This is a genomic window from Planctomycetia bacterium, assembly GCA_016795155.1.
In the GTDB taxonomy this organism is placed as follows: domain Bacteria; phylum Planctomycetota; class Planctomycetia; order Gemmatales; family HRBIN36; genus JAEUIE01.
Map to the genome: position 1 here is coordinate 1 of JAEUIE010000046.1, position 43,894 is coordinate 43,894.

Here is a 43,894-nt window from a genome sequence, read left to right on the forward strand (position 1 = left end):
AGTCATCATGTTCATTCACATGGCATGGATTGTGGTAGCATTACTGTCTGCCTGGTTTCTGGTTCCCGGCCAGGGTGCTGCCGGCGTGGCGCTGGCACTAATCCTGGCACATTCCGTAGCAGCCATACTGGTGCCACTGGCACTGGAATATCTGGGACACTTGCCTCCCCAGTTGTTTACCATGACGATGGCAGGGATGCTCGGCGGACTGCTTCCTTTGCTGTTGCTTGACTATCGGCAAGCATCGCTGTTTCACTGGTCCAATGCTGCTGCATTGTTGGTCTGTTTCTCGATCATGTGTGGTATCTGGACGCAGGGACGCAAACTGCGAACAGGTGCATAAATGGCGGAACGGACATCACAACTGTGGCACGTTCTCGATGCCCGAGCCATTTGGGTGAAGGAACTGGCACATGCCCTGTCGTGTCAAACGCCACTTACAGGCTGGATTCCGGAAATAAGCTGGACTGCCTGTTTATCAAACCAACGGACGACAGAGAATCACGCTGATCCACAGCTCACCCTGCATCATTTTCCATTGCAGCGTGGCTTCGCCAAATGGCCCATCAGGATTCTCTTTCGAGAAGAAGAAAGAATCATCCAGCATCTGCGAGCAGTTACCAAGTCAGAAACTGAAAGCGTGTTGCTTTGTGCATCGCCTCATTACGCTGCAGTGGCAGAACTTTGGAAAGGCCCTGTGGTGTATTACATGAGCGATCTGTACTACGCCTGGGGAGAAGATCCTGCCTATGTGAATTATTATGATCGCCGTATGTGTCAACGGGCCGACCTGGTATGCCCGGTTTCCGAAAGAGGCAAAGAATATCTGATGGAACGTGCCCAATGCCCGGCTGAGAATATCACTATTTCTCCGATGGCGACTCGTGCGAGTAATGTACTGCCTGAACCGCTATTGCAACCTATGTCGCTACCTGCAGACATTGCAGATTTGCCTCGGCCTGTCATTGGCATCATAGGCAACCTGGCCAAGAATACAGATTGGCTATTTCTGCAGGATGCTGTTCGCAAACTACCTGATTTCTCGTGGGTTTTGGTAGGCTCCACGGAGATGCCTGTGCCGGATCAATCGCATCGGCAGGCACGTGAACAGCTTCGTCAGCAAGGTGGGAGAGTACGATTCCTTGGCCCGAAGCCTTACTCGCAACTGGCCAGCTATGCACAATCGTTTGATCTGGCTTTATTACCCTATCGCAAGATTGAACCAACCTACTCAGGCAGCTCGACCAGGTTTTATGAACACCTGGCAGCTTGCCGACCCATGTTCGCGACCGATGGCTTTGCTGAGTTACTGACCAAGGAACCTCTCGTTCGTGTAATTCAGAATGCTGATGATTTTGTGCATCGAGTGCTGCAGTTGCAGAAGCAACAATTTCAGGATGGATTGGAAGCTGACCGATGGAAAGCGAGCCAGCACGAAACCTGGGAGATGCGCGCGAGCCAGATGAGGCAGGCGTTAGAGCAAAGGTTGAAAACCATATCATGAGTTGTATTGCATCTGATAATTCATCATCATGAAGCCTTCGCGACGACTCAAAGTAGCGCTCCTTTCCTATCGTGACGATCCACGAACAGGCGGAGCTTTGCGCGTCGCCGAGATGCTGGCTACGCACTTACCAAAAGAAGAAATTGAAGCGCATCTGGTGTTTGCCTACGGACAAGCTGGCCCTGTTGCGAATCGAGTACCGGTTCCGGTTCATTTCCTTGAAGCCAGTTCATCGAAAGATTTTGCAGCATGGCGTAAGACCCGAAAATGGTTCAGCCAGATGCAGTTTGATGTCATGCACTTTATTGATCCTGTCAACTGGGTGTTCTTTGCCACGCTGGGGTTGAAGGCCAAACGCATTGATCATTTTCACGGCTGCCCTGATCTTTCCACGATTGCCTCGCGTGACCAGTGCCTGGCCTTGTGCCGTCGCTGGCTCAGTCATGGAGGCATTGCGATTACCCATGGTGCACGCAAAGCCGTAGGCAGAATAGGCTGGAGGTCGCCTGCGCAAACACATGTGGTGCATAATGGCATCTGTCCTGAAGATTTTGAGACGATGCCAGATAAATTGACAGCCAGGCAGCAATTGAATTTGCCGCTGGATGCCAAACTGTTTGGTGCGGTGGCACGGTTCAGCGATGGCAGCGGACTCTTGGAAATTTTTCAGGTTCTCAAGTTCTTACCTGAAAACTGGCATGCGGTGTTGGTGGGAGATGGGCCTTTAAAACACCAATTGCAGAGCGAAGCCAGGCAGCTTGGCTTTGCAGATCGTGTTCATTTTCCCGGCTTATTGACCAATGTGCTTCCGGCCTACGCAGCGCTAGATGCAGTGATCCTTCTCGCCCGTTATCAATCATTCTGCCTGATGCTGGCGGAAGCGATGCTGGCACGCATCCCCGTCGTTGGTTTGCAGGGAGCTGGTGAATATACCGAAGCGGAGTATCCGTTGATCACCAACGAGAATGCGATCTTTTTCCCACGCGAAAAGCCCTGGGATTTCTACAGTGTTGAACCCGATGAAAACTACCATAAAGTAGCCTTGGCGTTACAAACGATGATGCTGAATCCGGAAAGTACCCAGCATCGCGTTGCACAGGCGCATCGCTGGGTCATCGAGAGGTTTTCTGCTCAGCATCAGGGCAGGCGCTGTGCACAGGTTTATCGACACGTATCAGGTTTGAAGCAGCTATGCGAGTAATGATTCTGTATGAGCATTGCTCGCCCCACCAGGTCACCGTGCTGGAATCAGCCAGGCAACGATTTCAAACACTTGGCCACACGCTCATCCCCGTTGAGTTTTATTACGGTTCACTCGATTATGGCTGGACGATGGGCGACAAACCCCGCCCAGCAGAATGGATGTGCCTGTTTCCAGAAGCTCAGTCGATCAGCAATTATCAGCGATTTCGAACTGTCTGCAAACTGGTGAAACAGCACAAGATCGATGTGCTGGTGCTTAACGGCTGGTACGGACTGTTTGCCTGGTGGCTGGTATTGATCAAGAAATGGCTGGGCTGCAGAATCGTCATGGTGTCCGACTCGGTTCACTGGGATTTTCCACGCACCATAGTGAAGGAATTGCCCAAGAAAATGTTGATGAAAGGTGTCGATGCAGGATTTGTCGCCGGCGCACCGCAGGCCGAGTACCTGCGTTCGCTGGGAGTTCGTGCTGACCGTTTGACCACCGGCAACGATGTGGTTGACAATAATCTGTACGCTCACATACCTGTTCGAAGTGTACCAGAAAACCGCAAGATTATCATTGGCACTGCAGCCCGGTTCATTCCCAAAAAAAACCTGGCAGCAGCCTTGAAGACATTGGCTCAAGTGGCCAAGCAACATCCTGATGTGCAACTGGAATGGCGACTGGCAGGTCGTGGGCCGCTGGAACAGGAACTTCAGCAGCTTGCTCAAGAAGTGGGCGCTCCTGTAGTCTTTCGTGGTTTTGTTGGTTATTATGACATGCCAGGGTTTTATGCCGAGTTGGACCTGTATTGGCAGCCCAGTTTGAGTGAACCCTGGGGCCTGGTGGTCAATGAAGCAATGGCTTCGGGGTTGCCTGTGCTGGTATCAGATCGCTGTGGCTGTGGCCCCGATCTGGTGACTAAAGAAACCGGTTGGATACACGGCTTGAGTCAAGAGGACATGGTTGCAGGTTTAACATCCGCCCTCAAGTCTCGGCTGCACTGGCCTGAAATGGGTGAACAGGCAAGAAAACTGATCGGCAACTGGGACGAAAAACGGTATTCTGAAGGACTCTTGCAGGCCTGTTTTCTGGCAACTGGTCAGCGCGATGGCCAAATGAGGTTTTCATCATGATGTTACATCCGGGCATCGCCAAGCCACCGCTAATTGCCAGCAAAACATCCAACCGTCGGTGGGATATCCTGACTGATATTCCTCATATCAGACTGATCAGTGTCATCCTTATGTCGCTGGTGGTGCTGATCGGTTTAATCCGTTCACTGACGTTTGGCTCCGTCGCTCCGCTGTTGTTGCCCATGCTGGCAACGGTCGTCTCCATCATCTGCATTCTCGCCATTGATTTCAAGGAACGGTATGGCACAACCTATATGAGGCTGGGATTTCATGCGGGCATTCTGATCTTCATGACTGCGTACCCGATTCTTGCACCGGAAACCGTTCGAAATATTGACGAGAATGTACGATTCACAGCGGGCATGGCGCTGGTGCTTTGTGTGATTGGTTTTGAACTGGGCTACTGGCTGCTGCGAACTTTTGCAGGTTTGCCCAAGGTGAAGCCACCGTTTTACCTGATGTCGAACAACTACAGCTGGGTACATCGTCTGCTGCTTGTCGGTATCGCCCTCTATTCGCTGTTCATGATTTATGCAGTTGCATCGTCTGGCAGGTCATTTCTATCGCTGTTGTTTGTTCTTCGTGGCGAGCTGCTGGTTAACACGGAAGAGGTGCTGATTACTGCAGACGAAAACAGAAATCAGCTGGCAACATTGCTCAGTTACGGCCGCTACATGGCTGCCGCTGCTGCTACAGTCCTTATCCTGTCGCCTAATCCGTATCACTTCGCCATTCCCAAAACCTTGTCCTGGTTTACGCTGATTGCCTGTGCCTTCATTGGACTGAATCAGGGTAGCGGTGGATCACGCTCTTCGTTTCTTTTGTCATCGGTGCCACTGCTCACCACCTTGTGGATTTATGCTGGTACCTACAAGAGTTTACGTCAATTAAGACCTTTGCTTGCGCTGATACTGCTGTTCCTGGTTTATTTTGGTTTTCAGTATCTGATTGCCAATCGCAGCCAGGGGAACAAACTCGATGATGAGGATGTCCGGTTCAATGTAGAGAATGTCAGCGTGACCGATACGACCAGCTTCATGGCATTCTCCATTTATCGTGATTACGAAGTAGTCATCGGGGGCTTTCCGGACAAAGCGCCATTTCAGAATGGAGCATCGCTCGCTCCACTCGTAATCGGCTGGGTACCCCGACGATTCTGGCTCGATAAGCCTTATCCCTTCACGCATGTGGCCAACCAGATCATGGGATACAATGTGGCCCAGGTTTCCATTGCGTGCGGCTTGCCCGGGGAAGGTTATGGAAATTTCGGGTACATGGGCGCGCTCATCTGGGGTGCGCTCATGGGGCTTGCGTGCGCCTTTGCCGATTTTAGGCTGAGTAATCTGCGTCCAGGGCACCCGTTGTCGCTTACCATGCGTGGTATGATGGCAGTGTGGGCAGCGATTATTGTTCGAGGTGGAACAGCTGAAATGTTCTACATGGGAGTTTTTCCGATCGGCTTCATGTGGATTTGTCTGTACTTCAGCGATCCCCGGCCGAGGAAGATTCTCTAGCCATGTTGCGTGTACTTCATGTCGTACCCAATATCGACCCCAAGCAGGGTGGCCCGGCACGCAGTGTTGCAGCACTCGCAGCAGCGCTCCGAAGGGTTCATGGATTAAAGGTTACCTTAGCAGCAGCGGGCGGGCCTGATCTGGTTGATGTTTCCCTTGAAATTCGCACGCGCTGGTCCATTCCTACATCTGAATCCAAGAAGCGACTGGAAGCAGCTATTCAGCAGGCTGATGTGGTGGAACTTCACAGTTTGTGGAACGGCGTCATCAGTCAATCGGCCAGGATTTGTCAGCGACTGAAGGTTCCGTATCTCTACACGCCGCGAGGCATGCTCGATCCCTTTTGCCTGAACACGCGAGGCTGGCTCAAAAAGTTATCTGCGTTTCTGGGTGAAGAACGAAATATTGGCAGTGCTGCAGGGTTTCATCTGCTTTCGCAGGAAGAGCATCAGGGCATGGTGACCGCCAGGCCTTATCTGAAAGACAGGCCATATGTGATCGCACAAAACGGCCTGGGAACGGTTCCTGACGATTTTCCAAAAGGACTGCTTTCGGAAAAGTTTCCAGAGACAGTTGGGCGGAAGACGCTTCTGTTCCTAGGCCGTCTGGATGAAATCAAAGGCCTGGAGTTACCTTTACAGGCTGTTGCACAGTTAGAACCATCACAACGGCCTATGGTGCTGCTGGTGGGTCCTGACTTTGGTGAAGAGTCTAAGCTGAGACAATTAGTGTCATCGCTTGGCATTGCACCGTGGGTAATCTTTGCCGGTGCCATCTATGGCAATGATCGTTTCAGCCTGCTGGAGGAAGCTGATCTGGTCGGGCTGACATCACATTACGAATGCAATTCTGTTACTGGTACGGAAGCCTTTGCAGTGGGCGGTGCAGTACTGGCGACAGAAGGTAGCAGCCTGCGTGATGCAGCCCAGGCTGGCGCTGCTATGGTGGTGCCTCGAACGGTGACAGACTATGCCAACGCTATCCAGCAGTTGTTATCGGATCCAATGCGATGCAAGCAGATGAGGAAAACAGCTAAGCTCTATGCACAGCGACAGCTAAACTGGGATAAGCTGATTATTCCATTGGTGGAACTCTATCGAAAGATTGCGAAAACCAGCTAAATACCTTGAAGGGGCCATAAAGGAACTGCTTTCACACTAGGCGTTTGTCAGTGCATTCATAATCCAATAATTAATGGCATATTGGCCTGCATACGCCTTCGGCTGTTCCGCAAGGCGTTCTTTTGTTCTTGGGGTTCTTCATGCTGGTGCTGGGTATACACGATGGGCACGATGCGGGAGCTTGCCTGCTTCAGGACGGCAAGCTGCTCTTGCATTCTTCCGAAGAGCGGCGCCGCAACAGCAAAAACTGGGCAGGCATTCCCGAACAATCCATCAAGGAAATTTTTCGTCGGACCGGCATTGATCCCAAAGACGTTGATCTGATTGCGCTGGGTAGCAAGTTGCGGACGACTTTCCCCACGCGAGGCCACAAGCCTGTTTACAGCGTGTTGAATTTCCTCTCGTGGGCAGGCCGTTCTCACCTGGGCACGCAGTTTGGTCGCTGGTTGCTTGAGAAAGTCCGCAAGCGCGAAGAACTGATGAGTTGCCTGGAAAGCATGGGCATGGGCCAGAAAACGGTGATGCCCTTCGATCATCATCTTTCGCATGCCGCCACGGCTTATTATTTCCGTCCCTGGGATGACCCTGCCACCGTCCTCACGCTGGATGGCGCTGGTGATGGCCTGTGTGCCACGGTCAACAAGGCTCAGGGCTTCGATATCAACGTCATTGCTCAAACGCCCAAGTACAACAGCCCCGCTGCCTGGATGTACTCTTCGCTCACTTCCCACCTGGGCATGCGGCCTTACGAGCACGAATACAAGCTCATGGGCATGGCACCCTATGGCGATCCCGATTTTGTGGGCGACGGGCACAGCGAATCCTGTGCGGATGTGTTGCGAAAAGCTTTCAGCGTTGAGGGGCTTGAGTTCCGCAATCACACCGGCCACATTGCAGGTGGCATTCAGGATTACTATGCCAAGAGGCTCTACGCCAGGCGTTTCGATAATGTTGCAGCAGGATGCCAGCTTGTATTTGAAGAGATGATGTTGAAATGGGTCAAGAATTCCATCGCTGCAACCGGCGTGGCAAAAGTTGCGACCGCAGGCGGCGCTTTCCTCAATGTGAAAGCCAACAAACTCATTCGCGAGTTGCCTGAAGTGGAAGCACTGTATACTTTCCCTGCCAGCGATGATGGTGGCACACCCATTGGCGCTGCGGTGCTGGGCTATGTTCATCTTTGCAAGCAGCGTGGCGTAGAGCCAACCATGAACCTGCCCAAAGACATGTACATGGGCATAGGCTTCACCGATGATGAATGTGGCAAGGCAGCAGAAAACTCTGGCTTACCCTGGAAGAAGCTGAACAACGTCGCAGATGAAGCGGCACAACTGTTGACAGAAGGCAAGATCATCGGCCGGTTTAATGGCCGCGAGGAAGTCGGCCCACGTGCCTTGGGCAATCGGAGCCTACTGGCAGATGCCCGTGATTTGAAAGTGATCCGCAAACTCAACTTTGCGATCAAGCAACGCGACTTCTGGATGCCCTTTGCTGCGTCGGTTCTGGAAGAAGATGGCCCACGCTACATCAAGAACCTCAGCAAGTGGGCTTACTACATGATCGAAGCTTTCGACACCACACCCGAAGGTTTCAATGATCTGGTCGCAGGCACACACCCGTTTGACCAGACAATTCGGCCGCAACTGGTGAATGAGCTCAACCCCAGCTATCGCGACCTGATCCGGGCTTTCAAAGCCAAGACCGGAGTAGGCGGATTGCTGAACACCAGTTTCAACCTGCATGGCTCGCCCATTGTAGGCACACCCGAAATCGCCATCGATACGCTCAAGAAGAGTGAACTCGATGCGGTGCTGCTCGGCCCCTATCTGGTCACCAAGCCAGGCTGATTGACATGTTGCCCATCACTGTCATCCTGGCTGTCAAGAACGAAGCGGTCAACCTGCCCAAGTGCCTCGCTTCGCTAAAGCAGGCTGAACGAGTGGTAGTGATCGATTCAAGCAGCACCGATGCTACGCCGCAAATCGTAAAAGATGCAGGTGCGGAACTGGTCCAGTTCCATTACCAAGGCGGGCATCCAAAAAAACGGCAATGGGCGATTGAAACACTGCAAATCACTACTGCCTGGGTGCTACTCCTCGATGCCGATGAAGTGATGCCTGCAGGATTGTGGACTGAAATACAACAGGCGATTGCCTCACCAACAGCGTCAACCGCTTTCCTGATTACCAAAGGTTTTCACTTCCTCGGCAAACGGCTTACGTTCGGTGGGTTCTCCTTCCAGGCAGTGTTGCTCTTCAAGACTGGTTCAGCCCGGTTTGAAAAGATACTCGCCGAAGCAGACAGTGGCTTTGACATGGAAGTGCACGAACGACTAATAGTGAACGGCACAATTGGCTCACTCAAAACTCCGCTGATTCACGAAGATTTCAAAAGCCTGCATGCCTACATCGACAGGCACAACCGTTATTCAACCTGGGAAGCCCAGGTGCGGACGCGGTTTCTCAAGAAAGGCCAATGGGGGGAGGAAACCGTTAAGCCCAAGCTGTTTGGCAATTCGCAGGAACGCCGTCGCTGGCTGAAGTATGTCGCACTGAGAGTTCCTTTTGAACCCACCCTCTGGTTCCTGTACCACTACATCTTCAAACTAGGCTTCCTCGAAGGCCGCCGAGGTTGGATCGCGAGCCGCATCCGGGCACAGTACATTTTCCAGGTACGGGCGAAGATGTATGAGATAGGGCTGAAGACGAAGTAGTCCCGGAGCTCAAACAAACTGCTCAACTTAACAGTTCGAAGAATGATTTTGAAGTATTTGAACCAATACCTGATCGCCAAATGTAGTTGCTAAGTCCATCGGCGACTTGTTGTTGTTATTCTTATCTTCAGGCCTTGCACCGTTCTGAAGAAGCAATGTGACAAAATCATACTTGCCGCGAGCATCAAACACAGCCCTCCACAATGGTGCGTTGCCAAACTTATCTTTAAGTGCAATATTAGCCCGATGCTTCAACAATTCAGACGCTATAGCGAACTGCTTCGATTGAATAGCAAGGTGTAATGCAGTCAAACCATTTCTATCCTGGTGGTCAATTGCTGCTCCATGATTTATAAGCCAACTGAGAATATCAAGTTTTCCATGTATTGAGGCATGAATTAATGGCGTTTGCTCTTCTCCATCTAGAAGGTCAACTTCACTTTGCTGAATCAACGAAATGGCTTCATCTGGTGACGAATACTGAATGGCCTGTCTGATCTTGTCAGCCATCGGATCATGATTTCTGGGTCGACCAGGCTGTGCCATTCGATTCACCTCTGAAAGCTTCTAAGGAAAAGGATATGGCATACTTCGCACTCCAGGCAAGTTGAACTACGAATCTTTCTTAACAGATCTATACTCGTCTGAACGGCTGTATCTTCCAATACGTTAAACTCCGCCACAGCCATTCCAGTGGGCCGAATAGGAAATAGTGGAGCCAGATGGGGCTGAGAATCAGTTGGAGTATCCAGATGGCGAAGGCCACAAAGTAAATCTGGTAATACTGCAGTTCGCCGTAGTAATTCAAACCGTAGCCGAAGAAGAACAGCGTGCAGATAACCGAATGCATGATGTAATTGGTGAATGCCATTTGTCCCACTGCAATGAGGGAACGGAACAGTCGCGGGAAAACGTTGGCCTTGTAGAGCAGAATGAGTGCTGAGGCGTGAGCTAGTACTAAGAGGATGCGCTGGAAGGGATAAATCAGATTGACCCATTCAATGGGTACCTGCTCCATGCGTTGAAGCGATACTTCCATCGTCGGGTTATGAAGAAAATGGTGATAGAAGCTGTAGCTCACCAGAGGCAGGCCGATGCCGTATCCAATGAGCATGGTTTTCCAATAGCTTCGATTCGACCACTGGCCTGTCAGAAATCCCCAGCGGTAAAGTGCAATGCCCAGCAACATCAAAGCAATCGAATCCCACACCTCAATGACGAGAAACTTGGTCTCGAACATCAAGGCAAGAGGCCTAAGGTAACTGCCAACGGTAGCGTAATCGGATTTCATTTTCTGCGTGTTGTCTTTAGCGTCCTGGCGATTGGGAATCATCGTCTTTTCCAGTTCACGCCACTCTTTCAATGCTCCCTGCTGTGCTTCTGACAGTGGTTTGTTAGCAGCAACAGCAGCGGTGGCATCCACGTAGGCAATCCGCTGTTCGCGAATGTGCTGATAGAACAAAGTCCCTGCGGTAAAATCGCAGATTGCCACCAGGGGCACGCCCAAAACCAGGTAGATGGGCTTCACATTGCGGAACAGATAAACAATCATTCCGCAGATGGCATAGAGATAGAGGATATCGCCAATCCACAAGATTACATGAGCATGAATGAGGCCGAAGAGAAGCAGCCAGAACATCCTGCGATAGAAGAGGCCTGTCACAGGTTTGCCTGCCTGCTCTTTTTTGGTGACAAAGAGCACAATGCCTGCACCGAAGATCATTCCGAAAAGCGCCCGCATCTTGCCTTCAAAAAAGACCGAGATGACAGCAGACACCCAGAAGTTGACATTAGTTGGATCGCTTCGATATGCCTCGGATGAATACTGGGCCATGGAAAAGCCGGGGATATTCATCAGCAGAATGCCGAGCAATGCCACGCCACGTAGGGCATCAATAATCTTAAGCCGCTGGGGTTCAGCGACGGGAGCGAGTACGGTGGTGACTGAATTTTCTGTCGGTAATTCATTCATAAGTTGTAAACATCATCGTGGAAGAAGTGTTGGAGGTGACATTGAGTAGTATTCGTATTAAAGACGGCAATATTCTCAGTGTCAACGAGAAAGCGAGGCACTGTGTTTGGTACTTCGGAAGTCGTGGAGAAGTTTCAAAACATTAAGCGCGACGTAAATGCGCCGGTAGCACTGGCAATCGTCTCGCAGCCTGGACGGCGAGTTAACGCTGCGCCGCTCCTGATTTCACTGAGTTATCAACTGCACTTGTTGTCTACTCCGTCAACACCCCCGGCAAATTGAACCCCTTATTACCCGTCAGCAACTGTGTCTGAGCCTGAGTCTGCTGGCTCAAGCCCCACAGGCGGATGAAGCCCTTGGCTGCTTCATGATCAAACTGATCGCCCTTCTCGTAAGTGGCCAGGTGCTTGCTGTAAAGGGAGAATTCGCTCTTGCGGCCTGCGATACTGACATTGCCTTTGAACAGCTTCACCCGCACGCGGCCTGTGACATAACGCTGGCTGCTGGCGACATAGGCAGCCAAGTCCTGATGATGTGCGCTAAACCACAGACCATTGTAAATCAAATCAGCATATTCATTAGCTACCATCGCTTTGAAACGCATGCTCGGCTTGGACAGACACAGCGTTTCCAGTTCCCGATGGGCCAGGTGCAGGATCACCGCTGCAGGGGCTTCGTAGATTTCGCGTGACTTGATGCCGACGAGGCGGTTTTCGATGTGATCAATGCGGCCTACGCCGTGCTTGCCACCGGTTTTGTTGAGCGATTCGAGCAGGGGCACCGCATCGAGTTTAACGCTATTTAACGCGGTGGGTTTTCCATGTTCGAAATCAATTTCGATGTACTCGGGTTCATTGGGAGCCTTGCGTGGGTCGGTCGTCCACTGGAAAGCCTCTTCGGGTGGTTCGAAATAAGGGTCTTCGAGAACCCCTGCTTCCACGCTGCGGCCAAAGATGTTTTCATCCACGCTGTAGGGGTTCTCTGCTGTGGCGAAGACAGGGATGTTGTGGGCCTTGGCGTACTCGATCTCTTCATCGCGGGTCATTTTCCATTCACGAACAGGGGCAATGATCTTGAGCTGTGGCGCCAGTGTCTGAAACGTGACATCAAAACGAACCTGGTCATTGCCTTTGCCTGTACAGCCATGTGCTACTGCCACCGCACCGTGTTCCTTGGCAGTGTCCACCATGAGTTTGGCGATGAGGGGCCTGCCCAAAGCTGTCGCTAACGGATATTTGCCTTCGTACAGAGCACCAGCCATGAGTGATGGCCAGACAAAACAATCGACAAAGAGGTTCCGGGCATCCATCGCTTCTGCAGCAATCGCGCCGGTCTTGAGGGCTTTCTTCTTGATGGCTTCCAGGTCGTCCCCCTGCCCCAGGTCGACCGTGAAGGTCACCACATCCAGGTTGTATTTTTCCTGCAGCCAGGGAACCATGACGGAGGTATCCAGGCCACCAGAATAAGCGAGTACGACTTTGCCACGTGCCATGGTTGGAGCTCACAGAAGAACTAACGACAAAAGTGTCGCGCAGCGTATCTTATGGTCATGACGCTGCAGATTCCAGCAATGATTTTCGATGAAATGGTAGAACATGCCCGAAGCGAGTTGCCTCATGAATGCGTTGGCATGTTGCTGGGGCAAACTGATGGTCAGGCAACACATTACATTGCATTGGTGAATGAGCTACAAAGCCCGACCAGGTTTCTGACAGAAGCAATGAGCATGTTGCGTGCAGAAAAGAAACGACGGGAACTTAACCTCGAAGTGCTGGCCATCGTGCATTCGCATCCCACTAGCGATCCGATACCGAGTCAATATGACAAAGCAGACCATTACAGCAGTGATGTGGTTTGCCTGATTCTTTCGCTCAAAGAAAAAGAACCCAACCTGCAAGGCTGGTGGATCAATCCAGATGGAGTGATGCCTGCATCGGTGGTTGTTCAGCAAGCGACCGCTTAGCTGCACCCGCGTGGGCCTCAACCACTGCCCGTGTTTTTGAAGGCACCCCACAGCATCAGGATGCCAAACAGGGCGAATGCCAGCAGGCCAAAGAGTTGTTGATAGTCCATGATAATAACCTCTTATGATTCATTTTAGAAAAAAGAAACAAATGGTTGACACCGAGGCACGAATATATATTTAGATGATTATCTAAATATCTTGGGAGTTTCCCATGTGTGCTTACCTGTTCATGTCGCTGGCTGTCCTGGCTGGTATCTCTGTACCGGTTCAATCTTCCCCTACTGAATCTCCCGTGGTCGGCCATTGGGAAGGCAAGATCACCCTTGGCGCCATCGAAATGAGAATGGGGCTAACGTTGAAAGCTGATGCTGAGGGCAAGCTTTCAGGTACCATGATCAGCGTTGATCAGGGAAATGCAGCGATGGAGATTCCGAAAGCAACATTCAAAGATAGCCTGCTGAAATTCAGCATTCCTAAGGTTGGAGCCAGCTACACGGGAAAGTTGAACGAACAAGGAACGGAACTGGCAGGCGACTTCATGCAGGGATTGATGAAGATGCCACTCACGCTGAAAAAGGTGAAGTCACTTACCAAACTCAACAGACCTCAGGAGCCTAAACCACCTTTCCCGTACACTTCGGAAGATGTCACTTACGATAATACCAAAGCGAACATCAAGCTGGCTGGCACGCTGACGTTGCCTAAGGGAAGCGGGCCGTTTCCGGTTGTCTTGTTCATCTCCGGCTCAGGGCCGCAGGATCGAGATGAAAGCCTGTTGGGACATAAGCCCTTTCTGGTGCTGGCTGATTATTTGACAAGAAAGGGCATAGCTGTACTCCGCGTTGATGATCGTGGAACGGCAAAATCGAAGGGAGATTTTGCCAGCGCCAGCAGTTTTGATTTCGCAGAAGACGTTAAGGCTGGAGTGCAGTATCTCCGATCACGCAAGGAAATTAATCCTCACCGAATCGGATTGCTGGGCCACAGTGAGGGCGGCTTGATTGCCCCCATGGTGGCCAGCGAATTGGGTGATATCGCTTTTATCGTTCTGCTCGCGGGGCCTGGTCTGCCTGGCGAAGATATTCTCTATCTGCAAGGCAAACTCATTGCCCAGGTGGAGGGGGCCAAGCCTGAACAGGTTGCATTCAATGAAGGTGTGCAGAAAAAACTCTTTGCCATCGTAAAAGCAGAACCAGCGAGTTCCCAGGTTGTGAAGAAACTGCAGCAGGCACTGAAGGAAGAAATTCATAAGCTGCCTGAAGATGTCAAAAACGAACTGGCTAAGAAAGGAACCTTGTCACAAGCCGAGTTGCAGTTAGCCAGTTTTGCCAAGCCCTGGTTCAAAACATTTATTGAATACGATCCAAGGCCGGCACTAGCCAAAGTCAAATGCCCGGTGCTGGCTATCAATGGCGAACTCGATCTGCAGGTGCCTTACAAAGAAAATCTGGAAGCTATCAGGCACGCACTGGAAAATGCCGGGAATCATCAACATGTCATCAAAGCATTTCCCCAGTTGAATCATCTGTTTCAGACCTGCAAAACAGGCTCACCTACGGAATACGGGAAGATAGAAGAAACCATGAGTCCTGAAGTGTTGGAGTTCATTGCGAAATGGATTATTTCTGTAAAGTGACAACTCTCATGCCATACTGTTAATACAGGTACTGAATACGTTCAATCACCATGCCTCGAAGCGAGTTTCCGCCTTTGAGGCGTTTTCGAAAACAAGATTTTCTTTCGCCACTTGGACAGGCGTATAATCCTCTACCCTGTTGCCCCTGGATGGTTTGTACCCAACGGGGTTGATCAACCGGAGGATCATGCATGTCAAAGCGAATCACCGTGACGGAACGACGTGCCATTTTCCAGGCACTTGTCAGCGCTCAGGATAATGGTGTGAGTGTTGGCGAATCACGTCAGCATGTGACAAAGCGTTTCCATGTAACCGAATATACCTTGCGAAAAATTGAAGATGAAGGCATTGCTCGACAATGGCCGCCTCTCGACCAGGAAGTGATTCAAAACAGGTCTCAGCTTGCTGAACGGAATTAATCACATCTGACTGCTAAGCCGATTTCCCTGTTCGAACTTCAATTTTCCGCGGCTTGGTCTTTGGCGCTTTAGGCAACGTCAGTTTCAATACTCCGTCGCTGAAGTCAGCAGTAATCTGCTCCGTATCCACTTCATCGCTAAGGATAAAGGAACGATAGAAATCTTCCTCGCGAATCTCTTCATGAATCAGACGAGCAGTGGCTGATACCGGCCAGGTTACTTTGCCAAACAGATGCAACACATTATCCTGGACACGTATTTCCAGATTTTCGGGCTTCACGCTGGGCAAATCAGCTTCCAGAACCAGTCCATCCTCAGTTTCATAAATGTCGAGTGCCGGTGTGTAGACATGGCGTGGTTCACGCACAGACTGCTGCACTGCATCTGCCTGTTGAATGGGTTCGCTCATGATGGACTCCTTTCAACCGCTGGCAGAACAGCCTCTGGCTGATCATTTTTCCTCACTGCCACTCTTACATGACGTGCTTGCCTTTCAGGCAATTTTGGAATGTGCAGCAGCAATACGCCATGTTCCAGATTGGCCTGAATTTGTTCAGCATCCGCACGTTCAGGAAGTGGTATCGAACGCACCCAGCGACCCATCCATCGTTCCTGCCGACGGTACTGCTCATCGTGAATTAATTCTGGGCGTTTGCGTTCGCCTTTAATGGTCAATTGACTTCCAGTCACCTGGATATCGAGATCGTTGACATGAACGCCTGGCATGGGCATCAGGAACTGATATTCGGTCTCTGTTTCGTAGATATTGCAACTGGGTAAAGGTTGCCAACTGGGGGAGAAATGTTGCTCCACCACGTTAAGCGTCCAATCCATCAATCGGTTCATCTGCCTTTGCAGATCATCCATCGCATCCATTCCCGGACGCCAAACCCATAGTTTCATTGCGTACACCTGCTACACAGACTTCCACGAATGAGTAATTGCAATTAGCAGACCATACGCATCAACTATTTGATTATTAGCCATAAGTCATTTACTTTTCATCGTTTACAAATTCATAATAAGGACAATCCTGAATTCATAGAATGGCGGAATGGCTGAACCGTCAAATTGACAGTCAAGTTCCCGGCTTCTGGTTGAGATTGAACATGGCAAACGAATTTGCCCAAATTGCAGTGTATCCCGGCATGTTCGACCCAGTGCACCTGGGGCATGTTGATGTTATCCGCCGTGCCAGCCAATTGTTTCCAAAACTCGTAGTTGGGGTTGGCGTCAATCCTGTCAAAAAACCTCTTTTTTCCATTGATGACAGGGTTCAGATGCTGCAACTGGCCACCCGAACGTTTACCAATGTTGAGATAAAGCCGTTCGACACCCTGGCTGTTCGCTTCGTGAGGAATGAAGGCAGCATGGTCATGATCCGTGGGTTACGGACAGTAACGGATATGGATTATGAATTCAGCATGTCGCTGACGAATCAGACACTCGACCCCCATATTCAGACCATTTTTCTCCTTTCCCATGTGCAATACACCCACCTGAGCAGTACGTTGATTCGTCAAATCGTCTCCTTCGGCGGAGACCTGAGCAAATTCCTTCCTGCCGAAGTAGTCCCGCTGGTTCGCACCAAATTAGCGAACTCGCCTGAGAGTTAATTTCTCTTTGAGACAGGCCAAAAGTGGAGTGAAATCGATAATGAAAACCGAAGTGGATTTTGCCAAGTCAGGTGGACTCGTGCCGGTGATTGCACAGGATCACGAATCTGGCCAAGTGCTGATGTTAGCCTGGATGAATGAAGAAGCCTTTCAGGAAACACTCAAAACGAGACGTGCCGTCTACTTTAGCCGAAGCCGAAACAAACTCTGGCGAAAGGGAGAAGAATCAGGGAACGTGCAACAGGTTAAAGACATCCTGATCGACTGCGATGCTGACACGATCCTGCTGAAAGTGGAACAGATCGGCGGTGCAGCCTGCCACGAGGGATATGCGAGTTGTTTCTTCAGAAAACTGAATACGGACGGGCATGTGCATGCCACCCTGGGTGAGAGGCTGTTTGACCCGAAACAGGTGTATCATAAGTAGAAAGCTGACAGCTGTCAGCTATTAGCAATCAGAAGAGGAAAGAGAATTATCAATGTCGAGTCAGATACTCAAGTTGGGACTGCCAGCGGGAAGTTTGCAGCAGGCCACCGCTGAGCTTTTTGCCAAAGCGGGGTTTAAGATCAATTTCCCCAGCCGCAGCTACTATCCTTCCATCGACGATCCGGAAATTCAGTGTACGCTGCTGCGGGCACAGGAGATGGCACGCTATGTCGAAAATGGGGCGCTCGATTGTGGTTTGACAGGCCACGATTGGGTGCTGGAAACCGGCGCTGATGTTGAAGAGATCGCTGAACTCACTTACAGCAAAATCAGCCGCAGGCCCGTTCGCTGGGTACTCGCCGTTCCGAATGATTCACCGGTGCAGACGGTTCAGGATCTTCAAGGCAAACGGATTGCCACCGAAGTGGTCCATTTGACTCGCCGATTTCTGGCACAGCATGGCGTGGAAGCTGATGTAGAATTCAGTTGGGGTGCCACCGAGGTCAAACCACCTCGCCTGGCCGATGCCATTGTCGATGTCACTGAGACAGGCAGTTCCCTCAAAGCCAATAATCTGCGTGTAGTAGCAGAACTTCTGCAATCGACTACTCGTTTCATTGCCAACAAGGATGCCCGCCGCGATCCCTGGCGGAAACAGAAAATCCTTGATGTCGTTATGCTTCTGCAAGGAGCCATGGCAGCAGAAGGTAAAGTGGGACTGATGATGAACGTCATGCGGAAAGACCTTGAAGCAGTGTTGCAACTGCTCCCTGCCCTGCAAACACCTACGATTTCCTCGCTGGCTGACCCCACTTGGGTAGACGTCAATACTATCCTCGAAGAAACAACCGTTCGAACTCTGATACCTAAATTGAAAGCTGCCGGTGCCCGTGGACTGGTGGAATACCCACTGAACAAAATTATTGACTAGGGAACACCAATGGCTCACTTGGAAAATCGCATTAAGGGAAAAGTCGTACTCATCACCGGCGGTGGCAGTGGCATTGGCCGGGCTATTGCGTGTACATTATCCCGTGAAGGCGCTCAGGTAGCAATCGCCGGCCGAAATCTCGAAAAGCTGGAAGAAACCAACCAGCTGGCTGGCGGAAAACTACTCGTAGTAGTCTGCGATGCTACGCAACATGCTCAAGTGGAAAACACGGTTTTCCAGGTGATCAAGACGTTTGGACGAATTGACATCCTGATCAACAATGCCGGTATGAATATCAAGGAACGCTACATTCGCAATCTCTCACTGGAAGGCTGGCAACAGACGATTCAGGGGAACCTGGATTCGGCATTTCTGTTCTCCCGAGCCGTGCTTCCTGGCATGCTGCAACATCGCCAGGGGCACATCATCAATATCTCATCTGTCTCGGGCAAACGGGCAAACAAGCTGGGAGGCACAGCCTACGCAGCAGCCAAATTTGGCATGACCGCGCTCAGCCATGCTATTGGCCTGGAAGAAGCGGAGAATGGCATTCGCACGACAGCCATCTGCCCCGGTGAAGTTGATACGCCAATCCTTGAGCAACGGCCCAACCCGGTGAGTGACGAACGACGTGCTATCATTCTGAAGCCTGAAGATGTTGCCGAGGCGGTGCTGTATGTTGCCAACCTCAGGCCGGGTGTCTCGGTGCCGGAGATGATCATCACTCCGACAGTACAACCCTATGCGTAATTCTCTTGCGGATTATCTATTGATGAAACAACTCTACCAGTCCCTCGTCCTTGGCTTCATTTGCTACTTCAGCACCGGCTGTTTTGTTGCACCAGGACAGACCCTGCTCACTGTACAGATCGAGCAGGATGGAACCAGCATTCTGGAATCATTATGGGGCGTATCGGACAGCCTGACGAAGCCGGAAGCCTGGAAGACTCTCGTAAACGCCACACTCGAACCAGTCAATGGCTGGCAACCCGCTGCACCCGGTGGGGACAACGCTATCGTAAAGGGACAGGTCACGATTCAGTTGAACCATACTGCAAATCCCTACATCATTCTGAAAACCGAGGAGCTGAAACTGGTGAAAGACAAGACAGGCAAATGGAAGTTATCGAAGGAGACCATTGATAAGCTGGCACAGGATGTGAAATAGCCTATAGGCTCTCAAATAGACCTAACTGCCTGTTCTTACGCACTTGATTCCAAGGCCAGACTTGCCCATTCATGGCAACGTATACGCCATGACATGCACATTGAGCAGCAGCCAGGGCAAAACCCAGGTTGAATAAAGAATCCGATTCAGTGATGGCGTAAGGCACCATGGCGCCTGTCATGATGATGGTCTTGGCCAGTTGAGCCTCTCCCAGAAGCTTGGCTGTCTCCACCATCGTATCGGTGCCATGCACCACTACTACTGCTTCTTCCGGCGCATTTTGACACGCTTTAAGGATGCGCTGGCGGTCTTCATCGTTCATGTGCAGGCTGTCTTTGAGCAGGCACACTTCGATAATGATGGGCAGTGTGACGCGAGCCTGCTTCAGAATGGCAGGAAGATGGCTTTCACGAAAAGTCAGTTCACCCCGGATGGCATCGTAATACTTGTCAAAGGTACCGCCGGTGATCAAGATGCGCAAACTCATGTTCAATTTCCAGAATGATATCGCGTATTGTAGTTAAACTGAAACCTGTCTAGAAAGTCTGCATTAGTTGCTTGCAATCTTCCCTGCACTAGCGTATCAACAGTGAATTCATCCCCGGAGTTATTCAACATGTCTTCTGATACTGTGCAATATGTACTGACCGATACCGTGCATGCCGACAAGTGGATGGATAACTGGAGCCTGACTTCACAGCAACTGCCTGGACATCATCCGGTCACACCGTGGAAACTGAGCAAGCGAACGTTGCAGGGCGGCAAACGGCATGGTGTGGACCTGATTGAACTTGATAACGGCGCTTTGCAATTGAGCATCCTGCCTACACGAGGCATGAGCATCTGGCGGGGCCAGTATCAATCGATACGACTGGGCTGGGATGCCCCCATTCATGGGCCGGTGCATCCGCAATGGGTACATCTGGAAGATCGTGGCGGGCTTGGCTGGCTCGATGGTTTTGATGAATGGATTGTCCGGTGCGGTCTGGCATTCAACGGCCCGCCTGGTGATGACCTGGGAAAATTCATCACGCTGCATGGCCGTATTGCCAACACGCCGGCACACTTTGTTGGGGTGAGAGTGCAACAGACTCCGCCTTACACCATTGAAGTTGTAGGAAGAGTACAGGAATCCAGCCTGTTTGGAGACCAACTTCACCTGACGACTATTCTGAGTACCACACCTGGAAGTAACCGTTTTACGATTCAGGATATGGTGGAGAATCGTTCCAGCCGGGAAACGGAAATGCAGATGCTTTATCACTGCAATTTCGGCCCGCCACTCCTGGGTGCAGGCAGCAGATTGAAAGTGCCTGCTGCGAAAATTACGCCTCGCGATGCTGTTGCAGCAGCGCAGATCGAAAACTTCGAATCTTATGCTGGCCCAACAACGGGCCAATCGGAACTTGTCAATTACTATCAACCCAAGGCAGATGAAAAAGGTGAGACACTGGCAGTTCTTCATGCCGCCGACCTGAACAGTGCCTGCGCTGTCCGGTTCAACACCAGAGAACTGCCCTGGTTCATTGCCTGGAAGAACACAGCATCAATACAGGATGGTTATGTTACGGGTCTTGAGCCAGCCACTGGCTTTCCGAATTTCAAAGGAGTCGAACGGAAACACCACCGGCTGGTGAAGCTGGCCGCAGGTGCGAAATGGATTGCGAGCCTGACTTTCGAGTTGGAAAACAACAAGGTAGGCGTTGAGCGATTGCTCAGCGATGTCGCCAGACTGCAGGGAACGGAATTGCCTCAAGTCTGCAGGCAGCCTGATCCTGTTTGGAGTGGCATTGAAGGAAAATAAGAGTACACTAGTTGAGACATATCACCTGGCAGTTTCATACTGGTTATCCTTATGTCCACTTTGATCGACAGGCAGTTGATGAGCCTGTATGTGACCCTGATGTTGAGCGTAGCTTGCCTGGGCTATGCGGAGTTGGGGCAGCAATTGCCTGAAACGGCAGTATTTTACCCGATCATGTTCCTGGCACTGGGTTGTGCCTATTGGGCAGAAGGCAAATTCAGCCTTTCGATCATGGTTTCCAATATCCTCGCGACCGTGGTTCTTCTGGGTAGTTTTATCTGGCTGGTAATCAACGCAGATCGAAATATCGAAAGTCTCGACGATATGGACACCATCAGAACGCTGGTGGCACGCACCGGACCTATTCTCTGCTCGCTGCTGCTGGCAAAACTGTTTCGTCCCAAGACCATCAGCGATCAGTGGCTTTTACAACTGCTCGGTCTGGTGCAGGTGATCCTGGCCAGCGTACTGGCGATGAGCAGCAGGCTCGACCGCGACGCGCCACTGTTCCCTGTGTTGATGCTCATGTACCTGGCCAGTTTGGCCTGGGCGTTTCGGCTTTTTTACATTCGCCAGCAGGTGGAACTGCTTTCACAATCTTCGGTCTCCAACCAGAAGACGGCGCAGGAAGTGCAGTGGTTCTCGCTGCAGCCTCTGGGATGGTTTTTACTGTGCTTCGTGCTGACCGTGATTATTTTCTTCTGCCTACCACGAGGTGGAATTGAAGCCAGCCTGCTGCAGGGTTTGGATGGCAGTGAAACCGGAGCCACCTCCAAAATCGATCTCAATGCAGAAGGAACCGTGGAAACCAGTGATGAAAAGGTGATGCGTGTGTGGGCCCGCAATACCAGTGGCCCGGTCGCATTGCCGGAAGGCATCAGGTTGCGAGGCTCAACACTGTGCGTGTTCAACGACAACACCAAAATCTGGGCTCCTTTTCCTGCCTCCTCGGTCATTCCACAGCAGATACCTTCCACGCCGCCCCAACTCCAACCCGGAATTACCCGGATGGAGTTTGATATTGATGTGGCTCAGGTGCAGGAACTCGGAAAACCACGCCGCTCTCGATTATCCTCGGAATACACCATTCCTCTTTACCTTGCCGATCCACCAGTCACCAACCGCAACATCGCGCGACAATTCAGTATGACTCCCATTGGCAGAATGCCCACGCCAATAAATATCAACCTTTTTGAAGGGTTATTCTGGCTCAGCAGTGGCCAGAAAATTCCCACACTTTCTTTGACACACGACTATACTGGCAAATTAAACGCTACCGAGTGGTTACAAACCATTCGTGATCTTCCAACCGATTACTTTAATTATCTGAAAATCCTCAAGAAAATTCCGGCTCGGGTTGCTGAGACCGGGAAAATAGCCACACTGAGTCTGGACGTTTTGAAGAAAGCCAACCTGACTTCAACTTCGCCCGATCGTGACAAGGCATTGGCACTGGAAAAATTCCTGGCATCACCACCTTATCAGTATTCACTGGATCGAAAGAAACAGGATACGCAGATCGATCCGACGGAAGATTTTCTGTTCAACGTCAAGGAAGGGCATTGTGAGCGTTACGCTTCGGCACTCGTCATCATGTTGAGAACTATCGGCGTTCCTGCCCGTATAGTCATTGGCTACCGCGGAGCGGAGTGGAATGATCTCGGCGGTTTTTATACCATCAGGCAATATCACGCACACGCCTGGGTAGAAGCGCTCGTGGGAGAAGAAAGGCTAGCCGATGGCACTACCCAGCTTCGCTGGCAGGTTCTGGATGCTACCCCATTTTCCACAGCACGACACAACGATGATTCATTCACCACCCCCATCACTTTTGCGAGGTTTCTCTGGGAGTTCTTCATTCTTGATTTTGCCGGGCAGGCACAACGCAACAAGCTGATGTCGCAATTGCAGAACACCCCACTGGGAAAGCTGTATGCCTGGTGGACATCACTTTCCACCCCGCAAACCATTCTGCTATTAGTGGGACTGGTTCTGTGCATGGCTGGCCTGGTCTGGCTACTGCAACGCTGGCGGAGAATCCGGAAACAACGGAAGTTGAACAGACTGAATCACGCAGAGGTCATCATTCCCTTTTATGCCCGATTCCTCAGTTGGGCACAATCGCAGGGATGGACAAAATCTAAACATCAGACTCCATCAGAATTTGCTTCGGTAGTGCAAGCGAAACTGCAGCAGGCCAAAGTTGCCGATTCCATTGCCAGCATTCCTGCTGCACTTGTACCTCCGTATTATGCGGTAAGGTTTGGTGGCCAGTCATTGAACAGCGCTGATTCAAGTTCTCTCAACGACCAGTTGAAAACTCTGCAAACCTGTCTGAAATCCACCTGAGGTTTTCCATCGCATGGCACATCCGCATCTCGTTTCATCGGCAGATACAGGACTGCTGGTCATTGACGTTCAGGAAAAACTGTTCCACATGGTGATCCGGAACGAAGCGGTGGAACGCGATATCCTGTTCATGATCGATGCTGCCCAGGCCGTCAACATTCCCATCCTGGCGACGGAGCAGTATCCCAAGGGGCTTGGTGGAACCATTAGCAGTGTGGCCAGCAAGCTGTCTGGTCCCAAGCCAGACAAGCTCAGTTTCAGTTGCTGTGGCAACCCGGAAGTAGTCCAGTTTTTCAAGAAGGAAGTTCGACCCAAGCTGATTTTGATTGGCATCGAAACACATGTATGCGTTCAGCAAACCGCTCTCGATCTGTTAACTCATGGCTTTGAAGTATTCCTGCCTGTCGACGCCGTTTCGTGCCGATATCCACTGGATCATCACACCGGGTTAAGGCGCATGGAACAGGCAGGTGTGGTTCTGACCACCGTGGAAGCACTGGCTTTTGAATTGGTTGGTGCAGCGGGTACACCGGAATTCAAGACAATCAGTAAGCTTGTGCAGGAACGGATGAAACACCTTGCTGCAAACGCTGTAAATCATTGACCGGCAACGCTCGATAAGCATTTTCACAAAGTGCTACGCCTTGATGCAATACACTGTTTCGCCATGCGAACGAAGGTGGAATGAAGGTTTCCTGAACCAATTTCTTGGCTGCCTGATATCGTTTGTCGTCGGGATCAAGTGCGTAGTGTGATCGAAGTTCTTCCACCAGCGAACGCAGCACACGCACGCCTCCATAGGTACCGAACTCAGCAGCAGCATATCGATAGTTGGCCTGCGGGAAAATGATCTGTTTCATCCAGGGACCTATCGTTCCCCTGGCAAGGTAAGCTGTTGATTGTGAAGTAACTGGTTCCACCATGTCGCGTGGAGCCCAGGCGTTCCACCACTGATAGTCATCATCACCAACTTGGGAATCAATCAACAGGCGTCCCGAGGCCCATTTGCCAAGACCTGTATGGAAATCGAGATGAACGATATTTCGTGCACCGGGCACCACTACTGCAGTTTTCCACTGCAGGTGAGTCAGCGTTTGAGAAGGTGCTTTACCCCCAAAAAAGAGACCTTCGGGAAACTCATACTGACCCACCGGTAGACTGGCTTGCAATGCCGCTTTGCTGTATCGGCTGATCAGCCACCATGCCTCAAGGTAGAAATTGTGATAGATTCTGCGTGGACGATGCGGATTGAAAGTCTGGTAGACATATCGAAACAGTGGATGAGACCCCTGGTACTTCTCACCGGGAAGCAGGAAATTGCGATTTAGATCGATATTATCTTCATTGGCCCGACGAACCCAGGCGTAGCCAAATGGGTTAAGCGCATGGAGGAAAAGAATACCCTGATGGGGGTCCGGTTTCTTTGAAGCCAGTCGATTCAGCAGTTCCAGTTGCACTGCTGAGCCGAACGGCCCCTCAGTGCCGTGCAAACCCGAAGAAACGATCAACCAATTCGCAGCATGCGGATTTCCCCAGCGGGCAACATCGATGTTTAATTCAGTCTGCCTGGGGCCCGGTGCCTGAAGAGGCCAGCTTTCCACATCACAATGAGCATGATGAGCAGCTTCAAGAAATCGTTCGCGAGCCTCCGCATAACCGGAGGGGAATAAGTGCACTTTCAGAGCTGAAGCAGGTTTATGGCGAAGCATGTGCATGACATCAGCCCCAGTATATTTAACTGGAAGAATGAGTCTTGTACCCTCCAGCTTAAACCAAAGAACCCCACAATGCATGAAATCCTGTTGCTTTTTAACTATCTTCCCATCATCATTCCTCGTTACAATCAGCAAGAGAGAAGTTAAGAATAAAGCAGCACCTGAGTGAGTTCGATGCTGCCTTTTGATAATCAGCCCTCGCATGAAATATCTCGTTCGTCATGGTGTGAACCGGTTTCTTGGTGAGTTTGAACCTGTTGATGACGCACTCTATCAGCGTTCTCAACATGTAATCATTCAATCGCAACGTGGAACGGAAACCGGCATCGTGCTGTGTGAAATCGATGATCGCTGCAAGCAGTTCCTGATAGATCCATCTAGCGGAAAAATCCTTCGAACCGTGACAAAAGAAGACCAGCAGAAATGCCTGGAATGCATTTCACTCCAAAAGAAAGAATATGATGTCGGGACTGAGATTATTCAGCAGTTGCAGATACCCATAGATCTGGTTGATGTCGAACACTTGTTGGGAAATGAACGGATTGTATTTTATTTCCTGGTACGACCGCCAGAAAAGCGCGTGGATTTTCGAGATCTGGTCAAAGAACTGGGACGAGCTTTTCACACCAGAATTGAAATGCGACAGATTGGTATTCGGGATGAAGCCAAACTCCTGGCAGATTACGGTGATTGTGGCAAGCCCGTTTGCTGCAATACCCATCTGACTGTCTTGCCTCCCGTTTCCATGCGGATGGCCAAACTGCAGAAATCGACTCTCGACCCGAACAAGATCTCAGGCCGATGTGGCCGACTCAAATGCTGCCTGAGGTATGAATTCGATGTTTATGAAGAACTACAGCAACAATTGCCAACCGTTGGCAGCATGGTAGTAACCAAACAGGGCAAAGCCAGAGTACTGGCATTGGAACTGCTGGCTCGTAAGTTATTAGTCATGTTGGAAGACAACAGGAAAGTCATGATACCAGCAGAAGATGTCTTAACGGTCCTGCAGACAGAACGTGCCCAGCGTCATACTGCTGATGACCAGGTGGATGACGAACGATGAGCGAACCATCACCCCAGCAATTACTGTTGGAACTATGCCGGCGCGATTCACGATATCCCTTTGAAGCATACGAGTATCTCTTTGCAGCGCTGGGTTACGTACAGCAGGAAATGAAGAAGAGTGGCAAGTTCAAAGATGGGCCTTCACACATTACCGGGCAGCAGTTGGCCGAAGGCTGCAGGGATTTCGCCATCCAGGAATTCGGCATGATGGCAGGCACCGTTTTTAAATCATGGAATATCCGCTCTACTGCAGACATTGGTGAAATGGTCTATAACCTGATCGATTGCGAACTGATGTCAAAGACCGATACTGATCGCAAGGAAGATTTTCATGATGTTTACGATATAGATCAGGCCTTTTCACAACGGTACAGCTTTATGCTGGCGTGATCATGGCAGGCCAGGTCACATTCAAGCTGATTAAGACAGGCTGTTCATTTTCCACACCGATTAACGTAACACCCGCATTGGCAAATTTCATGGTCCGGGCAAACTTCATGGGCAAACCCATTATGTCAGCCACGAATACACGGTTAACAATTTGATGCCCGATTACCGCAATCGATTCGCCTGCATGCTGTTTCAGCAGGGAGTGAAACACAGGCCTTACACGTGAAAGCACCTGGTTGAAATTCTCACCCCCAGCATAGCCAAAGGTGTCGGGGTGATTGATAAACAGCTGATAGGCTTCGGGTTCGTTGGCTTTGATATCAGGCCAGGTGCGATTCTCCCAGCGCCCGACGCTGCCTTCGCGAAGATCATCCAGTGGTGTAACGGACAGGGCATGTGGCTGTGCAACAATCGAAGCGGTCTGCATGGCTCGCTTCATCGGACTGGAATAGATCGCCCGCAACGGCACCGATTGCAGCAACTGCTTTGCGCCGAAAGATTGTCTGATACCCAGATCCACGAGCGGTTCATCCACCTCCGATCCCTGAAGTCGGTATGGTGTTTCGAGATTGAGTCGTGTCGCGCCATGGCGAAGAAGAAACAGACAGGTTTTCATGAAGTTTGGCCATCCAGAAGCCATCTAAGAAGGAGATCGCTTTGCCGCAGATCCGGAAGGATGATATCGACCCCTGCCCTGAGCAACTGCTCTTTTCTCCAGGGATTGTATTGGCCAGGCTCGTCATGGTCGTAGGCGATGCCAATAGCCAGTCCTCCGCGATCTTTGGTCAGCCTGGTTTCGACGTAACCATCACCGATATTCAGAAGAGAAGAACCAGGCGCTTTCTGCCTGCTGAGCATGTCGTCGCAGGCTTTTGCTTTGGAAAAGCTGCTGGCATCACTTTCCGGCCCTGCAATACCTTCCGTGAAATAATCCACCAAACCAAGGAGCTCCGATTCACTGTGCAGATCGCGCAAGTCGGTTCCACTGGCCAGTAGCATGGGAATCTGTCTGACTTTCAACTGGTTCAGCATTTCTCTTGAGCCGGGAACCATCCAGGCGTCAGCCTGCCTGGAATTCAGTATCTGCTGTTTGCGCTGGTTCACCGTGGCTAAAAGCCGTTCCAGGTATCGCACCTTGTACTGGCTCGCAGTTGCAGGAGTGCCCTGTCGCAACGCCACTTCATCCACCAACGCCTGCATTTGCATGATCGTTGGCTGACCATTCAGCTTCAAAACCCATTCAGTCACTTTGGCTGTCAGATTATCCAGAGTTTCGGAGGTTCCCTGCAAAGGCAACAGCTCCTCTACCATCATGGGGATCATGACCTGATCCCAGCCTTCGCGCAGCAGTGATAATGTGCCATCGAAATCGATCATGGCGACTTTGATGTTTCGCGAATGTAATTCAGGGTTGATGACTTCCGCTTGCAGTTTTTCCGGCTTGTTACTGACATCCATCAGGCGGGTAATCCTTGTCAAAAGAAACTGGACTTTGATCCTTGAGTCATGATAGTGTTAGAGGATAAGTCGGAGTAAAAAACACGTGTCCGCATCCCTGGCAACTGACAGGTTTTATCTGGTATCATTTGGCATCAATGGAATGATCGGATGCTTTGCATCATCCGAAACAGACAACGATTACGAACGTGGCACGGAAGTCATGATTCAGACCGAACGAGGCAAGGAAAAAGGAGTAATTCTTCGTCAAACTGCCTGGCTGGAGATCGGGTCGCCCACTGTTTCCCTTGGATCTGGCCGCATTCTCAGCCGATACAATTCATGGCATGAAGTGCCTTTCGAAGAGCATCTTTCACGTTTATTTGAAGGGGCAGGGAAGATCATCCAAACATTATTTCTTCCGGTACAGATTGTCGATATTGAACAGATCCTGCATCCGCCAACAATAATCGTTCACATCATTCAGTTCGGTCCTTTTGATGATGTCTCGCTTCGCACCGAGTTGGAACGTCGCTGGAATGTCCCGATTCAATTGATGAATCTGACGAACCAGGAGACACTCCTGGAAACACAAGTCGAAACGTGTGGTAACTCGCAGGGGTGTTCCAGTTGCAGTTCGGGTGGATGTGGCAAGGAAAACTGTGGCAGTGGATTGTGTCACAGCCAGAGTGAATCGCATCAGCATTTTCAGAAGGAATGGCAAAGCTACCTGGCAGAGCGTCGCAGCCAGACAGCTTGGAAGGACGATACTGCCTAAGCAAATAGCTATTCGGCTTCCTTTTCTTCCATCTGCTCTTTAACCGGCATCACAAAGTGAGTGATACTTTTTTCCTTTTTGAGCCGTTCTGCATGTGCTTCGGCTTCGGCTTTGCGTGGATATTCATACTTGGCAACAGCCTGGCTGGAATTGTTGAAAACCGTCCAGACAATCCGCATACGGACATTGGCTTTGGAGGATCGCTTGGTTTTCCTGACTTTGGGAGTCGCTGATTTTTCCTTCACTTTTGCAGTTTTCTTCTTTTTCTTCGTACCGGAGTCATCGTCACCGGCGGCGGTATCCGTATCTTTTTCTTCAAGACGTTCAGCAGCTTCTGCCTGTGCTCGAAGAGCTTTACGGTCCATTACACGCTTGGCCATGTTCTTCTCCGGGTCTAGCTTTCCTGAAATAGGTGCTGCCAATCAAAATGTCAGAGTATTATTACTCAGTAATGCTGCAAGTGGCGAGGTTGATGCATGTCTGAAATCACTCGGAAACCTGTCTTTCTGACATTTCTCTGCGGTGTACTGGTACTGATAGCAGGGGCAGCGACGCGGTTTTATTATTTTTCTGAATATCAGCCGGTTGATGCTCCTGGTTTGCAGGCCTGGCAGGTTCAGGGAAGCACGCCAACCAGCCAATCACCTGATCTGACGGAAACGGATCAATTGGTCAATAACATCAAGCAGCATGGCTATCTCGACGGGTTTATCGCTCGAACACCACTTGGACCAGATAAAGAAGAGGCGACAGCGCATCGAGCACCACTTTTCCCCATGTTTCGTGCTGCAGTGGAATTGGGAGCAGAACAACTCAAGGATTATGTGGAAATCAGCAGTGCTGCTGCATTGAGATGGGTTCATTTACTGCTCGGCAGTTTGACCTGCCTGCTCTATTACATCATCGCGCTGAGGGGTTTTGGACGTAATCATTTCCTGGCTCTGGTTGTTGGTTTTGCTACAGCAGCATACCCCTTTTGGATCATCAACACCGGGGAATTGGAGGATGGCGTCCTGGTAACTTTCCTGTTGGCTTGGGCCTTGAGTCTGGCGATTGGCTTAGGCCAGAAAGGCGGAGTGATTCGTTCAGTACTGTTTGGTCTGGTGCTGGCAGCCCTGGTGTTAACACGTGCCAGCCTGTTGCCGCTGGTTATTGTCTTTCAGTTGTGGTTTTTCTTACGCTGTCGGTATGTATCGCATGGCTGGCTATGTGGCATTCTGACATTGGCGAGTTTTGCTGCAGGTTTAACCCCCTGGCTTTTGCATTGTTATCAGCAATTCAAAACACCAGTTCCGGTGGTTACCAGTGCCTGGCTGCATTTGTGGATTGGCAACAATACTGACAGCAATGGCGGCGAATACCAGTGGAGAATGAAGAACAAACTCGACAAGGACTTGGTCAAAAAGCTCGAGTCCACGCAGCAGGCTGAACGTTATACCATGCTCGCAGAAACTGTATTGCAGAACATGGTCGAGAATCCGGTTGAAACCTTCAAACGCCGGGTACGTGGCGGATTACAGTTTTTCCTGGGTTCGAACAACTTATCAGGAGCAGCTTCATTCTGGCCCGGAAACAAAACTATGACTCCGCCAGAATGGCTCAGACCAGTTATGTTGATTTCCATGATGGGCATGTACGCCCTAGTTGTTCTGGGTTGGCGTTGGTCTTATGGGTGGAAATTTGCTTCTGCACCAGTTTCGCTGGTTATTTACTGGTTGCCTATCCCCTATTTTCTCAGTCATGCCGATGCGATGCATACATCGCGATTACCCATGGATGGTGTACTGATCCTCTTGGCAGTTATCGGATTGGTCGCCTGGATACCCTTCGTTGGTGGTAAACTGTTACGAGGAGAGGAAACAGGGAACGCGTGATCGGTACGAAAGTATGGTAATGTGCATGCAATCCGGTTGTATTTGTCCATAAAACAATTACATTCATGATAGCGTATTCTCACAATCCTTCCGCAATCATGGAAAACTTCACCAGGTACTGATTCGCAGATGTCAGTAGGTCAACTCATACTTGATGGTCGTTACGAGATCGTAAAACTCCTCGGTGAAGGAGGCATGGGTAGGGCATTTCTTGCCAATGATCACAAGTACAAGGCATCTGTAGTAATCAAGGCGATGCATCAGCGCTTTGTGCATGACCTGCGATTCCATGAGTTGTTCACACGGGAAATGGAATTCCTGAGTCAGTTTCAGCATCCCCATGTGGTATCGCTTTTAAAGACTGGTGTTGATCCAGCCATTGGGCCATTTCTGGTTATGGAATTTCTCGATGGTAGACCCTTAGGAGATATTCTGGACGAAACGCCGGTGTTATCCCCCCGGCGGGTTGGCAGGCTGCTGGTTCAATTATGCAAGGCACTGCAGGCTGCCCATAATCGGGGGATAATTCACCGTGATATCAAGCCAAACAACATGATGATTCTGGCACCAGCTACCCCCCAGGAGAAGCTCAAGGTACTCGACTTCGGATTGGCCAAGCTGACGGCGGCACCACATCTGACTTTGGAAGAACTGAAAGGACAGAATCGGGGTTTGAAGGCTGTAGGCACACCTGAGTACATGAACCCGGAGCAGATGCGTGGCAATGAAGTGGATCATCGTGCCGATTTCTATTCTGTTGGTGTGCTACTCTACGAAATGCTGACAGGTCGCAGGCCTTTTGATCATCCAAAAGAACACGAACTGATGCAGATGCATCTGAAATCAGCGCCACCCACCTTCAAGGAAGCAGGACTTCCCGCTGGCGCCTGTAAACCCGAAGTGGAACAGGTGGTGATGGCCTGCCTGAGCAAGTACCCCATGGATCGACCGCGGGATGCACGTGAACTGGCTGTCCGGTTCATGGATGCACTCGGGGAAAAAATCAAAACGGATGGTTTTGAAGAACCGAAATCCGTAACTTCCCGTTCTTCCACTCCCAGTGCTCTGGAAATCGCATTGCATAATGCGAAGGACTGTGCTCAACTGGAAGCGTGGATGCCTGAATCGATAGCTGTCTTGAAACTTCGCAGTTTCCTGCTTGAATTTCATGGAGAAGTGGTAGAAAGTATTCCCGGCCTGGTCCGCAGCAAGTTGTGGATTGGAGGGCCACCTGCCCCACCTCCACAACCTACTCTTTTCATGAAATTGAAGCTGGCCAAGCCACCGGAAGTACCACCGCCTCCGCCACGGGCTGAACTCGATCTCTTCATGCAGAAACAGGATAACAATGGCAATCGTCTGAATATCACCGTTTCATTGCGCAAGCCCGAAGATTGCCCTACCTGGTTGCATACCAAGTGGAAATCGTACTACGACTCAGTGGTGAACGGACTTTGCTCACATCTGATGGCTACCAAAGTGACGTGATTGACATTCCACGTGAAATTCTGCCGGTGATTGATCTGAAGAATGGCCAGGTTGTCCACGCGTTTGCAGGCCAGAGAGATTTGTATCAACCACTTATCAGCTGCTGGTCGCCGCAAGCTCATCATCCCATCGCACTGACCGAAGCACTCTTCACTCATCTGGGGCTGCGTGAATACTACGTTGCTGATCTGGATGCAATCGAACGACGAACCAGTCAGCATGGGGAAATTTTCGAGCAACTAATAGAGCGAGGCTTTTCACTCTGGCTGGATGCTGGGGTTACGAATATTGATGAAGTGGAGTTGTACTTCAAGATCGGCATCCACAAGATCATCATTTCGAGTGAGTGCCTGTTAGAGTTGAGTCTGTTGCAGGTTGCAGTTCATCAGTTCGGGACTGAACGCATTATTTTTTCGTTGGACTTGAAGCATGGTCAACTGCAAGGGTTAAATGCATTGGTAAACCGCGAGCCTGAAAATATCCTCCAACAGGCCATGCAATGGGGAGTAGATCGCTTCATACTTCTGGATGTAGCGAACGTGGGCACCGCCCAGGGGCCGTCTTTACTGGATTGGTGCAGAAAACTGAAAAGTATGAAGCCTGACTGCAAGCTCATTACCGGCGGAGGTGTTCGCCATCGTGCTGATATCAACCTCCTACTGGATGCAGGAGCAGACAGAGTGCTGATTTCCACCTGGCTGCATACCAACACCCAGTCCTGACCAGGTTTCTTCACCACGATTTGCTGTTCACCCATTGCGTCGCATGATCGGTTGCCTGGTTCATGCGACGTTTGAGTTCCTGGGCATATTCCTGCATGGCATCGCGGGAAAGATGGGCAGGAACCACCAGAGGTTCACCGGCTATTCCTGCAGCCCGGCTAAACGGATATGGGACACCAAATCGATCCCAGCTCCTGGCATACCAGGCATGGTGATAGCTGACGCCGATGGGTACGATGGGAAAACCCGTTCTGGATGCCAGGAAAATAGAACCTAACTGTACTTCACGGCGTGGGCCACGTGGTCCATCAGGCGTAATCGCCAGGTGGCCACGATGAGCAGCTTCGAGCATTTTCAAGAGCGCCACCACACCGCTGCGGGCTGTTGAACCGCGAACGGTTTTCATTCCCAGTCGCTGAACTACACCTGCTATCAATTCACCATCGGCATGCTGACTGATCAGGACTGCCACATTGGAATGATGACCATACCGGCCTGCCATGTAGAGGATGGCTTCATGCCAGAAGGCATAGATGTATCGATGTTGAATGCGCGGATGATCGGGACGCAGTTCAGGAGTAGTAAGATATTCGCGCGTGCGCACCGTACTCATCAAACTACGCACGGTGGCAGCGATAGTAAGACTGCCGAATTTGAGCATGCCTGGATGACGGAGCTTCATGCTTTCCCTTTCCACCGCTTCTCCCCCTCCCGTATGGGAGAGGGGAGAAGGTGGTTACTGCCAGGAGTCGAGAAGAAACTGACCTGGCAGCGTTGGCCACTCCCTTGGCCACCACTTTCGAGCATGTTCCGCATTGTCACCTGTGCGAATGCTACGCGATGGCCCCTGCTCTGCCAAGAAGATTCTTTTATTTCATGGATCAACGTTCACCAGGATTTTTAACGGTTCCGTCTGCCCTCGAAGAAACAGACTCACCTTCGCATCGGCTGGCACTTCCTGGGAAGCATCCAGTTTGATCTGCAGAGTTACCGAAGCTGCAGCCTGGGCTGTCATATTCACGATCAATCCAGGGCTGGCTTCGTATCGTTCAATGTCTACTCCTTGACCATGCTGATCACGTACCGTTACCGATCGGCTGGCAGCTACCGACCTCGATAAAGAAACCAGATAGGGCGAGACAACATATCGTGATTTCGCCTTCTTGACGACGCTGATAGGTATGCGCAATACAGGATACTCAGCGTCATCGGTATAGATGATTACTTCATGATCATGCCTGCCCGTCGGTATGTCTTCCCGAACATTCACTTGCAGTGCATACTGTGGCTGAGGCTGTTTTGCGATTGGCTCAATCCAGCTGACATCCAGATACGGTGAAGTACGTTCCAGCTTCACAGGGCGAAAAGTCTTGGCCCGTTTGTCCAGAATGGTGATGGTTTGAGGCCGGGGCTTCTCGCCGTAACTGGTAATGGACGTTGGAGTCACAATCAATTCCTGAATAACTCGCGCAGTGATGACGAAAGGCTGCTCTTTGATTTGACCATTTTCAGGAAACCGAAGTTTCAATCCAAACGTGGTGGGGCCTTCGCTGGCCGACAGCGAATTGATTTCAAGTTTCAGAATGCCCGTTGCCCCGGGTGACAAGGTTGAAGGTTCAAGCACCGGTCGAACACAGCCGCAACTGGCCTTGATTTCCTGAACGGAAATGGGTTCAGCAGAACTGTTCGTCACCTTGATCTGATGTGAAAACACCTGGCCTGTCTTGATATCACCCAGATCAAGATAGGCAGGCGTAAACTGGAGTTGACCCTGCGCTGGGCAATAAAGCAACAATCCCAAGATGTTTGCCAGCACGAATTTATGCATGATCATAATCCTCCGATCAACTGAGGTATAAATCGAAATTCAATTTCTGGCAACACCAGCATTCAGGCCACCCATTCACATGAACGCCGTCAATTTTTGCCATAGAATAACCAGCGACAGTTCTTTTCCAGCGATGAGAATGCAATGCAATCTTTCTTCGATCAAGTACTTGAGTTGATTCGTCGTACTTCAACAGTGTTGCCTCAGGATGTTACCAGTGTTGTTGCGGTGAAGCAGGCACGAGAAACGGCGGGTTCCAAAGCCGATCTGGCATTGCGTCTGGTGTTGCAGAATATCGGCTTGGCTAAAGAGTTGTCGGCTCCGCTCTGTCAGGATACTGGCACCATTACGTTCTATATCAAGACACCCGTCGGTTTTGATCAACTGGCGCTGGAAGAAACCTGTTGCGAAGCAGTGCTGCAGGCAACTAAAAAAGGATACTTGCGGCAGAACAGTGTTGATTCCATCAGTGGCCGAAATTCAGGCACCAACCTGGGACCAGGCAGCCCGGTATTTCACTGGCATCAGCATCGACAGGATAACGTCGAGATCAAACTGATTCTCAAAGGTGGCGGTTGCGAAAATATGTCTGCTCAATATTCACTGCCTACCACTATCAACGGCAAGCGTTTTGATCGCGACCTGGAAGGGGTTCGCGGTGTCGTACTCGATGCTATCTGGCAGGCTCAGGGTAAAGGCTGTGGCCCAGGGTTTATTGGTGTATGTATCGGAGGCGATCGTGCAGTTGGCTTCGAAGCAGCCAAGGAACAATTATTGCGACCGGTGGAAGATATCAATCCACTCGCTGAACTGGCCACGCTCGAAGCCCGACTGTTGGAAGAAGCTAACAAACTGGATATTGGTCCGATGGGCTTTGGAGGCAAACTCACGGTCGGCGGCGTGAAAGTCTGTGCCCGCAATCGCCTGCCTGCCAGCTTCTTTGTTACCGTAGCTTACATGTGCTGGGCATATCGCCGCCGCGGTGTAGTGCTGAATACGGCCGGCGAAGTCGTCGAATGGCTATACCAGGCGGATGGTGAGTTTTCCACTCCACCTGTCCCGCTCGTGAAAGAACAAACCAATACCAGTATTGAACTTCATGTAAAGAACAGAAAGCCTCTTGATCTGGGAGGCGCCCAGGCTGTATCGCTCACAACACCTCTCAGCGAAAGCGACGTACGTAAGTTGAAAGCCGGTGATGTGGTTCTGCTGTCAGGTACGGTTTACACCGGACGTGATGAGGTGCACAAGTATCTTTACAAAGGTGGTGATCTGCCTATCCTCAAGAACGGCGTGATCTACCACTGTGGCCCGGTGGTACTGGAAGAGAATGGCAAATATCGAGTGATGGCGGCTGGCCCTACGACTTCCATTCGCGAAGAGCCTTACCAGGCCGATGTCATTGCCAAATACGGCATCAAGGCCGTCATCGGCAAAGGTGGCATGGGACAAAAGACGCTGGATGCGTGCAAACAGCATGGCTGTGTCTATCTGCATGCCATCGGCGGTGCAGCCCAGGTGTATGCCCAGTGTGTTACCGATGTGACGGGTGTTGATCTCAAGGAAAAGTTTGGCAGCCCGGAAGCAGTCTGGCATCTCGTGATAAAAGATCTGCCTGCGGTGGTCACGATGGACAGTCACGGACGGTCGCTGCATGCTGAGGTGGCAGAAGCCAGCAAAAAAGAGTTGGCTGCGGTTCTCTAAGATCTCGTTCGAATGAAGTTTCTTGATTCAGTCAATGATGCCATGCTACCATAGGCACGTGCAAATCTTTTACTTTATGCAAAATTCCTGGACCGATTGATCACATCCCAGGCAGTATTGATTGAGAGGTATTTACCATGCAAACCCTCTGGAAGGTGTTTCAGCAGAAGCCTGTAGTGCAAGGCGATGCTCAGTTGCTGCATGCTTTTGTTCGCCATAAAAGCGAAGAAGCATTCAGCAGTCTGGTGCAGCGTCACGGGGGCATGGTGCTGGGTGTTTGTCAGCGGATTCTGGGACATACCCAGGATGCGGAAGACGCTTTTCAGGCGACGTTTCTGGTGCTGGCCCGGAAAGCTGGTAGCCTGCATGGCAACAGTACGCTGGGGCCCTGGCTATATGGAGTTGCCAGGCGGGTTGCGATGAAAGCACGTTCCAAGCGACCGCACCAGACTTCACTGAATGAACTGGATTGCTTCCATGAAGTCGAGGAGGCTTCTGACATGGCCACTTCGAAAGAGTGGTCGGAACTCCGGCCTATCATCGATGATGAAATTGCCCGTCTTCCCGGGCATTATCAGGAAGTGGTGATCCTGTGTCAGATCAATGGTCTGACCAAACAGGAAGCTGCCAGACAACTGGGTTGTCCGGAAGGAACGGTCAGCAGCCGACTCATGCGTGCCAGGGAACTGTTACAGACCCGACTGACCCGACGCGGCATTGCTCTCACTTCACTGGGCATGCTTGATTTGACTCTGCTGGCCAGCCCTGTGACGGCACAACTGGTGCAGCGGACGGTCAGCACTGCCATGCAGGTTGCATTGGGTGCCTCTCTTACTGCTGGTATTTCCACTTCCGTTCTCACACTTGCTCAAGGAGCAACACAAGCCATGTTCATGACTAAGCTCAAGTTGGCAGCGCTCGGATTGACGGTCATTGGTGGGTTATCGCTGGGAACCACTTACGTTGCTGGTGGATGGGGACAAGATAAACCCGGCAAAGGGAATAGCACCTCTGCCATCAAACCTGCTTTACCACTGCCAGGGAGTTCAACAGGCAAAAGCAATTCCGAACCTGCTGGCAATCTGCCTGATACCGCATTAACACATGCCAAACTCAACAAGATCGACCCCATCGTATCTAACATGTTCAGTGAAAACCCTTCTCTGGCTGAGGGTCTGGCCAGTATGGAAAGACAAGCTGGAATTCAGTGCATCGTTGATTCCAGTGCCTTCAGAAAGATCTTTGTTGATTTCGACCAGAAGCTGTTACGCGAACAACAGGTTTCACTGCCTCGCATGCCGAATCAATCGGTATCAACAGTATTGCATGCTCTGCTCGACAACCTGCAATATCAGCAACAATCCTTGCCGTGCACTTACATGATCAGGCAAGGCACGCTGGTCATTGTTCCTAAATCGTTCATCGCCGAGGCTGCGAACGAAATTGAAGTGGCATTCAATACCAGGAATGAAGACATCGACCTGGCACAGGCTCTGGAGCGATTGTCGGATGAGAGCGGCGTCTCGATTATTCTCGATCCACGATCCAAGCCGACTGCGACGGATTGCAAAGTGAATACCACGTTTCGCAATATCAAGCTGATCAACGCGGTGAAACTGCTGGCCAACATGGCTGATCTGACCGTGATCAACATCGATGGGGCGTTGTATGTTTCCACGTCTGAAAACAGCAGAAAAGTGCAGGAAGAGGTCAATCGCGACCTGCCCAAACAATAACGTTCCAAAAAACGCGAAACCTTGCAACCACTCCTGGTGTTGATTGAACTGTCAGACAATATCCAGGAGTATGTCGCATGAGCCGCAAGATAATACTGAGTATGCTGGCAGTGCTCTGGCTGGGCTGCCAGTTCAGCTTTGCTGCAGATGATCAGGATAAGAAAGTCCGCAAGAAGCCTGATCCCGAAGCGGCATTCAAGAAATTGGATGCCAACTCGGACGGCAAATTGAGCCGTGAAGAGTTCGATAAGCTGCGCGACAATCTGCCTGAGAAGATCAAGGAACGTGCCCAAGGTAAAGGCAACGGCCAATTCAGTGGCAAGATGTTTGATCTGCTGGATGCCAACAAGGATGGGTTTATCAGCCTGGAGGAATTCAAGAAAGCGCGTGAGCGTATTGCAGACCGTGTTAAAAAAGGCAAAGGCGACAAGTAACCTGAACTGCTGATCAAGAGACAACAGGTTATCGATAATCCGTAGCCTGTTTTTCATTTCATTCGCATACTGATTTCCTTGGATCGTCAACACGTGCTGTCAGCAAGTGGACTTTGACTACCATTTCTATCCAGGCAACTGAATCGTAAATTTGGTACCTTTGCCTGGTTCGCTTTGCACCGAAATAGTACCCTGGTGGGCTTCCACTATTTTTTTGACGGTAGGCAGCCCTAAACCAGTGCCCCCCGCGCGCAAGGAATAAAAAGGCTTGAAAATATTCTGCCGAACTTCGGGTGTCATACCGCTGCCTGAATCTATCACATGAATCACGAGACAGGGTGGATTCATTGACTTATCCATTTCTGTCTGAATGGTTAAGGTACCACCCTGAGGCATGGCTTGCACTGCGTTGAGCATCAGGTTCAGGAGTCCCTGCTTGAAAGGCTCCACATCGAGTTCGATGGCAGGCAGATCAGCCTGCAGAAAGGTCTTTATTTCAACATTGGCTTTGCGTGCCGACGGGCCATAGAAATCGACGAGGTCGTCGATGAGATCGTTGATACGTGTAGGGCTTTTGCTCAATTCCTTCTGCTGGATAAATCGGAGGAAATCATTGGAGAGTTCAGCAAGCCGATCTGTTTCGTGTTTGAGTTTGACAACGCGCTGATGGGATCGTCGTTCGCGGGGCGTTTCCGGGTCGTGCAGGTCTTCTTCGAGCAACTGGAGATTTAACCCCAGCGTACTGATGTGATTCTTGATGTCATGGATCAGCCTGCCGGTGAGTTGAGCCAATTCAGCGTAGGCATCTTGGGGAGAATCAGTTTGTGCCATGTTGGTTATCCATGACCTTGACCCGGCTTCCAGAGCACATCACCTTCGCCATTCTGGTTCAGTGACCGTGCCAGGACAAACAGATAATCGGAAAGTCGATTCAAATAGATGATAACCTGCTGATTGATATTGTCACGTTGAGAGAGCGTAACCACTTCCCGTTCAGCACGACGGCAAACCGTACGAGCCAGATGTGCCCACGCCGCTGAGGTGCTGCCACCGGGCAGGACAAAGCTGGTAAGCGGTTTGAGCGTTGCATTGAGCCTGTCAATGCCTTGCTCCAGTCGAGTAACTTGTTGTGCGGTTACTCTCAGTTTCTGCCCTGCTTTTTCCTGTTCAGATGCTGGCAGACATAGATCAGCGCCTACATCGAACAGATCATTCTGGACCAGTTGGATGAAAGACCATTCCCTGATTCCCTGGTGATATGCGAGCAACAGACCCAGCATGGAATTCAGTTCATCGATAGTTCCATATGCAGCAACCCGAATATCGTCTTTTGATACTCGCGTAGCATCACCTAGTGCCGTTGTGCCATCATCACCTGTTTTGGTGTAGATTCGAGACAGGTAGACCATATTCAATCCATGAAAAGAATTAATGGTTAATCTAATTCAGCCAGGGTAAATCTTCCAGTGCATCGGCCAGCAACTTAACAGAACAGGGATACCCGAAGGTATCCCTGTATCATTTGGATTAAAGTTGCTGATTATCTGCTGACTTCGATGTCCAAGTCAGCTTGTTTATTCTTGCTGACTTGCCGACGGTAGTAGAGCATCCCACCGCAGGTAATGCATAATCCAATCAGAGCCAGGCTTGCAGGTTCGGGAATACTGATGGCATTCAGCGAAAAGTTATCGAAATAAACATCACCTGTGGTAATACCAGCAAAAGAATTGAAATAAGCAGCATATCCATATTCGCGTAATCGATCGAAGGGTCCGTTGGCAATGTCACTGTCTCTGAAGGGTACATTGGTCAATGCTTGTCCTGGACCAAAGCCGATCAGTGTGTTGTTTAGAAATACCCGAAAAGACTGTGATGAGAAATCCATCTGAACGCGAATATCGACCCATGTCTGATTCGCGACTAATCCTGGTGCACTGGAAAGCGTACTGTTGGGAAAAGCATTAAGTGAAGTAACCTGGATGGTTCCTGTCGGATCAACAGCAACCTGGGTAATCATTCTCTGCAGACCACCTGAACGCAGTCCTTCGAAATACATTCCTTTTAGGGGAATGTCCGTGGTCAAAACAGCATCATTACGATAAAGGCCTGTCTGTGCAACCACAATTGGTGTGCCACTTGCTACCGGGTTAAAGACATTGCCCGGAAATTGTGGAGTATCGGGATATCGCCAGTAGAGAGTACCGCCGCCTAAACTAGGATCATCGAAGAGTCGTTCACCTATTACGTGGAATGCCTGCGATCCACTTTGTACGATAGTATTCTGCACCAACCCTGCAGCTGGAAAACCAATAAACTGATTTAAGTCAGAAGTAGACCAACCATTCTGAGATCCGGTTCCCTGTCCACCTGGAGTTCCTGGTGGAGCATTATATCCAGCCAAAGTTGCTCCACCGCCATTGAAAGTTGGAAACTCAAAACCACCGGAATCGTAAAGCAAAATCGACTGAGCCGAGGCTGCACCACTCACCAATACCACCGTCATCACCGTCAGCAGCATTCTTCCCTTGCTGGTAATCGAACTCATGTTGTTAACTCCATTGGGCATTGGGCAGGCATTCTCTGTATTGCAATTCATCAAATCTAGTCTAAAACTCTTGCTGATACAAAAGAAATGAGGACATAACAGACATTTTCCATCAACATTTTGCTACGCATCGTCTAATGAACGGTTTAAGCAAAAGAATACAGTTGTGACAGCTTTTCTCAATTCTCCCAATCGGGTACACTGAAACAGGTGTGAGGTGTAAGGGGTCAGATGATGATCATGGCATATCTCCCTTGTCCACACAATCCTTGAATTCAATTGAACCTGTGGTAATGTAATGCATCCCACCTGGCAACGATTGCAACTTCAGACACGGCGGCAGTTTCTCACGCAAGGCGCGTTCAGCCTGGGTGGAGTGGCTCTGTCATCAATGTTACTGCCCAAGGCAGGTGCTGTTGATCAAACCTCGGCCCTGGCGCCCAAAAAGCCCATGCATGCTGCCAAGGCGAAGAATGTCATTTATCTGCATATGTCGGGAGCGCCACCTCAGCATGATCTGTTCGATTACAAACCCAAGCTCAAAGAACTGCATCTGAAACCATGCCCAGAGTCATTATTGAAAGGGCAGCGTTTTGCCTTCATCAAAGGAACTCCTCTGCTGCTCGGTTCGCCTTATGAATTCAAGCGATGTGGCAATGCAGAAGCCTGGATCAGTCAACTCCTGCCACACTTCCAGAAAGTGGCAGGTGAAGTCTCCTTCCTCAAAGGCATGCACACCGATCAGTTCAATCATGCGCCTGCCGAACTATTGCTGTTTACCGGGTCACCGAGAAACGGAGGCGCAGCGATGGGTTCATGGATCACCTATGGACTGGGAAGCGAGAACCAGAACCTGCCCGGTTTCGTCGTTCTCATCAGTGGAGGCACTGACCCCACCGGGGGCAAGGCACTCTGGTCCACCGGTTTCCTGCCATCGGTATTTCAGGGCGTGCAATGCCGAACTTCGGGTGAACCCATCCTGTATGCCAATAATCCACCCGGCATGGATCGCGATTCTCGTCGCAGCAGTCTCGATGCACTTAAAGCTCTGAATCAACTCGAGCATCAGCAGTTTGGCGATCCGGAAACCTTGACGCGCATTAGCCAGTATGAGTTGGCATTTCGCATGCAGATGACCGTGCCGGAGGTTATGGACATCAGCAAGGAACCAGCCAAGGTTCAGGAGCAATATAACGCCAAGCCGGGTGCCAACAGTTTTGCCAACAACTGCCTGCTGGCCAGACGCCTGGTGGAGCGTGGCGTACGCTATGTTCAACTCTTTGATTGGGGCTGGGATTGCCACGGAACCAGCAAGGGCGATGACATTATTGAACATCTGCCTCGCAAGTGCAAGGAGATTGATCAACCCATCGCAACGCTCTTGACCGATTTGAAACAGCGTGGGCTGCTGGATGAAACACTGGTTGTCTGGGGGGGCGAGTTTGGTCGTACGAGCATGAACGAAGCTCGGGGTGGCTCAACATTCCTCGGGCGGGATCATCATCCGCATTGCTTCACCATCTGGCTGGCCGGTGCAGGCATTCAGAAAGGTATCGTGCACGGACAGACCGATGAACTGGGCTATTTCATCACTGAAGGAAAGACCAGTGTGCACGATCTGCAAGCTACTATGCTGCAGCTCTTGGGCCTGGATCCATGGAAGTTCCGCTATCCTTACCAAGGGCTGGAACAACGGCTGATTGGCGTGGAAGGCGGCGTGGAACTGATCAAGGAAGTGATGAGCTAGACCAGCCAGCCACCCGTAATCGGCAATACCTGCCCGGTGATGTAACTGGATTCCTCAGCAGACAGGAAAAGCACGGCATTGGCAATGTCGCTTGGCTGGCCGATTCTGCCGACAGGAATCTGCTTTTCGTATTCAGCCAGCATTTCGGGTTTGATGGTAGCCACCATCTGGGTTTGTACCACACCAGGGGCAATCGCATTAACGGTGATCTTGCGTTTCGCCAATTCCTTGGCCAGCACTTTCGTCATGGCGATGACACCAGCCTTGGCTGAGGAATAATTCACCTGTCCATGGATACCAATGAGCCCTGCGACGGAAGAGATGTTAACAATCCTGCCACCTTCGCGAAGAATTTCGGAAGCGTGCTTGTTGCAGTTAAACACCCCTGTAAGGTTGGTGTTGATGACTGCCTGCCAATCGTCACTGGTCATTTTCTTGATGGTTCGATCACGAATAATACCTGCATTGTTGACCAGGATATCCAGTCCACCACACTGCGACTGGACCTGTTTCATCAGTTCAGCCACTGAATCAAACTGGCTGACATCCGCAGCCAGCACATGTACTTCGCTGGCGCCAAGCGATTTGCATTTCTCGGCGGTTGCCTTGGCATCGATGGCGTTCTGCCCCTCGGTATCTGCAAAATAATTCACGATGCATGTTGCTTTGGCCTGGGCAAAAGCTTCGATGATGCTCGCTCCAATGCCACGTGAGCTTCCAGTTACCAGAACCACTTTGCCGGTGTAGTCGTATCGAATATTCATGATGCAATTAGGGTAAGTGAAATGAAATGACCTGACGATTTCTCGTCAGGTCATCATATTAACTAAGAGCATCTAACAAAAAGAACATTAGAGGAAATAGCCGCAGATGACGATGCACCCGAGTAGCATGAACGCTTCGTGGATGTCATCGCGTCGTTCATAGCGAACCCGTAAGCGTCGAAATTGATGTAGCCAACTGATG

The 43,894-nt window shown here is 50.7% G+C and carries 46 protein-coding genes; 29 read left to right on the plus strand and 17 right to left on the minus strand.

Translation table 11 applies throughout. The features are described from left to right. The first annotated feature begins 19 nt into the window (after window positions 1-19). The 8 genes from JNJ77_16350 (at window position 20) to JNJ77_16385 (ending at window position 9,174) form a co-directional block, all read left to right on the plus strand. Window positions 20-343 (plus strand): hypothetical protein, encoded by a 324-nt coding sequence (locus tag JNJ77_16350; protein MBL8824158.1) that lies wholly within the window; start codon window positions 20-22, stop codon window positions 341-343. Beyond that, on the plus strand, window positions 344-1,504 hold the full coding sequence (locus JNJ77_16355) for a glycosyltransferase (protein ID MBL8824159.1): 1,161 nt from the start codon (window positions 344-346) through the stop codon (window positions 1,502-1,504). A gap of 28 nt (window positions 1,505-1,532) precedes the next feature. Then, on the plus strand, window positions 1,533-2,705 hold the full coding sequence (locus JNJ77_16360) for a glycosyltransferase (GenBank protein MBL8824160.1): 1,173 nt from the start codon (window positions 1,533-1,535) through the stop codon (window positions 2,703-2,705). Then, window positions 2,696-3,826 carry a glycosyltransferase family 4 protein gene (locus JNJ77_16365; protein MBL8824161.1) on the plus strand — a complete coding sequence of 377 codons (1,131 nt, stop codon included), beginning with the start codon at window positions 2,696-2,698 and terminating at the stop codon, window positions 3,824-3,826. The genes JNJ77_16360 and JNJ77_16365 overlap by 10 nt, the downstream gene beginning before the upstream one ends. Beyond that, on the plus strand, window positions 3,823-5,340 hold the full coding sequence (locus JNJ77_16370) for a hypothetical protein (GenBank protein MBL8824162.1): 1,518 nt from the start codon (window positions 3,823-3,825) through the stop codon (window positions 5,338-5,340). Before JNJ77_16365 ends, JNJ77_16370 begins: the two co-directional genes overlap by 4 nt. A 2-nt stretch (window positions 5,341-5,342) precedes the next feature. After that, window positions 5,343-6,461 carry a glycosyltransferase gene (locus JNJ77_16375; GenBank protein MBL8824163.1) on the plus strand — a complete coding sequence of 373 codons (1,119 nt, stop codon included), beginning with the start codon at window positions 5,343-5,345 and terminating at the stop codon, window positions 6,459-6,461. Window positions 6,462-6,601: 140 nt separating this feature from the next. After that, complete coding sequence (locus tag JNJ77_16380; protein MBL8824164.1) at window positions 6,602-8,308, plus strand: hypothetical protein; 1,707 nt, start codon at window positions 6,602-6,604, stop codon at window positions 8,306-8,308. Between the two features lie 5 nt (window positions 8,309-8,313). Beyond that, complete coding sequence (locus JNJ77_16385) at window positions 8,314-9,174, plus strand: glycosyltransferase family 2 protein (protein MBL8824165.1); 861 nt, start codon at window positions 8,314-8,316, stop codon at window positions 9,172-9,174. Between the two features lie 27 nt (window positions 9,175-9,201). Here JNJ77_16385 and JNJ77_16390 read toward each other — a convergent pair whose 3' ends face one another. The 3 genes from JNJ77_16390 to JNJ77_16400 form a co-directional block, all read right to left on the minus strand. After that, window positions 9,202-9,684: an ankyrin repeat domain-containing protein gene (locus JNJ77_16390; GenBank protein ID MBL8824166.1), complete on the minus strand. Its 483-nt coding sequence runs from the start codon at window positions 9,682-9,684 to the stop codon at window positions 9,202-9,204. A 124-nt stretch (window positions 9,685-9,808) separates the two neighbouring features. After that, a complete protein-coding gene (locus tag JNJ77_16395; protein MBL8824167.1) occupies window positions 9,809-11,146 on the minus strand; it encodes a DUF418 domain-containing protein in 1,338 nt (445 codons plus the stop codon). 253 nt (window positions 11,147-11,399) lie between these two features. Further along, window positions 11,400-12,638 (minus strand): argininosuccinate synthase, encoded by a 1,239-nt coding sequence (locus JNJ77_16400; protein ID MBL8824168.1) that lies wholly within the window; start codon window positions 12,636-12,638, stop codon window positions 11,400-11,402. Window positions 12,639-12,689: 51 nt separating this feature from the next. On the opposite strand from JNJ77_16400, the gene JNJ77_16405 reads away from it, so the two are divergent. The 3 genes from JNJ77_16405 (at window position 12,690) to JNJ77_16415 (ending at window position 15,167) form a co-directional block, all read left to right on the plus strand. Beyond that, window positions 12,690-13,109: a M67 family metallopeptidase gene (locus JNJ77_16405; GenBank protein ID MBL8824169.1), complete on the plus strand. Its 420-nt coding sequence runs from the start codon at window positions 12,690-12,692 to the stop codon at window positions 13,107-13,109. A gap of 232 nt (window positions 13,110-13,341) precedes the next feature. Then, window positions 13,342-14,748, plus strand: coding sequence for an alpha/beta hydrolase (locus JNJ77_16410; GenBank protein ID MBL8824170.1), 1,407 nt, complete (start codon window positions 13,342-13,344; stop codon window positions 14,746-14,748). A 191-nt stretch (window positions 14,749-14,939) separates the two neighbouring features. Continuing rightward, on the plus strand, window positions 14,940-15,167 hold the full coding sequence (locus JNJ77_16415) for a hypothetical protein (GenBank protein ID MBL8824171.1): 228 nt from the start codon (window positions 14,940-14,942) through the stop codon (window positions 15,165-15,167). 13 nt (window positions 15,168-15,180) lie between these two features. Here the strand turns inward: JNJ77_16415 and JNJ77_16420 are convergent, their stop codons facing one another. Continuing rightward, entirely contained in the window at window positions 15,181-15,576 is a 396-nt protein-coding gene (locus tag JNJ77_16420; protein MBL8824172.1) for an Hsp20/alpha crystallin family protein, read from the minus strand. Beyond that, window positions 15,573-16,070, minus strand: coding sequence for an Hsp20/alpha crystallin family protein (locus JNJ77_16425; protein MBL8824173.1), 498 nt, complete (start codon window positions 16,068-16,070; stop codon window positions 15,573-15,575). Before JNJ77_16425 ends, JNJ77_16420 begins: the two co-directional genes overlap by 4 nt. A 206-nt stretch (window positions 16,071-16,276) precedes the next feature. Between JNJ77_16425 and coaD the strand changes: the two genes are divergently transcribed. The 5 genes from coaD to JNJ77_16450 are packed head-to-tail and all read left to right on the plus strand — an operon-like array spanning window position 16,277 to window position 19,309. Next, a complete protein-coding gene (gene coaD, locus JNJ77_16430; protein ID MBL8824174.1) occupies window positions 16,277-16,783 on the plus strand; it encodes a pantetheine-phosphate adenylyltransferase in 507 nt (168 codons plus the stop codon). Window positions 16,784-16,823: 40 nt separating this feature from the next. Continuing rightward, window positions 16,824-17,210: a phosphoribosyl-AMP cyclohydrolase gene (gene hisI, locus JNJ77_16435; GenBank protein ID MBL8824175.1), complete on the plus strand. Its 387-nt coding sequence runs from the start codon at window positions 16,824-16,826 to the stop codon at window positions 17,208-17,210. 52 nt (window positions 17,211-17,262) lie between these two features. Further along, window positions 17,263-18,141, plus strand: coding sequence for an ATP phosphoribosyltransferase (locus JNJ77_16440; protein MBL8824176.1), 879 nt, complete (start codon window positions 17,263-17,265; stop codon window positions 18,139-18,141). A gap of 9 nt (window positions 18,142-18,150) precedes the next feature. Beyond that, window positions 18,151-18,891: an SDR family oxidoreductase gene (locus JNJ77_16445; GenBank protein MBL8824177.1), complete on the plus strand. Its 741-nt coding sequence runs from the start codon at window positions 18,151-18,153 to the stop codon at window positions 18,889-18,891. A 22-nt stretch (window positions 18,892-18,913) separates the two neighbouring features. Next, window positions 18,914-19,309 carry a hypothetical protein gene (locus tag JNJ77_16450; protein MBL8824178.1) on the plus strand — a complete coding sequence of 132 codons (396 nt, stop codon included), beginning with the start codon at window positions 18,914-18,916 and terminating at the stop codon, window positions 19,307-19,309. Window position 19,310: 1 nt separating this feature from the next. Here the strand turns inward: JNJ77_16450 and JNJ77_16455 are convergent, their stop codons facing one another. After that, the gene (locus tag JNJ77_16455; protein ID MBL8824179.1) at window positions 19,311-19,796 is read right to left on the minus strand and encodes an asparaginase; all 486 of its coding nucleotides are present in this window, start codon (window positions 19,794-19,796) and stop codon (window positions 19,311-19,313) included. A gap of 129 nt (window positions 19,797-19,925) precedes the next feature. Between JNJ77_16455 and JNJ77_16460 the strand changes: the two genes are divergently transcribed. The 3 genes from JNJ77_16460 to JNJ77_16470 are packed head-to-tail and all read left to right on the plus strand — an operon-like array spanning window position 19,926 to window position 24,066. Then, window positions 19,926-21,113, plus strand: a complete 1,188-nt coding sequence (locus tag JNJ77_16460; GenBank protein ID MBL8824180.1) for an aldose 1-epimerase family protein — start codon at window positions 19,926-19,928, stop codon at window positions 21,111-21,113. Window positions 21,114-21,164: 51 nt separating this feature from the next. Then, window positions 21,165-23,462, plus strand: coding sequence for a transglutaminase domain-containing protein (locus JNJ77_16465; GenBank protein MBL8824181.1), 2,298 nt, complete (start codon window positions 21,165-21,167; stop codon window positions 23,460-23,462). A 13-nt stretch (window positions 23,463-23,475) separates the two neighbouring features. Next, on the plus strand, window positions 23,476-24,066 hold the full coding sequence (locus JNJ77_16470; GenBank protein MBL8824182.1) for an isochorismatase family protein: 591 nt from the start codon (window positions 23,476-23,478) through the stop codon (window positions 24,064-24,066). On the opposite strand, the gene JNJ77_16475 is transcribed toward JNJ77_16470, so the two are convergent. Continuing rightward, a complete protein-coding gene (locus JNJ77_16475; protein ID MBL8824183.1) occupies window positions 24,008-25,177 on the minus strand; it encodes a DUF2817 domain-containing protein in 1,170 nt (389 codons plus the stop codon). The two genes, JNJ77_16470 and JNJ77_16475, sit on opposite strands and share 59 nt — an antisense overlap. A gap of 202 nt (window positions 25,178-25,379) precedes the next feature. Between JNJ77_16475 and JNJ77_16480 the strand changes: the two genes are divergently transcribed. Further along, entirely contained in the window at window positions 25,380-26,243 is an 864-nt protein-coding gene (locus JNJ77_16480; protein MBL8824184.1) for a signal peptidase, read from the plus strand. Then, window positions 26,240-26,635 carry a hypothetical protein gene (locus JNJ77_16485; GenBank protein ID MBL8824185.1) on the plus strand — a complete coding sequence of 132 codons (396 nt, stop codon included), beginning with the start codon at window positions 26,240-26,242 and terminating at the stop codon, window positions 26,633-26,635. The genes JNJ77_16480 and JNJ77_16485 overlap by 4 nt, the downstream gene beginning before the upstream one ends. On the opposite strand, the gene JNJ77_16490 is transcribed toward JNJ77_16485, so the two are convergent. Both JNJ77_16490 and JNJ77_16495 read right to left on the minus strand, forming a co-directional pair. Continuing rightward, the gene (locus tag JNJ77_16490) at window positions 26,622-27,251 is read right to left on the minus strand and encodes a histidine phosphatase family protein (protein ID MBL8824186.1); all 630 of its coding nucleotides are present in this window, start codon (window positions 27,249-27,251) and stop codon (window positions 26,622-26,624) included. The genes JNJ77_16485 and JNJ77_16490 overlap by 14 nt on opposite strands. Continuing rightward, entirely contained in the window at window positions 27,248-28,093 is an 846-nt protein-coding gene (locus tag JNJ77_16495; GenBank protein MBL8824187.1) for an HAD family hydrolase, read from the minus strand. Before JNJ77_16495 ends, JNJ77_16490 begins: the two co-directional genes overlap by 4 nt. A gap of 85 nt (window positions 28,094-28,178) precedes the next feature. On the opposite strand from JNJ77_16495, the gene JNJ77_16500 reads away from it, so the two are divergent. Further along, complete coding sequence (locus tag JNJ77_16500; GenBank protein MBL8824188.1) at window positions 28,179-28,850, plus strand: hypothetical protein; 672 nt, start codon at window positions 28,179-28,181, stop codon at window positions 28,848-28,850. An 8-nt stretch (window positions 28,851-28,858) separates the two neighbouring features. Here JNJ77_16500 and JNJ77_16505 read toward each other — a convergent pair whose 3' ends face one another. Then, window positions 28,859-29,230, minus strand: a complete 372-nt coding sequence (locus tag JNJ77_16505) for a hypothetical protein (protein ID MBL8824189.1) — start codon at window positions 29,228-29,230, stop codon at window positions 28,859-28,861. Between the two features lie 96 nt (window positions 29,231-29,326). On the opposite strand from JNJ77_16505, the gene JNJ77_16510 reads away from it, so the two are divergent. The 3 genes from JNJ77_16510 to JNJ77_16520 all read left to right on the plus strand — a co-directional run bounded on the left by JNJ77_16510 (window position 29,327) and on the right by JNJ77_16520 (window position 32,934). Then, on the plus strand, window positions 29,327-30,724 hold the full coding sequence (locus JNJ77_16510) for a hypothetical protein (protein ID MBL8824190.1): 1,398 nt from the start codon (window positions 29,327-29,329) through the stop codon (window positions 30,722-30,724). 129 nt (window positions 30,725-30,853) lie between these two features. Then, window positions 30,854-32,212, plus strand: a complete 1,359-nt coding sequence (locus tag JNJ77_16515; protein ID MBL8824191.1) for a serine/threonine protein kinase — start codon at window positions 30,854-30,856, stop codon at window positions 32,210-32,212. Next, window positions 32,209-32,934 (plus strand): hypothetical protein, encoded by a 726-nt coding sequence (locus JNJ77_16520; GenBank protein ID MBL8824192.1) that lies wholly within the window; start codon window positions 32,209-32,211, stop codon window positions 32,932-32,934. The genes JNJ77_16515 and JNJ77_16520 overlap by 4 nt, the downstream gene beginning before the upstream one ends. Window positions 32,935-32,944: 10 nt before the next feature. Here the strand turns inward: JNJ77_16520 and JNJ77_16525 are convergent, their stop codons facing one another. Both JNJ77_16525 and JNJ77_16530 read right to left on the minus strand, forming a co-directional pair. Then, the gene (locus JNJ77_16525; GenBank protein ID MBL8824193.1) at window positions 32,945-33,616 is read right to left on the minus strand and encodes a lysophospholipid acyltransferase family protein; all 672 of its coding nucleotides are present in this window, start codon (window positions 33,614-33,616) and stop codon (window positions 32,945-32,947) included. Between the two features lie 192 nt (window positions 33,617-33,808). Then, a complete protein-coding gene (locus tag JNJ77_16530; GenBank protein MBL8824194.1) occupies window positions 33,809-34,762 on the minus strand; it encodes a DUF1573 domain-containing protein in 954 nt (317 codons plus the stop codon). 144 nt (window positions 34,763-34,906) lie between these two features. Between JNJ77_16530 and JNJ77_16535 the strand changes: the two genes are divergently transcribed. The 3 genes from JNJ77_16535 (at window position 34,907) to JNJ77_16545 (ending at window position 38,636) form a co-directional block, all read left to right on the plus strand. Further along, a complete protein-coding gene (locus JNJ77_16535) occupies window positions 34,907-36,466 on the plus strand; it encodes a fumarate hydratase (GenBank protein MBL8824195.1) in 1,560 nt (519 codons plus the stop codon). 137 nt (window positions 36,467-36,603) lie between these two features. Beyond that, window positions 36,604-38,202, plus strand: coding sequence for a sigma-70 family RNA polymerase sigma factor (locus JNJ77_16540; GenBank protein ID MBL8824196.1), 1,599 nt, complete (start codon window positions 36,604-36,606; stop codon window positions 38,200-38,202). Between the two features lie 77 nt (window positions 38,203-38,279). Next, window positions 38,280-38,636 (plus strand): EF-hand domain-containing protein, encoded by a 357-nt coding sequence (locus tag JNJ77_16545; GenBank protein MBL8824197.1) that lies wholly within the window; start codon window positions 38,280-38,282, stop codon window positions 38,634-38,636. A 126-nt stretch (window positions 38,637-38,762) separates the two neighbouring features. Here JNJ77_16545 and JNJ77_16550 read toward each other — a convergent pair whose 3' ends face one another. The 3 genes from JNJ77_16550 to JNJ77_16560 all read right to left on the minus strand — a co-directional run bounded on the left by JNJ77_16550 (window position 38,763) and on the right by JNJ77_16560 (window position 41,181). Beyond that, entirely contained in the window at window positions 38,763-39,467 is a 705-nt protein-coding gene (locus tag JNJ77_16550; protein MBL8824198.1) for a two-component sensor histidine kinase, read from the minus strand. Between the two features lie 5 nt (window positions 39,468-39,472). Further along, on the minus strand, window positions 39,473-40,045 hold the full coding sequence (locus tag JNJ77_16555; protein MBL8824199.1) for a cob(I)yrinic acid a,c-diamide adenosyltransferase: 573 nt from the start codon (window positions 40,043-40,045) through the stop codon (window positions 39,473-39,475). Window positions 40,046-40,176: 131 nt separating this feature from the next. Beyond that, window positions 40,177-41,181, minus strand: a complete 1,005-nt coding sequence (locus JNJ77_16560; GenBank protein MBL8824200.1) for a hypothetical protein — start codon at window positions 41,179-41,181, stop codon at window positions 40,177-40,179. A gap of 298 nt (window positions 41,182-41,479) precedes the next feature. Here JNJ77_16560 and JNJ77_16565 point away from each other — a divergent pair, with 298 nt between their 5' ends. Next, the gene (locus JNJ77_16565; GenBank protein MBL8824201.1) at window positions 41,480-42,928 is read left to right on the plus strand and encodes a DUF1501 domain-containing protein; all 1,449 of its coding nucleotides are present in this window, start codon (window positions 41,480-41,482) and stop codon (window positions 42,926-42,928) included. Here JNJ77_16565 and fabG read toward each other — a convergent pair. Together fabG and JNJ77_16575 are read right to left on the minus strand one after the other, a co-directional pair. Next, window positions 42,925-43,692 (minus strand): 3-oxoacyl-ACP reductase FabG, encoded by a 768-nt coding sequence (fabG, locus tag JNJ77_16570; GenBank protein MBL8824202.1) that lies wholly within the window; start codon window positions 43,690-43,692, stop codon window positions 42,925-42,927. The two genes, JNJ77_16565 and fabG, sit on opposite strands and share 4 nt — an antisense overlap. Before the next feature lie 87 nt (window positions 43,693-43,779). Next, the coding region (locus JNJ77_16575; protein MBL8824203.1) for an IS5/IS1182 family transposase at window positions 43,780-43,894 on the minus strand (115 nt) is incomplete at its 5' end.

What these genes read in the sequence shown, in the direction of transcription:
- JNJ77_16350 (MBL8824158.1), top strand. Translation starts at nt 20, where the DNA reads ATGGCATGGATTGTGGTAGCATTACTGTCTGCCTGGTTTCTGGTTCCC.
- JNJ77_16355 (MBL8824159.1), top strand. Translation starts at nt 344, where the DNA reads ATGGCGGAACGGACATCACAACTGTGGCACGTTCTCGATGCCCGAGCC.
- JNJ77_16360 (MBL8824160.1), top strand. Translation starts at nt 1,533, where the DNA reads ATGAAGCCTTCGCGACGACTCAAAGTAGCGCTCCTTTCCTATCGTGAC.
- JNJ77_16365 (MBL8824161.1), top strand. Translation starts at nt 2,696, where the DNA reads ATGCGAGTAATGATTCTGTATGAGCATTGCTCGCCCCACCAGGTCACC.
- JNJ77_16370 (MBL8824162.1), top strand. Translation starts at nt 3,823, where the DNA reads ATGATGTTACATCCGGGCATCGCCAAGCCACCGCTAATTGCCAGCAAA.
- JNJ77_16375 (MBL8824163.1), top strand. Translation starts at nt 5,343, where the DNA reads ATGTTGCGTGTACTTCATGTCGTACCCAATATCGACCCCAAGCAGGGT.
- JNJ77_16380 (MBL8824164.1), top strand. Translation starts at nt 6,602, where the DNA reads ATGCTGGTGCTGGGTATACACGATGGGCACGATGCGGGAGCTTGCCTG.
- JNJ77_16385 (MBL8824165.1), top strand. Translation starts at nt 8,314, where the DNA reads ATGTTGCCCATCACTGTCATCCTGGCTGTCAAGAACGAAGCGGTCAAC.
- JNJ77_16390 (MBL8824166.1), bottom strand. Translation starts at nt 9,684, where the DNA reads ATGGCTGACAAGATCAGACAGGCCATTCAGTATTCGTCACCAGATGAA.
- JNJ77_16395 (MBL8824167.1), bottom strand. Translation starts at nt 11,146, where the DNA reads ATGAATGAATTACCGACAGAAAATTCAGTCACCACCGTACTCGCTCCC.
- JNJ77_16400 (MBL8824168.1), bottom strand. Translation starts at nt 12,638, where the DNA reads ATGGCACGTGGCAAAGTCGTACTCGCTTATTCTGGTGGCCTGGATACC.
- JNJ77_16405 (MBL8824169.1), top strand. Translation starts at nt 12,690, where the DNA reads ATGGTCATGACGCTGCAGATTCCAGCAATGATTTTCGATGAAATGGTA.
- JNJ77_16410 (MBL8824170.1), top strand. Translation starts at nt 13,342, where the DNA reads ATGTCGCTGGCTGTCCTGGCTGGTATCTCTGTACCGGTTCAATCTTCC.
- JNJ77_16415 (MBL8824171.1), top strand. Translation starts at nt 14,940, where the DNA reads ATGTCAAAGCGAATCACCGTGACGGAACGACGTGCCATTTTCCAGGCA.
- JNJ77_16420 (MBL8824172.1), bottom strand. Translation starts at nt 15,576, where the DNA reads ATGAGCGAACCCATTCAACAGGCAGATGCAGTGCAGCAGTCTGTGCGT.
- JNJ77_16425 (MBL8824173.1), bottom strand. Translation starts at nt 16,070, where the DNA reads ATGAAACTATGGGTTTGGCGTCCGGGAATGGATGCGATGGATGATCTG.
- coaD (MBL8824174.1), top strand. Translation starts at nt 16,277, where the DNA reads ATGGCAAACGAATTTGCCCAAATTGCAGTGTATCCCGGCATGTTCGAC.
- hisI (MBL8824175.1), top strand. Translation starts at nt 16,824, where the DNA reads ATGAAAACCGAAGTGGATTTTGCCAAGTCAGGTGGACTCGTGCCGGTG.
- JNJ77_16440 (MBL8824176.1), top strand. Translation starts at nt 17,263, where the DNA reads ATGTCGAGTCAGATACTCAAGTTGGGACTGCCAGCGGGAAGTTTGCAG.
- JNJ77_16445 (MBL8824177.1), top strand. Translation starts at nt 18,151, where the DNA reads ATGGCTCACTTGGAAAATCGCATTAAGGGAAAAGTCGTACTCATCACC.
- JNJ77_16450 (MBL8824178.1), top strand. Translation starts at nt 18,914, where the DNA reads ATGAAACAACTCTACCAGTCCCTCGTCCTTGGCTTCATTTGCTACTTC.
- JNJ77_16455 (MBL8824179.1), bottom strand. Translation starts at nt 19,796, where the DNA reads ATGAGTTTGCGCATCTTGATCACCGGCGGTACCTTTGACAAGTATTAC.
- JNJ77_16460 (MBL8824180.1), top strand. Translation starts at nt 19,926, where the DNA reads ATGTCTTCTGATACTGTGCAATATGTACTGACCGATACCGTGCATGCC.
- JNJ77_16465 (MBL8824181.1), top strand. Translation starts at nt 21,165, where the DNA reads ATGTCCACTTTGATCGACAGGCAGTTGATGAGCCTGTATGTGACCCTG.
- JNJ77_16470 (MBL8824182.1), top strand. Translation starts at nt 23,476, where the DNA reads ATGGCACATCCGCATCTCGTTTCATCGGCAGATACAGGACTGCTGGTC.
- JNJ77_16475 (MBL8824183.1), bottom strand. Translation starts at nt 25,177, where the DNA reads ATGCACATGCTTCGCCATAAACCTGCTTCAGCTCTGAAAGTGCACTTA.
- JNJ77_16480 (MBL8824184.1), top strand. Translation starts at nt 25,380, where the DNA reads ATGAAATATCTCGTTCGTCATGGTGTGAACCGGTTTCTTGGTGAGTTT.
- JNJ77_16485 (MBL8824185.1), top strand. Translation starts at nt 26,240, where the DNA reads ATGAGCGAACCATCACCCCAGCAATTACTGTTGGAACTATGCCGGCGC.
- JNJ77_16490 (MBL8824186.1), bottom strand. Translation starts at nt 27,251, where the DNA reads ATGAAAACCTGTCTGTTTCTTCTTCGCCATGGCGCGACACGACTCAAT.
- JNJ77_16495 (MBL8824187.1), bottom strand. Translation starts at nt 28,093, where the DNA reads ATGGATGTCAGTAACAAGCCGGAAAAACTGCAAGCGGAAGTCATCAAC.
- JNJ77_16505 (MBL8824189.1), bottom strand. Translation starts at nt 29,230, where the DNA reads ATGGCCAAGCGTGTAATGGACCGTAAAGCTCTTCGAGCACAGGCAGAA.
- JNJ77_16510 (MBL8824190.1), top strand. Translation starts at nt 29,327, where the DNA reads ATGTCTGAAATCACTCGGAAACCTGTCTTTCTGACATTTCTCTGCGGT.
- JNJ77_16515 (MBL8824191.1), top strand. Translation starts at nt 30,854, where the DNA reads ATGTCAGTAGGTCAACTCATACTTGATGGTCGTTACGAGATCGTAAAA.
- JNJ77_16525 (MBL8824193.1), bottom strand. Translation starts at nt 33,616, where the DNA reads ATGAAGCTCCGTCATCCAGGCATGCTCAAATTCGGCAGTCTTACTATC.
- JNJ77_16530 (MBL8824194.1), bottom strand. Translation starts at nt 34,762, where the DNA reads ATGCATAAATTCGTGCTGGCAAACATCTTGGGATTGTTGCTTTATTGC.
- JNJ77_16535 (MBL8824195.1), top strand. Translation starts at nt 34,907, where the DNA reads ATGCAATCTTTCTTCGATCAAGTACTTGAGTTGATTCGTCGTACTTCA.
- JNJ77_16540 (MBL8824196.1), top strand. Translation starts at nt 36,604, where the DNA reads ATGCAAACCCTCTGGAAGGTGTTTCAGCAGAAGCCTGTAGTGCAAGGC.
- JNJ77_16545 (MBL8824197.1), top strand. Translation starts at nt 38,280, where the DNA reads ATGAGCCGCAAGATAATACTGAGTATGCTGGCAGTGCTCTGGCTGGGC.
- JNJ77_16550 (MBL8824198.1), bottom strand. Translation starts at nt 39,467, where the DNA reads ATGGCACAAACTGATTCTCCCCAAGATGCCTACGCTGAATTGGCTCAA.
- JNJ77_16555 (MBL8824199.1), bottom strand. Translation starts at nt 40,045, where the DNA reads ATGGTCTACCTGTCTCGAATCTACACCAAAACAGGTGATGATGGCACA.
- JNJ77_16560 (MBL8824200.1), bottom strand. Translation starts at nt 41,181, where the DNA reads ATGAGTTCGATTACCAGCAAGGGAAGAATGCTGCTGACGGTGATGACG.
- JNJ77_16565 (MBL8824201.1), top strand. Translation starts at nt 41,480, where the DNA reads ATGCATCCCACCTGGCAACGATTGCAACTTCAGACACGGCGGCAGTTT.
- fabG (MBL8824202.1), bottom strand. Translation starts at nt 43,692, where the DNA reads ATGAATATTCGATACGACTACACCGGCAAAGTGGTTCTGGTAACTGGA.